This window comes from Streptomyces sp. NPDC051104 (assembly GCF_040682835.1).
In the GTDB taxonomy this organism is placed as follows: Bacteria; Actinomycetota; Actinomycetes; order Streptomycetales; family Streptomycetaceae; genus Streptomyces; species Streptomyces cynarae.
In genome coordinates, this window is record NZ_JBFBBS010000041.1 from 1 (window position 1) to 55,931 (window position 55,931).

Consider the following 55,931-nt stretch of genomic DNA (forward strand, 5'->3'; position numbering starts at 1 on the left):
CCGTCGGCGTTCTCGACGCGTACGGTGCGGCTCTCCCCGTACGGGGTGAAGTGCCCCTCGACGGACCAGCGCGGATCGTAGGGCGTGGCGTCGATGCCCCGGAAGTCCCGGCGTGCCGGGGCGGCCGGGTCGTACTCGCGCACGCCCCACACGCCCTCGCGGGCGAGGACGACCAGGCGGCGCTCGCCGGCCGCGACGCGGGCCGCGCCCACCGGCCCGGCATCGGCGTCCAGGCGGACCTCACCGGTGAAGGGCCGCCCGTCGACCGTCAGTCCGTCAGCCTTGCCGGCCGTCAGTGCCACCGCGTCACCGTCGTCCGTCCACCGCCCGGGAATGTCCGGAATTTGACCGTCCGGATAATCCTCCAGCCAGTAGGTACCGGTCAACGCGAGCGGCCCGTACGGCTCCGACACCTGCGCGGTGCGGTGCTCGTGCCATTGCTTCCACTCGTCGGATGCGTCCGTCGTCATGTGGTCAACCCTTCCATATGGGACATGTGCGCCCGGGGTGCGAGCGCAGCGTGGTGGGATGCGGTACGAGGAAGAACCCATCGGCGGCGCCCGATCGGACGAACTCGTCCCTCGGGTGAACGTCGCACAGAGCGCGCCGTCATGACGTTCCCCCTGTCACGACGTGCCGGTGGGCGGGCCGGGGCAGGCCCAGGTGCTCCCTGAGTGTGCTGCCCGGATAGAAGGTGCGGAACAAACCGCGGTGCTGGAGCAGCGCGACCGTGCCGTTGACGAGCCGCTCCAGGTCACGGCGCGGCTCGGCGGGTCTGAGGTGGAAGCCGTCGACGACACCGGCCGTGTGCCAGTGGGCGATCAGTTCGGCCAGGTCGATGGGGCCGCCGCGGTAGAAGGGGCCGTGCGCCGTCTGCCGGGGGCCGCTCCCGCCTCCCCCAAGTTCTCGGCTTCGCTCGAACAGGGCGGACCCCCATCCGGGTTCGGCCGCGTGTTCGCCGTCGCCGAGGTCGACGACGAGGCTCGCCAGGAGGCGCAGGGCGTCCGGTTCGCGGCCCGACTCGCGTGCCGCGTCCCGCAGTTCGTCGCGTACGGCAGCGGCCTGCGCGGGGCTCGTGACGCGGGCGAGTGCCACGTCGGCGTGGCGGGCGACGTTCGTACGGGTGCCCGTGTCGGTGGCGTCGACGACGCGGACCGGGTGGCCCTGCGGCGATCCGGAGTCCTCCCACCCTTCCCGGAGCCGGGTCTCTCCCTCGGTCGCCGGCAGGCCGAGGTACCAGCCCGCCCGGCCGCCGCTGACCCGGTCGAGGGTCTCGAGGGCCGCCCGGACACGGGACGGCTCCGCGGACGTGCCGGGCACCAGGCCGATACGGCGGGTGGCGGGCGCGGCGCGCTGCAGCACGGCGAGCGCATCGGGGCCCAGGGCCCCGGAACCGTGGGGGCCGGGCCAGGCGGAGTGGTCGCCGAGCGTGACGAAGTCGAGCGCACCGCGCTCCGCGAGCCGTACCGCCTCGACATGGCGGTCGACATCACGAGCCTCCCGCTGGTCGACGGCGGCGGCCAGGTGCAACAGCCCCCGGCCGGGTGATGAGGTCATCTCGAGTGAAACCTTTCTGTGGCTGATGGGGCGTCACAGCGCCGTGGACGGGCCGCGCAGGACGGTCAGTGCCGCCCGTGCCGCCGCGTCGTTCTGCCGGAACGCGGGCCCGCCCGTGCGGGGCCGGGTGAACGCGCCGGAACCCCGGGCGTCGGTGTGCGGGCCGAGCGCGAAGCGCCTCGGATGCGGGCGGCCGGAGCGGTCCAGGACGCGCCCGTCGGCGGGGTCCACGGCGAGCAGTCCCTCGGCGGTGGCGGCTGCGCCGTCCGCGTGCAGTTCCCGCAGCAGCCGGTCGCGGGTGCGTTCGACCGTGGGGTGCGGCAGCCGCGCCTCGACCAATGCGCGGGCCCCGACGAACGCGTCGGGCACGGTGCCGCTCGACGCCCGGAAGACGCCGTCCTCGGCGGTGACGGTCATGTCGGCGCCGAGGAACTTCAGCACGCCCGCGCGTGACAGCGCGAGCATCTGCCGCAGTCGTGGCCCGGGCGGACCGGAGGCCAGGTAGCTGAAGAAGCCGTGCCACCAGGGTCCGATGTCGCCGAGCCGCACCAGCTGCCCGTAGACGGAGAGCAGCCCGAGGAAGACCGCCAGGTCCGGACTGCGGGCGGGGTCGTGGCGCCGGTCCAGGTCGGCCTCGATGTAGCGGCGCAGACCGTCCTGGAGGCCGTCGTAGGAGGCGTGGCGCACGCCGTCCAGCGGACGGTCGAGGGTGCTGAGGTCGAAGCGGTCGGCGGGGTCGGGGACGGCGGCGGACACCAGCGCGGGCAGCGAGGCCGCGTCCGCCACGGCGTACTTCTCCTCGAAGTCCCTCCAGGCGACCGTGGTGCGCTCGGGGTGGGCGGTGAACAGCCGGTGGTAGTGGGCGAAGCCCAGCTCCTTCTCGACCGACGGCCACACGTCGCGCCGGAAGTCGAAGCCCTCGGGGCGCGCGAGCAGCGCGTCGACCTCGGCGGGCCCGAAGAACCGGGGCAGCGGCGGCCTCTCTCCCGTCCAGTCGTAGCCGATCTTCGAGTGGTAGGGCACGCCGCGCCGGGAGCCGACGTACAGGACCGGTTCGCGTCCCGAAGGCACGTACGTGTCCCCCTCGTACCGTCCGCCGCGTCCCTCGGTGAGCAGCACCATGAGGTCGACGAAGGCGAGCCCGAAGCCGCGGACGAGGACCGGCTCGCCCGCCTTCAGCGGTGACAGGTCGCTGTCGGCCGTGAAGTCGGGTGGCAGATGGACAAGGCCGTGCCTGCGGGCGTACGACGCCAACGCGCGCTGCTCGTCGTCGAGTTCGGCGTCGAGGTGGCCGAGCGTGAGGACCACGAGGTCGGCGGTCAGCGGCTCGGCCAGTCCCTCCAGCCAGACCCGCTGCCGGCCGTCGGGCGGGCCGTCGACCCGGACGGCGAGGCGGGGGTGGTGGTGGACGCGGATACCGGGCGGCAGGGCGGCGACCGTCTGCTCGTAGACCCAGCTCAGGTACGCACCCTGCCGCTGCCGGTCGGCGAACAGACGCCCGCCGACGCCCGCCCACTCGTGCAGGGTGGGGCCCTCGCGCACCGGGCCCTCCATGGTCACCGTCTCGTCGGTGAACATGGTGACGTCCTCGGCGTGCGAGTTCATCCACAGCAGCGGCGACTGCGCCTGGCGCCAGATGCGTCCGCCGCCGGGCGGATACGGGTCCACCAGGTGCACGTCCAGCTCGGAACCGGCGTAGAGAGCGGGGGCGTTGGCGGCGATCCGCTCCAGGAAACCGGTCCCCCGCGGTCCGGCACCCACGATCACCAGCGAAGGTCGGTCACCGCTCACCGTGTGCGCTCCGCACCGCGCGCGTAGCGCTTCTCCACGTAGTACTGGCCCACGCTGAGCACCGAGGTGACGATGACGTACCAGAGCGTGGCCACCATCAGCAGCGGGATGACCTGGTAGGTGCGGTGGTAGATGAGCTGCGCCGAGTAGAGCAGGTCCTGGACGGCGATGACGCTGACGATGGACGTGCCCTTGAGAGTGCCGATCAGCATGTTCGCGGCCGGCGGCACGATGGACCGCATCGCCTGCGGGAGCACGATCCGCCACCAGCGCTGCCACCGGCTCAGGCCGAGCGCCTGCGCGGCCTCGATCTGGCCCCGGTCGACGGAGAGGATGCCGCCGCGCACCACTTCGGCGGCGTACGCGGCCTCGTGCAGCGTCAGGCCGACGACGGCGACGGTGACCGGGCCGAACAGGTTCACGGTCTTCACGCCGAGGATGTGCGGGTACAGGGCGCCGATGTTGAACCAGAACAGCAGCTGCACCAGGATCGGCACCGAGCGGAACAGCCAGACGTACCCCCAACTGACGCTTTTCAGGACCGGGTTGGCGGACAGCCGGGCCGCAGCGAGCAGGGTGCCCAGGGCGAAGCCGAGCCCCATGACGACCGCGGTCAGCCAGAGGGTCAGCCAGAGGCCGCGCAGGACGGCGGTGGAGGTGAAGTAGGCGCCGACGACGTCCCACTGGAACGCCTCGTTGCGCACGATGGAGGTGAGGGCGAAACCGAGCAGGACCAGGACCACGAGGGCCGCGGCCCACTGACCGAGGTGGCGCCGCGGGACGAGACGCGGGGGCGCGGCTTCTTCGGCAGCCGCGGCCGGTTTGGCGAGGGTCTCGGAGGACATGCGAAGGCTCCGTGATACGTCGAGTCGAACACGGGTGGGTGCCTTCACACAGGCGCTGTACGGCCGAGCCCCTCAGCAGGGCCGTGCCCTGAGCGTACGTGGCCGTTTCCCCGGGCTGTCAAGGCCGTCCACAGTGTGAGCCGTGCGTCTCAAGTCGGTTGACGGGGAAACGGATGCCTGTTCCACTTGACACATGCGCCCACAGCAGCGGCTGGTCACCCGCTCCCACATCGACTTCGGTCGCGTGTGGTCCTGTTCCTGTTGAGCTGACGCCCTGCACGCCCTGACGCCCTGTACGCCCTGATCCGCAGGGCCTCTTTCGCGTTCGCCCACGCGCTTTCCACGCCTTCACACGCGCCTCCCTCCTTCGCGTTCCCTCGCGCGCTGCCACTTCCGCTCCCAGGAGACCGCTGACCCATGCGTACGTTGACACGTACAAACAAGAGGCTTTTCACCCCCTTTGCCCTTGCTGTTTCGGCAGCTCTGTCGCTCACCGCGTGCGGTTCCGGCGACGCGTCGGGCTCGGGTGGTACCGATGCCCGGGCCGCGGCCGAGACCGGGAAGATCCCGGCCACGGACGTCGTGTCGGCCATCAAGGCGTACGAGCCCGCCGCCGAGCTGCTGCCGGCGGGCGTGCACGACCTCACCGTCGGGGTCGCCGTCTCCGGCCAGTTGCCGGGCACCAGTTATCTGGACGACGGAAAGACACTCGTCGGGCAGGACATCGACTTCTCCAACGCCGTCGCCAAGACGCTCGGCATCAAGCTGAAGCTCGAACCGGCGAGCTTCGAGGCGATCCTGCCGGCGCTCGGCAGCGGCAAGTACGCCTTCGGTGCGAGCAACTTCGGTGTCACCGACGAGCGGCGCAGGACGATCGACTTCGTCACCTACATCAACGACGGCCAGGGCTTCGCCGCCCGCAAGGACAGCGACCTCACGAAGATCACCGACCTGAAGCAGCTGTGCGGGCTGAACGTGGCGACCGGCGCCGGCACGACCTTCGAGGCGACCCTGGAGGAGAACGAGCACGTCTGCACGGACGCGGGCAAAAAAGCGTACGGCGTGCAGACGTACAGCGAGTCGGGCGCGCTGTGGTCGTCCCTGCAGCAGGGCCGCAGCGATGTGGTGATGTCGACGATCAACGGCCTGCGGTACGCGGTCGCTCAGCAGCCGGGGCTGAAGTTCCTGAACGAGTACCACCGCCTCGACGTCGGCTTCGCCTTCAAGAAGGGCACGAAGCTGGCGGCGGCGTTCCAGGCCGCGGTGAACCATCTGATCGCCGACGGAACGTACGAGAAGATCCTGAAGAAGTGGGGGACGACGGACTCGGCGATCAGCACGTCGCAGATCTCACCTCCCGAACTGAAGAACTGAAGGGTTCCGCCCCGTCCTCAAGGGGCGCGGGGCGGAGCACCACCTGCTCGGTGGCGAGGTCGAAGGCGACGCGCTGCACACGGTCGAACGCCTCGGCGACGTGGAGCACCTCGGCCCCGGCCCGGCCGGGCACCGCGAGCGGTGCGGGCGGGCCGTGGTGCCCGCCCCAAGTGCCACGCCGCCCGGCGGCGACCGCGCGCGGCAGCCGAGTGGCGGCCACCTCCAGTGCCTGCTGGGCCAGGACGGCGAGCGGAGTCGAGACGGATCGGACGCAGTCGAGGGCGAGGTGGCCGAGCGCGGTGACGGTGCCGAACGCGAACAGCACGAACAGCAGCAGATCACGCTGGGCGGCGCTCCGGAGTGCGGCGGCGCGCTCCTCCACGTCCTTGCCGAGCGAGATCTGCACCGCGCGCAGTCCGTCGTCGGCGGAGGTCATGGACTCCCACCAGGCCATCGGGGGAATGGCGGCCGCGGCGAGGCGGCCGTCCGCGTGCACGGCGACACTCTCGTAGGCGAGGGCGCGTTCGGCCTCGGCCGTGCCGAGCGCGGCGTCGAGGCGCCGTCGCTGGGCCGCGGTGGCCGAGCGCGGAAAGCTCTCCAGGGCGGCGAGCCTGGCCGCGCGGAGCTGCAGGAAGCGGTTGTAGTCGTCGCCGCGGAACCGTCCGGCGCGTACCGAGCCCAGGACGATGGCGCGCTCCTCGTCGGCGGACTCCTTGGCGTCGCCGAGGATGTCGAGCGCCCGGCAGGCGGCGCGGAGCCGGACGTCGTGCACGTCGTCGAGCCCGAGATCGAGCCGGTCGAGGACGGTGATGCCGGTGCTGAAGGAGGCGAAGGTCTCCTGGAAGGCGCCGGTGCCGTCGTCGGCGTGCCGGCGGATCGCGGTGAGCCCGTCGAGCCGTCCCAGGGACGCGCGCACGGAGGCGGCGGCAGCATCGTCACGGCCCCGCAGCTCTCGTTCCAGCCGGGCGCGTGCGGTGTCGGTGGCTCTGCGCTGCGCGGGCAGCTTCGCTCCGAACTGCCGTACGCCGCCGACATATCCGGTGGTCAGCCCGCGTTCCTTCTGCAGCCCGTGGACGAGCCCCTGGAGGGCGATCTCGAGCCGGGCGTGGTCGGCGGTGGCGGCCGCGTCGCGGTGTTCGGAGATCTGCTGGGCGGCGGCCGCGCCGAGCAGGGCGAGCAGGACGGCGAGGGCGAGGACGAGGAACCTCAGCAGCCTGGCGCGGGTGGTGGGGGGTGTGACGTCCACTGATGAAGTGCCTTATATGGAGGACGAATGGTCGGAGGGGCAGAAAATCGTTCTGCCCCCGGCCAACGATCACCACGGCGCACCGGTCACCAGATCATGTGCTTGTTTTACGTGTGGGACATCTTTTGCACAGCGGACGTCAGCAGTCGCAGCCGCAGTCACAACCGTCGCCGCAGGAACAGCAGTTGCCGCAGCACTCACAGCAGTCGCCGCAATCGCCGAATCGCCGCAGTCACAGTCGCAGTCGCAGTTGTTGCACCATCCCTCGCGCCTCTTCCGTGATCACGGTCCTTCGAACTCGTCGGCGCAGCAAACATGGCAGGTGCAGCACAGCCCCACGGCCACCGCGCAGCCGGCCACGAAGCCCCGCTTGCCGGCTTCGAGAGATCCTCCGTGGTGTGCGGACCGTCCTGCCGGAGTGGGCCGAAGGCGCCCTGAGGGCCGTGCCCGCAGGACTCGGTGCCGAAGGCCCGGTCCACCGAGCACCGCAGCTCGTGGACGAGCAGGACGTGTGCGAGCCGTCCCTCGGTGCCGTGTCCTTCCGGGGAGACCCCGGACCCCCGGGCGACGTCCCGCAGCGCGAGTCGTCGGCGAGGCGACGGGCCTCCTCCAGTGAGGTGTCCGTGGCCGATGGGGGTCCCCCCTGCTCGAGCGAAGCGAGAGCTTGGGGGAGGGTTCCAGGCGCCCGACGCGGCGTCCGCCTCCCGGTCCTCCACGGCGTCCAGCAGGTGCGCGAGGCGGCCGAAGAGCCGGCCGGCCTCGGCGAGCGGTGCGGCGTTGCCGGGGCGCCCGGCGAGGACTCGTCAAGAGCTTGGGGAAGGGCAGGGAGGGGCGGTGCGCCGCCACCCGGCGTTTTTGCCGTTCGGCCTGAGCCTCCGTCAGAACGGAGATCAGCACGCCGTCATAGTTGGTGACGACGCGCGCGAGCTGCCCGTGGTCCCGGCGCAGTGCGAGACACAGCCCGCACAAGTGCGCCATCCACTGCGCCTCAGGCTCTCGCTCATCCGGTGACGACAGGGCCGGACCATTCCGAACACGACACCCCCCGTTCCCCCGCGGCTCGTACGATGTTGAGTTGCGGCAGATTATCCGCCGACTCGTTCACCCATACGCACTCACCGTCACCCGGACGCCGTGACAAATCGTATTTCACTCATAGTCAGCAGGCGTCTGAGCCCGAACTCTTGGGGCACACGGCCTCTCGACGGATCCGCTGTGCACCAGTACCGTCACGAAACCCCCGCGCGGCGTCTATCCCCTTGGCGCCACATCCGCATCATGGACGACCATGGGGTTGCGGAAGGCATGAAAAAGACCGCTGTGAGAGGAGGCGTCCATGGGATCGGTGCGCAAGGCGAGTGCCTGGCTCGGCCTCGTCGACGACAACGATGACGAGCGTTACTACGACGACGACTACGCCGAGGACCAGGAGCACGGCGACGCCTGGGTGACCGACCCGCGCGTCAAGGTCGCCTCCGACACGGCGGAGGAGAAGGGCCGCCGGATCGGCACGGTCACCCCGGACAGCTTCCGGGACGCCCGGGCCATCGGCGAGCTGTTCCGGGACGGGGTCCCGGTCATCATGAACCTCACCAACATGGAGCCCGGCGACGCCAAGCGCGTGGTCGACTTCGCGGCCGGGCTGATCTTCGGCCTGCGCGGCTCGATCGACCGTGTCTCCAGCCGGGTGTTCCTGCTGACCCCGGCGAACACGGAGATCGTCAGCGGCGACACCGCGAGCCGGCAGGGCGACGGCTTCTTCAACCAGAGCTGAGGCAGGGCCGCTCACCGGCCCTGCCCGCTCCCGGGTTCCGGGTCATCGGAAGGCGTCGAGTCCGGTGAGCGCCTTGCCCAGCACGAGCTGGTGCATCTCGACGGTGCCCTCGTACGTGAGCACCGACTCCAGGTTGGTGGCGTGCCGCATCACGGGGTACTCGAGGGAGATCCCGTTGGCGCCGAGGATCGTGCGCGCGGTGCGGCAGATCTCGATGGCCTCGCGGACGTTGTTGAGCTTGCCGAAGCTGACCTGTTCGGGACGCAGCCGTCCCGCGTCCATGCGCCGCCCCAGATGGTGGGCGAGCAGAATCCCCTTGTGCAGTTCGACCGCCATGTCGGCGAGCTTGGCCTGGGTGAGCTGGAACCCCCCGATGGGCCTGCCGAACTGTTCCCTGCTCTTCGCGTACTCCACGGCGGCCTCGAAGCACGACCGGGCGGCCCCCATGGCACCCCACACGATCCCGTAGCGGGCGTGGGAGAGACAGCTGAGCGGTCCCTTGAGTCCTGCGACGCCGGGGAGTACGGCGTCGGCGGGCAGCCGTACGTCGTCCAGGACCAGCTCGCTGGTGACGGAGGCGCGCAGGGACCACTTGTGCTTGATCTCCGGGGCGGAGAAGCCCGGGCTGTCGGTGGGGACGACGAACCCGCGGATGCCGTCGTCGGTGTGCGCCCAGACGACGGCGACACCGGCGACGGAGCCGTTGGTGATCCACATCTTGCGGCCGCTCAGGACCCAGTCGGAGCCGTCGCGCTTGGCGTACGTCCGCATCGAGGCCGGGTCGGAGCCGTGGTCGGGTTCGGTGAGCCCGAAGCAGCCGATGACCTCCCCGGCGGCCATGCGCGGCAGCCACTGCTGCTTCTGCTCCTCGCTGCCGTAGCGGTGGATGGCGTACATGGCGAGGGAGCCCTGCACGGACACCAGCGACCGGATGCCGGAGTCCGCGGCCTCGAGTTCCAGGCAGGCGAGCCCGTACTGCACGGCGCTGGCTCCCGCGCAGCCGTAGCCGCTGAGGGACATGCCGAGGGCGCCGATGCCGCCCAGCTCACGGGCGAGCTCGCGGATGGCGGGCAGCTCGCCCTTCTCGTACCACTCGGCGACGTACGGCAGCACGCGGTCCGCCGCCCAGGTCCGTACGGTGTCGCGGATGGCGCGGTCCTCGGCGTCCAGCAGGTCGTCGATCCCCAGCGGGTCGGCCGGGTCGAAGGGCGGCAACGTCGAGGACGCGGTCATGGGGGCAGCCTCCGTGACACTGAAAACTAACAGCGCTAGCCAGGGTTGGACGGGGCCGACGCTACGGCCCGGTGCGCTCCACGTCCAGTACCGGGCCGGCCTCGACCGGGCAGCTCGCTGCCCGAAGGGGGGCGGGGCCCCGGCTACGCCGAGACGCGCGTGTCGGCGGCCTCGCGCGATGTCGGCACCCCCGCCGGAGGTGCCTCACAGTGCATCACCCGCGGCAGCCTCGCCGCCATCAGCGCCCCCAGCAGCAACAGCCCCGCACTCACCAGCAGCGTCACATGCAGGCCGTGCACGAAGGAGTCCCGCGCGGCGTGGCGCAGTGCGGCGCCCCGCGCACCGCCCAGCCGGTCCGCCACCTCGTACGCCTCCCCCAGCGAGTGCCCCGCCGCCCGTGACGCCCCCGCCGGGACTCCGGGCACCGAGGACAGCCCGGGCGCGTACGCCGCGTTCATCACGCTGCCCAACAGTGCGATGCCGATGCCCGCGCCCAGCTGGTACGACGTCTCGCCGATCGCCGCCGCGCCACCGGACTGCTCCTGCGGCGCCTCGCTCAGCATCGACTCGTACGCCGCGAACAGCGTGGTCTCCAGCCCGAAGCCCAGCAGGACGAAACCGGACAGCAGCAGTGCCGGATCGTCCTCCCCGCCCATCGCCGTCAGCAGGAGCACCGCCGCGGCCGTGAGGCAGAAGCCGACGGCGACCATCCGGCGCGGACCGAACCGGTGCAGCAGGTGGGAGCCGACCAGGCCCGCCGCCATCGCCGCGAACGTCAGCGGCAGCAGCCTGAGGCCCGTCTGCAGCGGCGAGAGACGCAGCACCAGTTGCAGGTACTGCGCCGCGATCAGCTCCAGACCGACCAGCGCGAGCATCGCCAGCACGATGCACCCCACCGATGTGCTGAACGCCGGACGCGCGAACATCCTCAGGTCCACCAGGGGGTGTGCGCGGCGTCGCTGCCGTCGTACGAAACCCGCCAGCAGGGCCGCGCCCACCAGCAGCGGCAGCAGTGTGGCCGGGGTGATCGGCGGCTCACCGCCGCCGAGCCTCTTCACTCCGAGCACCAGCCCGAAGAGACCGCCCGCCGCCATGAGAGCACCGACCACGTCCCACGGGCCGTCCCTGTCACCCCTCGACTCGGGCAGCAGCAGCCGTCCGACCGGCAGACTGACCAGCATCAGCGGGATGTTGATCAGGAAGACCGAACCCCACCAGAAGTGCTCCAGCAGGAAGCCGCCGAGCAGGGGACCGACCGCCGCGCCCACGGCGGCCACCGCGCTCCAGATGCCGATCGCCAGCGCCCGCTCGCGCCGGTCGGGGAACACCTGGCGCAGGATGGACAGCGTCGCCGGCATGATCATCGCGCCGCCCACGCCGAGCAGCGCCCGCGCCGTGATCAGCACCTGGGCGTCCTGGGCCAGGGCGGCGACACCGGAGGCGACTCCGAAGAGTCCGTAGCCGAGCAGCAGGACGCGTCTACGGCCGATCCGGTCGCCCAGCGTGCCGAACAGGATCAGCAGCGAGGCACAGACGAGCGGATAGGTGTCGACGATCCAGAGCAGTTCCATGGCGCCGGGCTTGAGGTCCTCGGTGACGGCGGGCATCGCCACGTGCAGCACGGTCGCGTCGAGGGCGACGAGCAGCAGGCTCACACAGAGGACGACGAGCACGACCCAGCGGTTGGCACCCGCCCCGGCCGTCCTACGGCGCAGCCGAGCGGCGGCCGTGGTCGTCCCGGACATGTGCGTACCTCCCAGATGGTCCCTCGCTTCGGCGGATCCACGAGGTGGGGACGTCCCCGCGGTAGCGGCCGGGAGGAGCGGTACTCCGGGCCCACGCAACGAAGTGAGTGAGTCGTCAGCGTACGCGAGTTCCCCCGGCCGTCGCGTGGCAGACCTCTCACGTTCCCCTGGGAGAGGATGTGGCATGTGCCACGCCTCCCCCGGTCACCACGTGCGGATGACCGCTGCGGTTCCGTACGGCGCCGATAATCGAGCGCGTGACCGATCTTGCAACGCGCCCGGTGCCGCCCCCCAGCGGCACCGTGCGCCGGGCCGCCCCCGCCCTCGCGGGGTACGTCGCCGTGCGCGCCCTGGGGCTCGTCGTGCTCGCCGTGTGGAGCGCGGCGCGCGGCACGAGCCCGCACACGCTGCTGAGCGCCCGTTGGGACTCGCTGTGGTACACCCGGGTCGCCGCGCTCGGTTACGGCTACCAGGTCCGCCTGCCGAACGGCGACGTGCACTCCAACCTCGCGTTCTTCCCGCTGCTGCCCTGGCTGGAGCGGCTCGGCGCGGCACTCACCCCGTTGTCGTACGCCGACGCGGGCCTGGCCGTCTCGACGCTCGCCTCGCTCGCCGCGGCCTGGGGGATCTTCGCCGTCGCGGACCATGTGTACGGGCGCCGTGTCGGAGTGTGCGCGGTGCTGGTGTGGGCGGCGCTGCCGGTCGGGATCGTGCAGTCGATGGCGTACAGCGAGTCCTTGTTCACGGCGCTCGCCGCCTGGGCGCTGTACGCGGTACTGACGGACCGCTGGGTGAGTGCGGGCTTGCTCGCGTCGCTGGCGGGCCTGACCCGTCCGGTCGGTGCGGCCGTGGTCGCGGCCGTGTGGATGGCGGCGATCCGTGCGTACGCACGCGACCGGGGCGCGTCGGCTGTGGACGGGCGACCCGGCAGCCCGGTCCGCCGGGCGCTGGGGATGCTCCTCGCCCCGCTCGGCGCCGCCGGGTACGTCCTGTGGGTCGGTCACCGCACCGGCCGGGGCCCTCTCGGCTACCTCGACGTCCAGGCGGGCTGGCGCAACGGCTTCGACGGCGGCTACGCCTTCGCGCGCTTCGCCGCCGCCAAGTTCACGTCCCTGGCCTCGGTGCCGGCCGGCGTGGGTCTGGTTGCCGGGGTCGCGTTGATCGTCTGGTTGTACGTGGTGTGCGTACGGCAGGGCCAGCCGCTGCCGTTGCTCGTGTACACGGGCGTGGTCACGGCGCTCGCGCTCGGCGCGGCAAGCTTCTTCGGCTCGAAACCGCGCCTCCTGATGCCCGCCTTCCCCCTGCTGCTGCCCCTCGCCCGCGCTCTCGCCCGGGGACGAACATCGACATCGGCGTCGGTGCTCGGCGGTGTCGCCGTGGCATCGGCCGTCTACGGAGCGTTGTGGCTGAACGGCTCCGGTCCGCTGTGATCCACTCCGCGACGGGCGGTGATCGGCCGGGGAATTGAGCCCGAGCATTCGGTGAACGAATAGATAAGGGCCATAAAACGTGGACCCCGAAGATCAATGGAATTGAAGGTCACTCCTCGCAGCTCATTGTGGAATCCGTCGAAATAAACGACCTGTTGAGAGGAATCCCACATCACATCGTCATCACGACCCCAGTGATTCGGGCGGGTTCACAGCTCACCCGCTGTAACGTCGATTGAGTGCGTACCGAACGAAAGCTGAGCCGTTGGGAGCGGGTCTTCGCCCGGTTGGACCGTGAGCCGAGCCGACCGGCCCACATCGACGTGCCCAGGATGAGCCGGCACCGAGTTGTTCTCTTCTCGGCAACTCTGGCCTTCTACTTGGCGATCGTGTGGGCCGTCGTCGTCTCCTCCTGGCTGGTCCGGCTCGACTGGCAGGTCATGTTCTTCCGGCCGTACCAGCAGTGGCCGCAGATCCACGCGTTCCTCGACTACTACGTGGTGCTCGGCCAGCGCGGTCCCACCGCGGTGATGGTCGCGGCCTGGCTCGGCTGGCGCTCCTGGCGGCAGCACACCCTGCGCCCGCTGCTCACCCTGGCCGCGGCGCTGCTGCTGCTCAACATCACGGTCGGTGCCGCCAAGTACGGCATGGGGCGTCTCGGACCGCACTACGCGACCGTGATCGGGTCGAACGAGATGTGGCGCGGCGGCGATATATTCCCCTCCGGTCACACCGCGAACGCCGTGGTGACCTGGGGCATCCTCGCCTATCTGGCCTCCACGCCGCGAGCCAGACGCTGGCTGTCCGCGCTGTCCGCGGTGACCTCCCTGGGCGTCGGCATGACCACCGTCTACCTCGGTACGCACTGGCTGAGCGACGTGCTCCTCGGCTGGGCAGCGGGCCTGCTCATCCTGCTGGCGCTGCCCTGGTTCGAGTCGCCGATCGCCACCGCCGAGGTCCGCATCCTGGCGCTGAGGGACCGCCTGCGCAGCCGCCGTGCCGCCCCGGTGCGCGCTCCGGCCCCGGTCGGCGCCCCGTCGCTGGTCGTCACCCCGCGCGCCGCCGAGGAGCCGGCTCCCGCGTGGGAACCGGTGACCGCCTCCCGCGCCTCCCGCTCACCGGCGTACCTGGCCCCCGGACCGCACATGACCCGGGCGGAACGCACCCCGGTCACCCCGGTGGGCAGCCGCCGCCCGCCGCACTCGGACCGCGCCTCGCGCGGCACCGCCTCGGCCCGGCCCCTGGCGGGCGGCTGAGCGGCGCACATCGCGGGACCGGTACGCACACCCACCTGCACCCATGACGAAGGCCCCGGCTCGCAGGAGCCGGGGCCTTCGTCATGGGTGCGTTCGGTCAGCCCTTCCAGGAGCGCTTGACCCTGCCGTCCTCGACCTCGAAATTGATCCGTCCGAAGAGGTACTCCATGGTGATGATCGAGCCCGGCGGCAGCGAGCGGACCGTGCGCCAGCCGCGCTCGCGGGCGAGCCGCTCGGCCTGCCCGGCCTCCAGGCCGACGTAACGCTCCGGGGAGTCCTCGGGTTCGGCGGCAGGTGCGGGATGGGGTGCCATGCCGCCACCGTAGGCCGCCGGCTCCCGAGGCGGAAGCCCGGAGCGCCACAGGGGGCTCTGATACCCCTCCGATCACGCTTCTGTCACAGGATCACGACACCCGTTTCGCCCCAACGGCGTCACACGTACGGGCGGTTCCGGTCGCGCCGCGCACGCCGCCGAACGTAATTCGGGACTAGCTTGACCACGGTCGGAAGGGGTTCGGAATAACCCTGCGGAAAGCCAGGCACGCAGTTCACCACGGCTCTTTCCATTCCGATTCCGGGATGGTCCGCGCCGCCTGACTCCGCATGAGAAACACACGGCTTCAGCACAGAATCCCCGTATGTCTGCGGTCGGAGCCGTCGGCGGCGCGCGCAGCATGACGTGAGCCCGCGGGAGTGCCGAGCCGCGGGCGCCGGCAGGCCCAGGGCGCGACGAGCGAGAGGCAAGCATGGGCACGGACACGGCGCGGGCGATCGCGGGGCCCGTACCGAGGAGGCGGACCGGGCGGCTGGTCGTCGACTGGCTGACGACCACCGACCACAAGAAGATCGGCCACCTCTATCTGATCACGTCGTTCGGCTTCTTCCTGATCGGCGGCGTCATGGCGCTGCTGATGCGCGCGGAACTGGCCCGGCCCGGCCTGCAGATCATGAGCAGCACCCAGTACAACCAGTTGTTCACCCTGCACGGCACGATCATGCTGCTGCTGTTCGCGACCCCGAGCTTCGCGGGCTTCGCGAACGAGATCATGCCGCTGCAGATCGGCGCCCCCGATGTGGCGTTCCCGCGGCTGAACATGCTGTCGTACTGGCTGTTCCTGTTCGGCGGGCTGATCGTGCTGGGGTCGCTGCTGACGCCGGACGGCGCCGCCGACTTCGGCTGGTTCGCCTACGCCCCGCTCAACAGCCACGAGCACACGCCGGGCATCGGCGCCGACCTGTGGATCCTGGGGCTCGCGCTGGCCGGCTTCGGCACGATCCTCGGCGCGGTGAACTTCCTGACGACGATCGTCGGGATGCGCGCGCCGGGGATGACGATGTTCCGGATGCCGATCTTCACCTGGAACACGCTGTTCACGTCGATCCTCGTCCTGATGGCGTTCCCGGTACTGGCCGCGGCGCTGCTGGTCCTGGAGGCGGACCGGCGGTTCGGCTCGCAGGTGTTCGAGTCCGCCAACGGCGGCGCCATCCTGTGGCAGCACCTTTTCTGGTTCTTCGGCCATCCCGAGGTCTACATCATCGCGCTGCCGTTCTTCGGGATCATCACGGAGATCATCCCGGTATTCAGCCGCAAGCCGATCTTCGGCTATCTGACGCTGGTCGGCGCCACGATGGCGATCACCGGCCTGTCGATCGTCGTCTGGGCGCACCACATGTTCGCCACGCAGGCGGTGCTGCTGCCGTACTTCTCGTTCATGTCCTTCATGATCGCGGTGCCGACGGGGGTGAAGTTCTTCAACTGGAGCGGCACGATGCTCCGGGGCTCGCTGTCGTTCGAGACGCCGATGCTGTGGGCGACCGGCTTTCTGGTGTCGTTCCTGTTCGGCGGGCTGACCGGGGTGATCCTCGCGTCGCCGCCGCTGGACTTCCACGTCACCGACTCGTATTTCGTGGTCGCCCACTTCCACTACGTGGTCTTCGGCACGGTCGTCTTCGCGACCTTCGGCGGCTTCTACTTCTGGTGGCCCAAGTTCACCGGCAGGATGCTCGACGAGCGGCTCGGCAAGATGCACTTCTGGACGCTGTTCACCGGCTTCCACACCACGTTCCTGGTGCAGCACTGGCTGGGCGCGGAGGGCATGCCGCGCCGGTACGCCGACTACCTGGCCGCCGACGGGTTCACCGCGCTCAACACCGTCTCGACGATCGGCGCGCTCCTGCTCGGCCTGTCGACGCTGCCGTTTCTCTACAACGTGTGGCGCACCGCCCAGTACGCGCCGAAGGTGGAGTCCGACGACCCGTGGGGCTTCGGCCGCTCCCTGGAGTGGGCGACCTCGTGCCCGCCGCCGCGGCACAACTTCGTCACGCTGCCCCGGATCCGCTCGGAGTCCCCGGCGTTCGACCTGCACCATCCGCTGTACGCCGGTCAGGCCCCTCAGCCCGAGCCAGAGCGGCATCAAGCCGGTCACGAGCCGTCCTGACGGTCTCGGTGAGTTCGGCGGGCTCCAGGACCTCGAAGGGGAAGCCGGTCATCATCACATGAACCACCATCGCCTCGAGGCTCGGGGCCCCGGTGCGCAGCAGACAACTGCCGTCGCTCTCCGCCTCCAGGGTCCCGGCCGACGGGGAGATGCGCTCGGCCGCCTCGTGCAGCGGCACCACCAGCCGTAGGACGGCCTGCGCGGCGTACGCGCGCGTGGAGACGCCCCGCGACACATAGGCGGCCAGGTCGTCGGCCGGCGGTGTGCGCGGGGTGAAGCGAGGGCCGTGCGGCGGCTTGGGGGTGATGCGGTCGACGCGGAAGGTGCGCCAGCCGTCGCGGTCGAGGTCCCAGGCGACCAGGTACCAGCGGCGCTCGGTGCACACCAGGCGGTGCGGCTCGACCGTGCGGCGGGTGGCGGCGCCCTCGTGATCGCGGTACTCGAAGCGCAGCCGCTCCGCGTCCCGGCACAGGTGGGCCAGCTCCGTGAGGACGCCCGGGTCCACGGGGGAGGGCGCGGGCCCGCGCAGCATCGGCACGGTGAAGGCGTTCAGGGCTCCGACGCGGCGGCGCAGTCGGTCGGGCAGCACCTGCTCCAGCTTGGCGAGGGCGCGGACGGAGCTCTCGCCGATGCCCTCGATGCCCTGTCCGGCGGCCGTGCGCAGCCCCACGGCCACGGCGACCGCCTCGTCGTCGTCCAGCAACAGCGGCGGCAGTTCGGCTCCCCCCGCGCCGAGCTGGTAGCCGCCGCCGGTCCCGGGGCTGGCGTTGACGGGGTAGCCGAGGTCGCGCAGCCGTTCCACGTCGCGGCGGACGGTGCGGGGGCTGACGCCCAGCCGCTCCGCGAGGTCGGCTCCGGACCATTCGCGGTGGGCCTGGAGCAGGGACAGCAGGCGCAGCAGTCGGGCCGAGGTGTCCAGCATGGGCCGAGTCTGCCAGGCCCGGCCGCCGGGCCTGTCCGACGGCGGCCGGGCCTGTCCGCAAGGCGGTCAGCTCACGGCGCTGACGGTCACCGACAGGTCGTTGTCGACGGTGTAGTAGGGCCGGGCCCGGACCTCGCCGTGCGCCGCCCGCACCGCGGCCTTCGGGTAGCGGAAGACCGGCCTCTTGTCCACGACGTCGCCGAGCAGCCGTGCGATCCGCACCCGCGGCCCCTCCTCCCCCACCGGGCGCAGCCACAGGTCCCAGATGCCGGGGTCGAGCGGCGCGTAGGGAACGGTGAAGCCGAACTCCGTCTCCCGGGCGGTGACGTCCGCGCGCAGCACCTTCTCCGCACAGTTCCGCTCACGGACCTCGGCATAGGCGTCGGGTGCGAGCCCGGTGCCGTACACCCGGCCGCTCACCGTGAACCCGCCCTGTGTGATGTGCAGTTCACCGGCCTCGGCGTGCGCGGCGCGCAGCCAGCTGCGGACGGCCAGGGTGCCCCGCCTGGTGGTGTACGGGATGCGGACGGCGATCCGGGCGGCCGTCTCCCCGGGCACGCGGTCGACGAGGGACCGCAGGTCGTTGACGCCCGGGACGAGGGGGTGCGGCTCGTCCTCGGCGAACCGTGCGTAGGCGTCCCAGCGGCCCTCGGGCAGGTCGACGCTGCTGGGCAGGGCGGCGCGCAGCCGGCCGCCCTCGGCGGGAGCCAGTGGCAGCGCGCACTCCTCGCCGTCGCGGCGGCGCAGCACCAGGTGGGCTGGACCCGGCTCGGCGATGCCGATGTCGAAGGTCAGTCCGCCCGCGGTGTCGGCGACGCAGTCGGCGGACACGGGCGGGGCGGCGCGTGGGGCCTCGGTCATCATGCGGGGCGCCCCCTTCTCAGTGCGCTGCGCCCGGCCTCCCGAACTGTGTGGGCGCCACCGAGCGGCGCCGCCCGGGTGCGGTGGACCGAGCCGCGCAGCCGAACGGGGCGGGGCGAGGCCGGTGAATGCGGTACACCGCGACAGGTGGCGTACACACCCACCCCGGCCGAGCCGGCCCTCCGCGTCCTCCCAGCCTCCCACGGACGCGCAGCTCGTGCGCGACGTCGCAGGCGGGGCCGGCTGCTCACGGCCACGGGGACCGGCAGCCCGTCGGCCGTGCACGAACGCGTTCGGGCCCCGACGTCCCGCTGTGACGTCGGGGCCCGAGGGGCGGGCGCGGTCAGAGTTCGAGCCGCTGCCCGGGAACGATCAGGTCGGGGTCGCCGCCGATGACCGCCTTGTTGCGCTCGTACAGCCGCTGCCAGCTGATGCCGTGCCGCTCGGCGATGCCGCTGAGCGTGTCGCCCTGGCGCACGGTGTAGTCACCGCGGGACGCGCTGCGGTTGACGTGGCCCGTCGCGCGCTGCGGCGCCTTCCACGCCTGCTTCGCCGGGGCGGACTCGGTGGTGGCCGCCTTCGAGGAGGAGCGGGTGCTCACCTCGGCGCTCGACGCGGCGGGCGCGCTGCCGTAGGCTCCGGCTCGCTGCGAGCAGACCGGCCAGGCGCCCCAGCCCTGGGCCTGCTGGACCTTGGTGGCGACGGCGATCTGCGCCTGGCGGGAAGCCTGGTCGGCGGTCGGGGCGTAGGCCGTGCCGCCGTACGCGCGCCAGGTGCCGGCGGAGAACTGCAGTCCTCCGTAGTAGCCGTTGCCGGTGTTGATGTGCCAGTTCCCGCCGCTTTCGCACTGGGCGATGCGGTCCCACACTCCGCCGTCGGCCGCGGCGGCGTTGCCGGTCGCGGCGAGCAGTCCGAGCGGGGCGAGCAGGGCCGCGCCGGCGAGGACCGCCGAGTTACGGGTCGTACGAGTCTTACGGGCGTTATCGGCACATTCGGACATGTAATTCCCTCTCCACAGACCCGGATCCCCCAAGGCGAGGCGCGCCGTCCCGCGCATGGAACGCGGTCGTCGCACTCCGCCCCGTCCGCCGGAGGTGGTGCTGCGCGCCGGTTGTGCGGCGCGGTCGGTGGACGTACCCGGGCGGTGCTCGTTGCACACGGCGGAGGAATGTAGGGAGGTCGGCAGCCCGGAATCAACCAACTCGATGTCATTCCAGGCCAGTTGGCTGTTACCGCGGGTATCGTCGATTTCAGGCCACCCACTTCATTCGCTGATTTCCGGATTTGTCGACCAGCGAACGCGACGGTCTGTGAGTCAGGTCACGGAACCAACTCACGGTGGCACCACAGAAGTTGACATGGAGTAACCGATTCCGCGGAAAGCTTCACCCTGCGCGCTGGTCGGTTCGATTCCGTTCGCCTTCGGGCGTGACCCCGGCCACAGATCGCCCGTTGTCATCTTCATGAGCCGGGGACCCCCGGGCTCATGGGCCGGGAGCCACCCGGCACCGTCACGTACCGCATCCCGAGGGAGCCACCCGTGCCGCGCATGCTCGACGTCAGCGACGCCGTACGCGCCGAGATCGGCGACGAAGAAGCCGACCGGCTGCTCGCCGGAGACAACACCCCGGGCAGTTACGACTGCACCTCCTGCCGCACCCCGGGCGACTCCGCACAGGAGCGCACCAGCACCGTCCTGTTCGTCGGCGAGGAGACGGCCGTCCTCGCCTTCGCCCACGCCACCTGCCTGCCCTCCCAGGTCGTCCACGTCACCGAGGAACAGCTGCAGGGCGCCGTCCGCTCCATCACCGCCGACCAGGGGCCCGGCACGGCCGTACCCGAGCAGGCGGTGCTCGGTGTCACCAGCGGACTCCTCCTGATCGCCGGGGAGCTGCACCCGGCGCTCGTCGTGGAGCCGACCGCGCCGATCGCGCGCCCGGGCACGACCGGGATCGGCGACGACTTCCTGCCGCTGCTCATCGAACAGGGCTTCATGCCGCTGACGGCGATCGAGTCGGTGCCGCCGGTGCTGCACGGCTGGTCGGTGCTGCTCGCCGTGGGCCAGCTGCACGCGGTGCTGCAGCCCGGGGCGAACGGCGGGCAGCCGGTGGCGTGGTGGCAGGCCCACCAGCCGCTGCAGGTGACGGACGGGTGGCGGGCGGCCGCCAACAAGCACCAGCAGGTGCTGATGTTCGCCGCGCCGGTGGGATCGATCGGGCGTCAGCCGCGCGAGGACCTGCTGCGTGAGGCGCTGGACAGGGCGGCAGCGTACGGCAAGCTCGTGGCGGCGGCGTTGCCTCTGGCGGGCATCTGAGGCCTGGGCTCTCTCCAGGGCGCCGCCACTGCCGACGAAGCGGACTAATCGTGCGCATCCCTTGAGCGGCAGGGTCGTTGGCACCTATGTGCACGCATATGACGTCCCCCGCCGCCAGTCCTACCAGCCGATCCACTCCGGGGCAGCGACCCAGGCTCCGTCCGCAACGCCGATCTACGACGCGCTCTACGCCGAGTACGTCAGGGCCTTCCGGGCGTGCCCGGGCGACCGCAGCGGCGAGGAGGAGCTGGGCTTCACCGCCTTCTCCGCCTCCCCCCAGCACGGGACCGGGCACCTGGCCGCCCAGCACGGCCATACGGCCTCGGCGGCCAGCGTCTGGCAGCAGGTGGCGCGGCACGCCCGCCGCACGCACCACGTCCTGGCGCTGCCGCCCGCACCACGCAGGGGACTGTGAGCGGGGCGGCAGAGGACGCAGAACACGCAAAGGGCCGGCCCCCGCACGGAGGCCGGCCCTTGTGTCACTTCACGTCACTTCTTCTTGCCGCGCTTCTCGCGCACGCGGACCGAGATGTGGACCGGCGCACCCTCGAAGCCGAACTCCTCCCGCAGCCGCCGCTCGATGAACCGGCGGTAGCCCGCCTCGATGAAGCCGGAGGCGAAGAGCACGAACCGCGGGGGCTTGGTGCCCGCCTGCGTGCCGAAGAGGATGCGCGGCTGCTTGCCGCCCCGGACCGGGTGCGGGTGCGCGGACACGAGTTCGCCGAGGAACGCGTTGAGGCGGCCCGTCGGCACCCGGGTCTCCCAGCCCGCGAGGGCGGTCTCGATCGCCGGGACCAGCTTCTCCATGTGGCGGCCGGTACGCGCCGAGACGTTCACGCGCGGCGCCCACGCCACCTGGCCCAGCTCGGTCTCGATCTCCCGCTCCAGGTAGTAGCGGCGCTCCTCGTCGAGGGTGTCCCACTTGTTGAAGGCGAGGACGAGCGCACGGCCCGCCTCCACCGCCATGGTGACGATGCGCTGGTCCTGTACGGAGATGGACTCGGATGCGTCGATGAGGACGACCGCGACCTCCGCCTTCTCGACGGCGGCGGCAGTGCGCAGCGAGGCGTAGTAGTCGGCGCCCTGCTGGAGGTGGACCCGCTTGCGGATGCCGGCCGTGTCGACGAACTTCCAGGTCCTCCCGCCGAGTTCGATCAGCTCGTCGACCGGGTCACGGGTGGTGCCCGCGAGTTCGTTGACGACGACGCGCTCCTCGCCCGCGACCTTGTTCAGCAGCGAGGACTTGCCGACGTTCGGGCGCCCGATGAGGGCGATCCGGCGCGGGCCGCCGACCCCGGCGCCGCCGAAGGTCTGGGCGGGTGCCTCGGGCAGGGCCTCGAGGACGGCGTCCAGCATGTCGCCGGTGCCGCGGCCGTGCAGCGCCGAGACCGGGTGGGGCTCACCGAGGCCCAGGTTCCACAGGTAGGCCGCGTCGGCCTCGCCGCTCGGGCCGTCGACCTTGTTGGCGGCGAGGACCACGGGCTTGCCCGCCTTGCGCAGCAGGCGGACGACCGCCTCGTCGGTGTCGGTGGCGCCGACCTTGGCGTCGACGACGAACACGACCGCGTCGGCGGCCTCGATCGCGTACTCGGCCTGCGCGGCCACGGAGGCGTCGATACCGAGGACGTCCTGCTCCCAGCCGCCGGTGTCGACGACCTTGAAGCGGCGGCCCGCCCACTCGGCCTCGTAGGTGACGCGGTCGCGGGTGACGCCGGGCTTGTCCTCGACGACGGCCTCGCGGCGGCCGATGATGCGGTTCACCAGGGTCGACTTGCCGACATTGGGGCGGCCGACGACGGCGAGCACCGGGAGCGGGCCGTGTCCGGCCTCCTCGATGGCGCCCTCGACGTCCTGGAGATCGAAGCCCTCTTCCGCGGCGAGCTCCATGAACTCCGCGTACTCGGCGTCGCCGAGCGCCCCGTGCTCGTACTCGTGCTCAGCCGAGCCGTCGGGCTGGATCTGGTCGTTCATGAAGTCCGTACCTCGTTCATCGTGGTGATCGGTGGAGCACCGCACCTACGGTGATCCACTACTCAAGTGTCGCCTAGCGCCCGGTCGAACGCCTGGCGTTTTCCAGGTGCCCGGTGAGCTGCTTCTGGATGCGCACGGTCGCCTCGTCCAGCGCCTTGCGCGTACCCCGCCCGCTGCCGTCGCCCGCCTGGAACGGGTCGCCGAAGACGACGTCGATACGGCTGCGCAGTGGGGGCAGCCCCTTTATCAACCGTCCCCGCCGCTCGGAACTTCCCAGCACCGCGACCGGGACGATCGGCGCCCCGCTGCGGACCGCGAAGTAGGCGAGCCCGGCGCGCAGCGAGGTGAAGTCGCCCTCGCCGCGGGTGCCCTCGGGGAAGATGCCGAGGACTCCCCCGTTCCGGAGCACGCCGAGCGCCTGGGTGATGGCCGTGCGGTCGGTGGACGTGCGGTCCACCTTCACCTGGCCGATGCCGCGCAGGAAAGGGTCCAGGAGGCCGACGAACGCCTCCTTCTTGATCAGGAAGTGTGTCGGCCTGGGCGCCACGCCCATGACCATGGGCCCGTCGATGTTGTGGGAGTGGTTCACGGCGAGGATCACCGGGCCGCTCGCGGGCATCCTCCACGCGCCGAGCACGCGCGGCTTCCACAGCCCGTACATCAGCGGGACGCCGATGCGCCGCCCGACTTCGGCACTCCGCGCGGAAGGAGCCTCGGTCACTCCCCGGCCCGCTTCTCCTCGACGAGGGTGACGACGCACTCGATGACCTGCTGGAGGGTGAGGTCGGTGGTGTCCACCTCGACCGCGTCGTCCGCCTTCGCGAGCGGGGAGGTCTTGCGGCTGGAGTCGGCCGCGTCCCGCTTGATCAGCGCCTCACGGGTGGCGTGCAGGTCCGCGCCCTTCAGTTCGCCGTTGCGGCGGGCGGCGCGCACCTCCGGGGAGGCGGTGAGGAAGATCTTCAGGTCGGCGTCGGGCAGCACGGTCGTGCCGATGTCGCGGCCCTCGACGACGATGCCGTTCTCGGCGGCGGCCGCGATGGAGCGCTGCAGTTCGGTGATCCGGGCTCGCACCTCGGGCACCGCGCTGACCGCGCTGACCTTGGAGGAGACCTCCGGGGAGCGGATCGGCCCGGAGACGTCCGTGCCGTCCACGGTGATGGTGGGGGCCTTGGGGTCGGTGCCGGAGACGATCTCCGGCTTGCCCGCCACCGCCGCGATGGCAGTGGGGTCCGCTATGTCGATGCCGTTGTTCACCATCCACCAGGTGATCGCCCGGTACTGGGCGCCGGTGTCCAGGTAGCTGAGCCCGAGCTGTGCGGCCACAGCCTTCGACGTGCTCGACTTGCCCGTGCCGGCGGGGCCGTCGATGGCGACAATCACTGCCGGGGCGGTCCGGGCGGCGCCGTTTTCCACGGTGGGAACACCTTCCTGGTGGGGTGTGGCGGGTGGGTGGACGGGCGGGACGCGAGGGCGCCCCGCACAAGGTTACTGGCTCGCCGGGCCCGGCATGCCGGGCCTGCCCGTCACCCGGTTGCCGCAGCGCCGCCGCGGACCCCTGACCGGTCGTACGCCCGCCCTACCGCCGGATCACCCAGCCCCGCTCCCGCAGCGCGGCGCTCAGCACCGGGGCGGCCGCCTGCTCCACCATCAGCTGGACCAGGCCCGCCTGCTGCCCCGTCGCGTGCTCGATGCGGACGTCCTCGATGTTGATCCCGGCCCTGCCCGCGTCCGCGAAGATACGGGCCAGCTGGCCGGGCTGGTCGTCGATGAGGACGGCCACGGTCTCGTACGCCCGCGGGGCGCTGCCGTGCTTGCCGGGCACCCGCACCTGTCCGGCGTTGCCGCGGCGCAGCACGTCCTCGATGCCCTCGGTGCCCTCCTGCCGCTTGGCCTCGTCGGAGGACTGCAGGGCCCGCAGGGCCTGGACGGTCTCGTCGAGGTCGGCGGCGACCTCGGAGAGCAGGTCGGCGACCGGGCCCGGGTTGGCGGACAGGATGTCGATCCACATCCGGGGGTCGGAGGCCGCGATCCGGGTCACGTCCCGGATGCCCTGCCCGCACAGCCGTACGGCCGCCTCCTCGGCGTGCTCCAGGCGCGCGGCGACCATGCTGGAGACCAGGTGGGGCATGTGCGAGACGAGCGCGACGGCCCGGTCGTGGGCGTCGGCGTCCATGACGACCGGCACGGCACGGCAGTGGGAGACCAGCTCCAGGGCGAGGTTGAGCACCTCGGTGTCGGTGTCCCGGGTCGGGGTCAGCACCCAGGGCCGCCCCTCGAAGAGGTCGCCGCTGGCCGCCAGCGGGCCCGACTTCTCGCGGCCCGACATGGGGTGTGTGCCGATGTACGAGGTCAGGTCGAGGCCGAGCGCCTCCAGTTCGCGACGCGGTCCGCCCTTGACGCTGGCCACGTCGAGGTAACCGCGCCCGAGGCCGCGCCGCATGGCGTCGGCGAGCACGGCGGCCACGTGGGCGGGCGGGGCGGCGGCGATCACCAGGTCGACCGGGCCCTCGGGCGCCTCGTCGGTCCCGGCTCCGAGCGCGGCGGCCGTACGGGCCTGCTCCGGGTCGTGGTCGGCGAGGTGCACGGTGACCCCGCGGGCGGCGAGCGCCAGGGCCGCGGACGTGCCGATCAGCCCCGTACCGATGACGAGTGCGGTCCTCACTGGGCGATGTCCTTGCGCAGAGCGGCGGCGGCACCGAGGTAGACATGCGCGATCTCCGCGCGCGGCTTGTCGGACTCGATGTGGGCGAGGATGCGGACGACCCGGGGCATCGCGCCCTCGATGTCCAGCTCCTGGGCGCAGATCAGCGGCACGTCGACGATGCCGAGCTTGCGGGCGGCGGCCGCCGGGAAGTCGCTGTGCAGATCGGGCGTGGCCGTGAACCAGATGCTGATCAGGTCGTCGGTGGTCAGCCCGTTGCGCTCCAGGATGGCGGTGAGCAGGGCACCGACCTGCTCGTCCATGTGCCCGGCCTCGTCCCGCTCGAGCTGAACGGCGCCACGGACCGCTCGTACCGCCACGGTGGTGCTCCTTGCTGATCCACGGAAAACGTCAGGTCACCAGCGTAGGGCAAGCCCCGCGCCCCAAGGGACGCGGGGAACTGCGCGATCAACCACGACGAAGCCGCAGTCGCCGACCGGCAGCAGGACCCGAGCTCTCAGGCTTACAGATCGACTTCCTTCATCAGCATGCCGACCTCGGTGTTGGACAACCGCCGCAGCCAACCGGACTTCTGGTCCCCCAGTGTGATCGGCCCGAACGCGGTGCGGACCAACTTGTCCACAGGGAAGCCGGCCTCGGCCAGCATGCGCCGCACGATGTGCTTGCGCCCCTCGTGCAGGGTCACCTCGACGAGGTAGTTCTTGCCGGTCTGCTCGACCACCCGGAAGTGGTCCGCGCGCGCGTACCCGTCCTCGAGCTGGATGCCGTCCTTCAGGCGCTTGCCGAGATCGCGCGGAATCGGGCCCACGATGTGCGCGAGGTAGGTCTTCTTCACGCCGTACTTGGGGTGGGTCAGCCGGTGCGCGAGTTCGCCGTGGTTGGTGAGCAGGATGACGCCCTCGGTCTCGGTGTCGAGCCGGCCGACGTGGAAGAGCCGGGTCTCCCGGTTGGTGACGTAGTCGCCGAGGCACTGGCGCCCCTCCGGGTCCTCCATGGTGGAGACGACACCGGCGGGCTTGTTGAGCGAGAAGAACTGGTACGACTGCGTGGCCACGGTCAGCCCGTCGACCTTGATCTCGTCCTTCTCGGGGTCGACCCGCAGGCCCTGCTCGGTGACGATCTCGCCGTTGACCTCGACCCTGGCCTGCTCGATCAGCTCCTCGCAGGCGCGCCGCGAACCGTAGCCCGCGCGCGCGAGCACCTTCTGCAGCCGCTCGCCCTCCTGCTCGGCGCCCGGGAAGGTCTTGGGCAGCTTGAGGTCCTTCTTGCCCGCGTACCGCTCGCGGTTGCGCTCCTCGATCTGCGCCTCGTACTCGCGCGGGCGCGCCGGGGCCGTACGACCGCGCCCGCCGCGCTGCTGGGACTGCTTCGGGCCGCCCTTGGCGCCGCCGCGGGCCGCGCCGCCACGCCCGGACTTCGGGCCGTCCTGCGTGGCGCCCGGGCCGACGTCGTAGCGGCGCTCCTCGGGGCGGGGCTTGCGGGGGCGGCCCTGCCCCTGCTTCTGGTCCCTGTCGTTGCCGGCACCGCGGTAGTTACCGCGCCCACCGCTCTTGCCGCTGCCGCTGCTTCGCATCAAAGTTCCGTCGTCGTCTTCGTCGTGTGATCGTCGTCTGCGTCCGGAGCATCGGGAGCGTCCGGGTCGAACGACGGTACGCCCTCCTGGGTCTCGGCCTCGATCGCCTCCGCCTCCGGGAGGAAGGGCGCGAGCTCCGGAAGCTCGTCCAGGCCGCGCAGGCCCATCCGCTCCAGGAAGTAGTTCGTCGTCCTGTACAGGATCGCACCTGTTTCGGGTTCCGTGCCCGCCTCTTCAACCAGACCGCGCTGGAGAAGGGTGCGCATGACCCCGTCGCAGTTCACTCCGCGCACCGCCGAGACGCGGCTGCGGCTGACCGGCTGACGGTACGCGACCACGGCGAGGGTCTCCAGGGCGGCCTGGGTGAGGCGGGCCTGCTGCCCGTCGAGCACGAACCGCTCCACGGCGGGGGCGTACTCGGCGCGGGTGTAGAAGCGCCAGCCGCCCGCGACGAACCGCAGCTCGAAGCCGCGGCCCTGCACGGTGTACTCGTCCGCCAGCTCGCGCAGCGCGTCCGCGATCCGCCGGCGGGGCCGCTCCAGGATCTTCGCCAGGTGCTCCTCGGTGGCGGGCTCGTCCACGACCATGAGGACGGCTTCGAGGGCGGGCTTGAGGTCGAGGTCGGCGACGGTGTTCAGCCCTGCCGGTGCGTCGATGGTGTTCTCGATCACGCCTTCTCCTCCTCCTTGGCCGGCTCGGGCTCCTCGGGCGGCCGGTCGAACTCGTCGGTGACCCTGACGTCGGCGTCCCCGTCCCCACCGGTCCAGCGCACGACCAGCTCGCCGAGGGCGGCCTCCTGCTCCAGCGCCACGGCCTTCTCGCGGTACAGCTCCAGCAGTGCGAGGAAGCGGGCCACGACGGTGAGGGTGTCGTCGGTGTCCTCGATCAGCGCCCGGAAGCTGGCCTCCCCGAGTTCCCTCAGCCGGGCCACGACGATCCCGGCCTGCTCCTGCACGCTCACGAGCGGGGCGTGGATGTGGTCGACATACACCTGCGGCTTGGGCTTGGGCTGCATCGCCTTGACGGCGAGCTTGGCGAACCCTTCGAGGCCGATGCTGATGACGACCTCGGGCAGCAGCTCGGCGTGGTGCGGCTCGAGGCCGACGGTACGGGGATACCGCCGGGCCTCGTCGTCGGTGCGCCGGTTGAAGATCTCGGCGATCTGTTTGTACGCGCGGTACTGCAGCAGCCGCGCGAACAGCAGGTCCCTGGCTTCGAGCAGAGCGAGGTCGGCCTCGTCCTCCACCTCGGCGGCGGGCAGCAGCCTCGCGGCCTTGAGGTCGAGCAGCGTGGCGGCGACGACGAGGAACTCGGTCGTCTGGTCCAGGTCCCAGTCCGGCCCCATGGCCCGGATGTGCGCCATGAACTCGTCGGTCACCTTGGACAGGGCGACCTCGGTCACGTCGAGCTTGTGCTTGGAGATCAACTGCAGGAGCAGATCGAAGGGCCCCTCGAAATTGTCGAGCCGGACCTTGAAGACACCGTCACCGGGCTCGGTCTCGTCGACGGGAGGTGCGGGGGCCCGGGACTCCTCGTCCGCGGCTCCCGGTTCGAGCCGAGGCCGGGAAGCGGGCTCGGGCCGAGATTCGGGTTCGGGCCGAGATTCGGGTTGAGGCTCAGGCCGAGGTTCGGGCTCAGGCTCAGGCCGCGGTTCGGGCTCAGGCTGCGGCTCGGGCTCCGGCCGAGGTTCGGGCTCAGGCCGAGATTCGGGCTCGGACCGAGGTTCAGGCTCGGCGGCCGGCGGTACCTCTTCGAACGGCTCCGGCTGCTGGACAGGCACCGCCGGTGCGGCTCCGGGGCCCCGCCCCAGCGCACGCCGACGCCCGCCGGAGCCGGAGGCACCGGTTGCGGAAGCGGAGCCGTCGTTCGAGGTCATAGCCGTCGCAGGCTACCTCTTACCGCCCCCGGAGCCGACGTACGAGAATGCTCGCGTCCCCCCGGGACTCCAGATCCGCCAGCACCACGGCGACGGCCTCCCGCACGATCCGCCCGCGGTCCACCGCGAGCCCGTGCTCGCCCCGGAGCACCAGCCGTGCGTGCTCGAGGTCCATCAGCTCCTCCGCGGACACGTACACGGTGATCTTCTCGTCGTGCCGCTCGCGCCCGCTGGGCCGCCGCCCGGCCGCACGCCCCCGCTTGCGCTGCTGGGCCGCGGACGAGGCCGCTGAGGAACCGGCAGAACCTTCCTGCGCCGCCGCCGCGCCACGCCGCGCGGTCCGCTCGGCGGCGGCGGACCGTGCACGGGACTCCCCGGCCTCCGCCTCCGCGGCGTCCGCCGCGACGTGCTCGTCACCCTCCCCGTCGCCGCCCTGCACGGGCACCGACGGCGGTGCGTCCTCCGCCGGGCCCGCCGGGTCGCTCTCGCCCGCGGGAGCCGGCACCCGGGCCTCGCCGTTGGCCTGGCGCCTGGGAGTGGACGCCTGGAGCGCCGTTCCCCCGGTGGTACGGAACAGTTCGTCGGCCCCCGGCAGACTCACTCGGCGTGACACCGGGCGAGCACCTCCCTGGCGAGCTGGCGGTAGGCGGCGGCACCGACGGAGTTGGAGGCGTACGTGGTGATCGGTTCACCGGCGACCGTGGTCTCCGGGAAGCGCACGGTCCGGCCGATCACCGTGTGGTAGACGTGGTCGTCGAACGCCTCGACGACCCGCGCGAGGACCTCACGGCTGTGCACGGTCCGGGAGTCGTACATCGTGGCGAGGATGCCGTCGAGCTCGAGGTCGGGGTTGAGCCGCTCCTGGACCTTCTCGATGGTCTCGGTGAGCAGCGCGACACCGCGCAGCGCGAAGAACTCGCACTCCAGCGGAACGATCACCTTGTGCGCCGCGGTGAGCGCGTTCACGGTGAGCAGGCCGAGCGAGGGCTGGCAGTCGATCACGATGTAGTCGTAGTCCGGCAGCAGCGGCTTGAGCGCCCGCTGGAGCGTGGACTCGCGCGCGACCTCCGACACCAGCTGGACCTCGGCTGCCGAGAGGTCGATGTTGCTCGGCAGCAGGTCCATGTTGGGGACCGCGGTCTTCAGCAGGACCTCGTCCGCCGACATGCCCCGCTCCATGAGCAGGTTGTAGACGGTGAGGTCCAGCTCCATGGGGTTCACGCCGAGTCCCACGGACAGCGCGCCCTGCGGGTCGAAGTCGACGAGCAGCACCCGGCGCCCGTACTCCGCGAGCGCGGCACCCAGGTTGATGGTCGACGTGGTCTTGCCGACGCCGCCCTTCTGGTTGCACATCGCGATGATCGTGGCCGGGCCGTGGTCGGTCAGCGGTCCGGGGATCGGGAAGTACGGCAGCGGGCGGCCGGTGGGGCCGATGCGCTCACGGCGCTGCCGGGCCGCGTCGGGCGCGAGCGTGGCCGCGTACTCGGGATCGGGCTCGTATTCGGCGTCGGGGTCGTAGAAGTGCCCCTCGGGCAGCTCTTCGTAGTCGGCGAAGTGGTTGTGGACTCCGCCACTTCCGTCGCCGGACATGGCGTTCACGTGTTGGCCATCCATGCTCTGGTGTGCTGTCTGAGCCATGTGGGGGCTCTGGCTCTGGTGGGCTGCGAAGGTACGGACAGCGACGGAGCCGACAGCCTCGAGCCCCGTGGGGCCCGTGCCCCGCGCAGGCATTCCTGGTTGACCACCCCCGGGAGTAAATGTCGACTCATTCACAAGTCGTCTTACCTCCTTGGTGACCAGGAAACTTCTAGATAGGTCAGCGTGGCACCATGCCGACGGTTGGCGACTCTATGGCGTGTCGGCGGTCCGCAGCAACACAATCCGCCGGACCCGGATCGATGTGTCGGCAATGAAACATCCCGCTGTCAAGGGCGTCCGGGCGTCGTTCGCCCGGTTTCACCGGTGTGCGAAACGGTGGAAGGGTTGCGTTCGAGGCGACTTGAGCGAGTGTCGCCAAAGTGACCATACACACATCCGGCCGGACCTTGTCGGGCAAGGTCCGGCCGGATGAGCGGTGTTGACGAGGCGTGTTGACCTATCGCCTTGTGGGCACGGGAAATCGAACCCGCACCGGTGGCCGGCTTGGTGAGGAACTAGCCGAGCAGGGACTCGAGCTCGACGTGCTCCAGGCCGTGTGCCTCGGCGACCTCCTTGTAAACCACCTTGCCGTCATGGGTGTTGAGGCCCTTGGCCAGCGCGGCGTCGCGGCGCAGGGCCTCGACCCAGCCGCGGTCGGCGAGTTCCACGATGTAGGGCAGCGTGGCGTTGGTCAGCGCGTAGGTGGAGGTGTTGGGGACGGCGCCGGGCATGTTGGCGACGCAGTAGAAGACCGACTCGTGGACCCTGAAGGTCGGCTCCGCGTGCGTGGTCGGGCGCGAGTCCTCGAAGCAGCCGCCCTGGTCGATCGCGATGTCGACAAGGACACTTCCGGGCTTCATCCGGGAGACCAGCTCGTTGGTGACCAGCTTCGGGGCCTTGGCGCCCGGGATGAGGACGGCGCCGATGACGAGGTCGGCGTCCAGGCAGGCCTTCTCCAGCTCGAAGGCGTTGGAGACGACGGTCTGGATCTTCGTGCCGAAGATCTTGTCGGCTTCCTTGAGCTTGTTGATGTCCTTGTCGAGCAGGGTGACGTGGAAGCCCATGCCGATGGCGATCTGCGCGGCGTTCCAGCCCGACACGCCGCCGCCGATGACGACGGCCTTGGCGGCGGGCACACCCGGGACGCCGCCGGGCAGCACACCGCGGCCGCCGTTGGCGGCCATGAGGTGGTAGGCGCCGACCTGCGGGGCGAGCCGGCCCGCGACCTCGGACATGGGGGCGAGCAGCGGGAGCGCCCGGTTCGACAGCTCGACCGTCTCGTAGGCGATCGCCGTGGTGCCGGACTCGAGCAGCGCGTCGGTGCACTCCTTGGAGGCGGCCAGGTGCAGGTAGGTGAAGAGCGTCTGGTCCTTGCGGAGGCGGTGGTACTCCTCGGCGATGGGCTCCTTGACCTTCAGCAGCAGGTCGGCGGTGGCCCACACCTCGTCGGCGGTGTCCAGGATCTGTGCGCCTGCGGCGATGTACTCCTCGTCCGGGATCGAGGAGCCGACACCGGCGTTCCGCTCGACGACGACCTGGTGGCCGTGGCGCACCAGCTCGTGCACGCCGGCGGGGGTGATGGCCACCCGGAACTCGTTGTTCTTGACCTCGCGGGGGATGCCGACCTTCACGTCGATCACGGTCCTTGGCTCAGGGAATGTGGGGGCATTGCAAGACATACCCGGACGCACAGGCGCACACCGGGAGACACCGCAGGAGAACGTGCGGCGAAGCCAGTTTAATGAAGGTGTTCCCGCTGTCTAGCCTTTCATTGCATCAATCTTCAGCGGGTGTACTACGGATTTCGCAGGCGTTAGCGGTGTGTTCCAGGTCCGGTGGGCCCTCGTGCGCACCGTCTCCCAGCATGCGCTCGGCCTCCGCCCGGTGCAGGGCGGCGGCCGCCGGGTCGCCGAGTCGTTCCAGGGTGTCGGCGACCCGGAGCCGGAGCGCCGCCCGCAGCCGGGTGTCGTCGGCCTGCCGCGCCCACTCGACGGCCTCCTCACAGGTGCGCAGCGACTCCTCGGGGCGTCCGGCGTACTCCTGGACACGGGCCAGTTCGCTCAACGCCCGGGCGTGCGCGGCCACATCGCCGCTCCTTCGGTGCAGAGCGATCGCCGCACGCCAGTTGCGCTGCGCCTCGCCGTAGCGGCCGGCGTACGTCTGGACGGTGGCGAGGCGGCCGTACAGGCGGGCGGCCTCCGCGCGCTCGTCGCGGGCGAGGCGATGGGACAGGGCCCTGCCGTACCAGTCGGCCGCCCGGTCGAAGTCACCGAGCTCCTGGTGGGCCCCGCCTACGGATTCCATCGCGCGGCCGGTCGCATACGGGTCGTTGCCGGCCCGTCCGGCGTCCAGCGCGGCCCGGTAGCGGGCCAGCGCCTCCCTCGTACGGCCGGTCCGCGCGTCCACGTCGGCGAGGTTCAGCAGGGCCGCCGCCTTCTCGCGGTGCAGGCCGCGGCGCTCGGCCACATCGAGGACGAGCCGGTGGATGCCGTACAGCTCGGGCGCGGCCGCCCGGGTGCCGAAGTGGGCGACCAAGGCCCGCACCAGCGCGGCCATCAGGCGCCGGGCGAGGGTGTCCAGCTCGCCGTCGGCGACCGCGAGCCGGGCCGACGCCAGCAGCGCGGGCTGCCGCAGGCGCAGCCAGTCCTCGGCCGCTCGGGGGCTCGCGAAGCGCAGTTCGCGGGGCAGCCCGGCGAGCTTCTCGCGGGCCTGGGGGCTGTCGGTCTCGGTGATCGCCCGGCAGGACTGCAGCAGCCGTACCGTCCGCTCCAGCATCCGGGCGCGGGCAAGCTGCAGCTCGGCCGGACGGTCGTGACGCTCGGCGAGCGCGCGCAGCAGGGGCAGCAGGCAGCCCGGGACCTCGTACTGCGGCAGGGGTGTCTCAAGGCGCCGCAGGAAGCCGCGGTCCGCGAAATCGTCGAGGGCGGTGCGGGCGGTGTCCACGGGGCAGCCGGCCAGCGCGGAGGCGGTGTGCGGGTCGGGCAGGCCGGCGGGGGCCAGGCACAGCAGCCGCAGCATCCGCTGGGCGGGGCCCGGCAGCGCCTGGTAGGAGAGCCGGAAGGCGCGGGCGAGGGGCGGCCCGTCCTCGCCGCCGGTGCGCAGGTGCCGGGCGAGGTCGGCGACGGTGGCCTTGGGCTGGGCCGCCAGCCAGCCCCCGGCGAGGACGAGCGCGGCGGGCTGGCCCGCGCACTCCTCGACGAGCCCCTCGGCGGCACGCGGGTCGACGGTGACGCGCACGGAGCCGGCGTACCGGGTGAGCAGCTCCAGGGCGGCCTTGGTGTCGAGGCCGCCGAGGGTGCAGGGGCGCACGTCCGCGATGCCGGTCAGCGGGCCCTGGGCGACGGCGACGACGAGGCAGTCGGGCGCGTCCGGCAGCACCGCGTCCACCTGCTCGGCGGACACGGCGTCGTCGAGCAGCAGCAGCGCACGGCGCCCCGTGAGGGCATCCCGCACCGCCTGGCCCAGCTCGTCCTCGTCGGCCCCGGGTGGGGTGGGCACACCGAGGGCGGTCAGCAGCTCGCGTGCGGTGCGCTCGGTGGGGACGGGGGTGCCGTCGGGCTCGCTGAGGCGAGCGCGCAGCACGCCGCCCGGGTAACCGTCCGCGACCTGGCGCACCATCTCCTCGGCGAGCGCGGTGCGGCCGTAACCGGGGCGGCCTGCGACGAGCAGCACGCGGGCGCGGGGTGCCTTGCGTCCGGAGAGGGTGTCCAGGCCCGCGCGCTCGATGTCGGCACGGAGTTCCTTCAACTCCCGTGTGCGGCCGAGGAACCGACCGTGGCCGACGACGGGACGCGGATCGCTGTCCGCCCGCACGCCACCGTCTGTGTCCACCGCCTGATCCGTCACGGGCCACGCTCCCGTCCACTGCGCACACGGGCCCGCCGAAGCCTCGGGCGGGTCGCTGTCAGAGCCTAGTTGACGCTCTGCGACCATCCCGGCGGAGCACGGCGGACACGTCCCTCGATCGGATCAGGCGATCGTACGACCGGTGGTGATTTTTCAGCCCGCCCGAGCGTCCACGGTTCGAACCGGCTCCCCGGCTCGAACCGGCTCGAAGAGCTCGGGGAGTTCGAGGACTAGGCCGTCAGTGCCTGAGCGGGGGTCCGGAGGCAGAGCCCTCAAGGGCGGGAACCTCAGGGACGGGAAGAGGAGGGACAACGCGGGCCAACCCAACCCGACCCGCAGCCCCTCGGCACCCCGTCCGGGGACGAAGGGGCGGAGCCCCTGAGGACGGCGTCCGAACCGGAGGCGTCACGCCTGGAACGGCCGGGCCGGCCACGGGGCCTCGGCCGGGCGCAGGGCGTCCAGGCCCTCGCCGGTCCGCGCGGCGACCAGCGACAGCACGCCTACGACGAGGCAGTTGTTGTGGAGGTCGCCCGCCAGGACGCCCCGCACGAGGTCCGCCACCGGCACCCGGGCCAGCTCCATGTCGGCCTCCTCGTCCTCCACCTCGAAGCGCTTCCCGTCGGCCTCGGACAGGTCGCGGGCGAGGAAGATGCGCACGGCCTCGTCGCAGCCGCCGGGCGTGGTGTAGACGTCGGCCAGCACGCGCCAGTCCTCGGCCTTGACGTGCGCCTCCTCGTACAGCTCACGCTGGGCGGCGTGCAGCGGGTTCTCGCCGGGGACGTCGAGCAGGCCGGCCGGGATCTCCCACAGCTTCTGGCGCACCGGGTGGCGGTACTGCCGGATGACCAGCACCCGGTCCTGGTCGTCCAGGGCGAGGACGGCCACCGAGCCGGGGTGGACCTGGTAGTCGCGGCGCGCCACCGAGCCGTCCGGCATGACCACGTCGTCGGTGCGGACGGAGGTCTTGTTGCCGACGAACGGGGTCTCGCTCGCCCGGATCTCCCACGTCTCGGCGGTGTCCTTGATCGTCGCCATGTCGCCCTGTTCCTCCCACGCCTTGCACGAAACCGGGGTACGCCTCCGTAAAGGGACGCGTACCCCGGCCACCGTACAGGCCCTGTGTTACTTGCCGTTCTTCCCGTTCTTGCGTTCCACGGCCGCCTTCACCAGGCCCGCGAACAGCGGGTGCGGGCGGGTCGGGCGGGAGCGCAGCTCGGGGTGCGCCTGCGTGGCCACCAGGTAAGGGTGCACTTCGCGCGGGTACTCCACGTACTCCACGAGCTTGCCGTCGGGCGACGTCCCGGAGAACACGATGCCCGCCTTCTTCTCCAGCTCGGCGCGGTAGGCGTTGTTCACCTCGTAGCGGTGGCGGTGGCGCTCCTCGACGTACTCCTTGCCGTCGTGGACCTCGCGCACGATCGAGCCCTCGGCGAGCTTGGCCGGGTACATGCCGAGCCGCATCGTTCCGCCCATGTCGCCCTCGCCCGCGACGATGTCGAGCTGTTCGGCCATGGTGGAGATGACCGGGTGGGCGGTGGCGGCGTCGAACTCGGTGGAGTTCGCGTCGGCGATGCCGGCCAGGTTGCGCGCGGCCTCGATCACGATGCACTGCAGGCCGAGGCAGAGGCCCAGCAGCGGGATCCTGTTCTCACGGGCGTACTGGATGGCGCCGACCTTGCCGGACACGCCCCGGTCGCCGAAGCCGCCCGGGATGCAGATCGCGTCCACATCGGACAGCTGCTTCTTGGCGCCCGCCGGGGTCTTGCAGTCGTCGGACGTGACCCACTTGATCTTCACCCGGGCCTTGTTGGCGAAGCCGCCCGCGCGCAGCGCCTCGGTCACCGACAGGTAGGCGTCGGGCAGGTCGATGTACTTGCCGACCAGGGCGAGGGTGACCTCGTTCTCCGGGTTGTGGACCCGGTCGAGCAGGTCGTCCCAGGTCGTCCAGTCCACGTCGCGGAACGGCAGGTCGAGCTTGCGGACCACGTAGGCGTCGAGGCCCTCGGAGTGCACGACCTTCGGGATGTCGTAGATCGAGCGGGCGTCCGGACAGGCGACGACGGCGGCCTCGTCGACGTCGCACATCAGCGAGATCTTGCGCTTGATCGCGGTGGGGACCTCGCGGTCGCAGCGCAGGACGATCGCGTCCGGCTGGATACCGATGTTGCGCAGCGCGGCCACGGAGTGCTGGGTGGGCTTGGTCTTCAGCTCGCCGGAGGGGCCGATGTAGGGCAGCAGCGAGATGTGCACCACGAAGACGTTGTCGCGGCCGACCTCGTGGCGGACCTGGCGGACGGTCTCCAGGAACGGCAGCGACTCGATGTCGCCGACCGTGCCGCCCACCTCGGTGATCACGACGTCCACCTCGTCGGTGGCCATACGCCGGATGCGGTGCTTGATCTCGTTGGTGATGTGCGGGATGACCTGCACGGTGTCGCCCAGGTACTCGCCGCGCCGCTCCTTGGCGATCACCGTCGAGTAGACCTGTCCGGTGGTGACGTTCGCCGAGCCGTCCAGGTCGCGGTCGAGGAAGCGCTCGTAGTGCCCGATGTCCAGGTCGGTCTCGGCGCCGTCGTTGGTGACGAACACCTCACCGTGCTGGAACGGGTTCATCGTGCCCGGGTCGACGTTCAGGTACGGGTCGAGCTTCTGCATCACGACGCGCAGGCCCCGGGCCTTGAGCAGCATGCCGAGGCTGGAGGCGGTCAGACCCTTGCCGAGCGAGGAGGCGACACCCCCGGTGACGAAGATGTGCTTGGTCGTCGTGGCTGTGCTGTTTCGAAAAGCAGCGGGCGGCATGGCCAAGAGGGGGCTCCCGTGGTCGCGGTCTGGGGTGCGGTACGGCTGGTCCTCGAAGTATTTTTTTCGGGGGTGCCGTCGCTGCGGTTCGGGGGTTTCGAGCCCACCGGTCCACGGGCTACCAGCGTATCAGCGCCGCGAGGGGACTGCTTCCGGCCACGCTCCGCGCATGTGTCACCACGGACGCGCGAACCTTAAGAGGTTTTCACCGGTGTTTCACCCGCGGCTCACTCGTTCGGGGCAGCCCGGTTGCCCGGCGGGGCACGCGGATCATGCACGTGCGTCGTATCCTGCTCGGACACTCTCTGCCGAGCACTCCCGGAAAACGGCACCACCCCCGCCGGTCACCGGAACAACAAGAGCTCGTCAGTTCGTTGAACATCGACTGCATCATTTTCGAATGGGTCGGTGAACAACGCGTTCCTCATGACCCCCATGACCGCACAGAGCGACCGCCCCTCGGGGCGACGTGGCCGTTCGACTGGAGTTGCATTGGCCGGGCGCATCGAAGACTACGCACTCATCGGAGACATGCAGACCGCGGCGCTGGTCTGCCGGGACGGCACCGTGGACTGGCTGTGCCTGCCCCGCTTCGATTCCCATGCCGTCTTCGCGGGACTGCTCGGCACGGAGGAGCACGGCTTCTGGCGGCTGGGTCCGGCGCACGCGTCGGACGCAGAGCCGCCGAGGGCGACCCGGCGCACGTACCGCGGCGAGTCGCTGGTCCTGGAGTCCGAGTGGGACACCCCGCGCGGCACGGTCCGGGTCATCGACCTCATGCCGCCGCGTGACGGCGCCCCCCAGCTGATCCGGATCGTCGAGGGCGTCACGGGCCGGGTGCCGATGCGGTCGGCGCTGCGCATGCGCTTCTCCTACGGGCGCATCGTGCCCTGGGTGCACAAGCACGAGGGCCGCACGGTGGCCGTCGCCGGACCGGACTCCGTGTGGTTCGACACAGAGGCCGAGACCTACGGCAAGGGTCTGACCACGTACGCGGACTTCACGGTCGCGCCGGGTGACCGGATCGGGTTCACGATCTCCTGGCAGCCCTCGCACAAGGAGCCGCCGCCGATGCCGGAGCCCGAGCAGTCGCTGGAGGCGACCGAGGACTTCTGGCGCGACTGGGTGGAGCACTGTACGTACCACGGCCCCTACCGCGAGGCCGTCATCCGCTCGCTGATCACCCTGAAGGCCCTGACGTACGCGCCGACCGGCGGCATCGTGGCCGCGCCCACGACGTCCCTGCCGGAGGAGATCGGCGGCGTGCGCAACTGGGACTACCGCTACACCTGGCTGCGCGACGCGGCGATCACCCTGTCGTCGCTGCTGCGCACCGGCTACCGCGAGGAGGCGCGCGCCTGGCGCGAGTGGCTGCTGCGGGCCGTGGCCGGCGACCCCGAGAACCTGCAGATCATGTACGGCATCGCGGGCGAGCGGGAGCTGGGCGAGGCGGAGCTGGACTGGCTGCCCGGCTACGAGAACTCGGCCCCGGTGCGCGTCGGCAACGGCGCCGCGCACCAGCTGCAGCTGGATGTGTACGGGGAGGTCACCGAGGCGCTGCACCTGGCCCACATGACCGGGCTCGCCCGCAACGACTACGCCTCCCTGCTCCAGCTGAAGCTGATCCGCTACCTCGAGCAGCACTGGGACGAGCCGGACGAGGGCATCTGGGAGGTGCGCGGCCCCCGCCGGCACTTCGTGCACTCGAAGGTGATGGCCTGGGTGGCCGTGGACCGCACGATCAAGCTGATCGAGTCCGGTGACGCGGACGGCCCGCTGGAGAAGTGGCGCGAGCTGCGCGACGACATCCACCGGGACGTGTGCGAGAAGGGCTACGACAAGGAACGCAACACCTTCACGCAGTCCTACGGCTCCAAGGAACTGGACGCCTCGCTGCTGCTGATCCCGCAGATGGGTTTCCTGCCGCCGGACGACAAGCGGGTGATCGGCACGATCGAGGCGATCCAGCGGGAGCTGTCCACGTCGGACGGCTTCATCCTGCGCTACCCGACCTCGGGCGAGGAGGAGGGCGTGGACGGCCTGCCGGGCGACGAGGGCGCGTTCCTCGCCTGCTCGTTCTGGATGGCCGACGACCTGGCGATGATCGGCCGCGTGGACGAGGCCCGCAAACTGTTCGAGAAGCTGCTGGCACTGCGCAACGACGTGGGGCTGCTCGCGGAGGAGTGGGACCCGCGCCTGAAGCGTCAGGTCGGCAACTTCCCGCAGGCGTTCAGCCACGTGCCGCTGATCGACACGGCACTGCGGCTGACGGCTTCCGGGGCGTACGGGGGCTGAGCTCTCCGCCGAGCAGGACCGATGCGCCGTGCCCGCCTACGCTGAAGGCAGATGTCCCCTGGCTGGGAGGGGGCGGCTGCGTTGGCTCCCCTTTCGAAGGCGCGCACGGCGCTTTCCGCGCTCCGCGCGGACCTGGCCGGCGAGGTCTTCGCCCCCGGTGATCCGGGCTACGACGAGGCCCGGACGGTCTTCAACGCGATGATCGACCGCCACCCGGCCGTGATCGCGCAGTGCGAGGGGAAGTCCGACGTCGTGCGGGCGGTGTGCTTCGCCCGGGAGCTGGATCTGAAGATCGCCGTTCGGGGCGGCGGGCACAGCGTCGCGGGCATGGCGCTCAACGACAACGGTCTGGTGGTCGACCTGCGCCGGATGCACGACGTGACGGTCCGTCCCGGATCGGCGTCGGTGCGCGTGGAGGGCGGGGCCGTGATGAGCCACCTGGACCGTGCCACCCAGCCCCACGGGCTCGCGACCACAGGCGGCCGGGTCTCCACCACCGGTGTCGGCGGCTTCGTGCTCGGCGGCGGCAACGGCTGGCTGGACCGGGCCTTCGGCCTCGCCCTCGACAACCTGCTCGGCGTCGAACTGGTGACCGCGGACGGCTCCACGGTGCTCGCGACGGCCCGGGAGAACCCGGAGCTGTTCTGGGCGTTGCACGGCGGCGGCGGCAACTTCGGTGTCGCCACCGCGCTCACGCTGAAACTGCACGAGTTGCCCGAGTTCTCCCTCGCCCTGCTCATGTTCGTGCCCGAGACCGGCCCGGAGGCGGTCCGCACCTACCGCGACGTCATCGCCACCGGTCCGCCGGAGGTGGGCGGCGCCGTGCTGTACATCACCGGTCCGCCCGAGCCGTTCGTCCCCGAGCACCTGGTCGGGACGCTGCTGTGCGCCGTGCTGGTCACGTACGTCGGCGGCGAGGACGACCTGCGCAAGCTCGCCCAGCCGCTGCTGACACTGCCGCACGCGGCCGAGGTCGTGTCCGCGATGCCCTACGCCGACTTCCAGTGCATGCTCGACGCCCCGCCCGGACTGCGGAACTACTGGTCGGCCGAGTATCTGACCGGCCTGCCCGACGAACTGGTCGACATCTTCTGCGCCCGCGCCCCCTCGATGCCCGTCCCCAGCTCCTGTCAGCACGTGCTGTTCCCCCAGGGCGGCGCGATCGCCGCCGGGCCTGCCGAGTACCCGGTTCCCTACCGGGACGCCGCCTGGACCGTGCACCCCTTCGGCGTCTGGGAGGACCCGGCCGACGACGAGAAGGCCCTGCGGTGGGTCCGGGACGTGCGCGCCGACGTCCGGCCCTGGCGCACGGGCGCGGTCTATCTGAACTTCATCGGGGACGAGGGCAGGGACCGGGTGGTGGCCGGTCTCGGCACCGAGAACCTCAACCGGCTGGCGCGGGTCAAGCGGCAGTACGACCCGGACAACGTGTTCCGCTACAACCACAACATCCCGCCCGCCTGACCGGCCCGGCCCTGTGCCCGGGGCGTCGGCGCAGGTAGCGTCGCCGCATGGACAGCCGTTTCGACCTCCCGGGCACCGAGGGCGCCGGGATCACGGTGCGGCGGGCGCTGGAGCTGCCCGGGCTGCGCAGCGGGCTGCCGGAGGTGCTGGCGGGCGCCGACCGGCTGGGCCGCACGGTGCGCTGGGTGCACGCGGGCGAGGTCCCGAACATCGCCTCGCTGCTCAAGGGCGGTGAGCTGCTGCTGACCACCGGGTACGGGCTCGGCACCCGCCCCGCCGACCAGCGGGCGTTCGTGCGGACGCTGGCCGAGCGCGGTATCGCGGCCCTGGTGGTGGAGCTGGGCACCCGTTTCACCCGGCTGCCCGCCGCCCTCGTCGAGTCGGCGAAGGCCGCCGGGCTGCCGCTGGTGCAGCTGCACCGCGAGGTGCCGTTCGTGACGGTCACCGAGGAGATCCACACGGAGATCGTCAACGGCCACTACGCGCTGCTCCAGCGGGCCGAGGAGGTGCACCGCCGTTGCACCGAGGCGCTGCTCGGCGGGGGCGGGGTGCCGCAGGTCCTGGGCATCCTGGCCGACTTCGGCGGCAATCCGGTGTTCCTGGAGACCGCCGACGGTCAGCTGCTCTACGCCGCCGGGACCGGCCCTGCGGACACGGACCCCTTGCAGGTGTGGGAGGGGCTGCGCGGCCACCACAAGGACGAGCCGCCGGCCGGGACGGCGATCGTGGACGTGCCCGGCGGCGGGCCCGGCGCGGGGTCCGTACGGGCCCGGCTGGTGCTGCTCCCGGTGAGCGGGCCGGTCGCGCCGGTGCACCGGATCGCCGCCGAGCGGGCGGCAAGCAGCCTCGCCGTGGTGCTGATGCAGGCCCGGCAGGAGGAGGAACTGGCGGCGCGCGGGCGCGGCGACTTCCTCACCGACCTCGCCGAGAGCCGGATCGCCGCCGAGGACGCGCCCGCCCAGGCCCGGGTGCTGGGCTTCAAGCCCGGCCGCGGCCCGCTGCTGCCGGTGGTGACGCGCCTCGCGGACGGGCCGACGCCGGGCGGTGGGGGCTGGGCGGTGCTGGCGCGGGCGGTCGCGGAGGAGCTGACGTCACTGGGCGTGCCGGTGCTGCTGGGTGTGCGGCCGGTGGAGGGGCGGGTGCCGCTGCTGCTGGCGCTTCGCTCGGAGTCGGAGCGGGCGGCGGTCGCCGACCGGGTGGCCGCGGCGCTGCGGGCGGGCGTGGAGCGGGCGGGCCTGCAGCGACGGGGCGCCAGGCCGCCGGTGGTGGTGGTCGGGGCGGCGGGTGGCTGGGCCTCGGCGTCGGCGGGGCTGCGGCACGCGGCGGAGACCGCGACGGCGGCGCAGGGGCTGCCGGAGCTGCCCTGGTACGACGCCCGCCGCCTGGACATCGACCTGCTGCTGTGGCGGCTGCGGGACCATCCGGACCTGGCGGCGTTCGTGGACCGCGCGATCGGCCCGCTGCGGGAGCACGACGACCGTTCGAAGCCGCCGCTGCTGCCGACGCTGGAGACGTATCTCGCGCATGCGGGCCGCAAGGCGGAGACGGCCCGCGAGCTGCACCTGAACCGGCAGACGCTCTACAACCGGCTGGCCCGGATCGGGGAGTTGCTGGGCGCGGACCTCGACGATCCGCAGACGGTGCTGACCCTGAGCCTGGCGCTGCGGGCACGTCGGCACGTGCCCTGACGGCTTCTAGGGGTAGGGCCGCACCTGGGTCAACTCGTCGTAGACGCTGAGGACCTGGGCGACCGTCTCGTCCTCGGTGGGCCAGGTCGCGGCCTGCCCCGTGCCCTTCTCCTTCAGCGCCTCGCGGCGTGCCGGGTCGTCGAGGAGGCGTACGACGGCGGTGGCGAGCGCCTCCGCGTCCCCGTACGGGACGAGTTCGGCGGCGTCGCCGACGAGTTCGCGGATGCCGCCGACGTCGGTGGCGACGAGCGGCACGCGCGCGTGCAGGGCCTCCTGGGCGAGGACGGACCGCGACTCCCAACTGCTGGGCAGCAGCGCGACGTCGGCGGCGGCGAGCAGCTCCGCCGCGTCCTCGCGCCGCCCCAGCAGCCGTACCGGGAGCCCCTCGTCCTCGATGCGCCGCTGCAGCACCGTGCGCAGCGGCCCCTCCCCCGCGATCACGACCAGCGGCGCCGGGTCGATGCCGCGCCAGGCACGGGAGGCGTCCAGCAGCACGTCGTGGCCGCGGTGCCGGTCGAGGGCGCCGACGGCCATGAGCAACGGGCGGCCGGTGGCGCCGAGTTCCGCGCGGAGCTTGGGGCGCAGCCGGTCGGGGTCCTCGTACTCGGTGGGCTTGCGGGGGGCGGGGAGCGCGACGGCGGCGAGCCGGGCGTCGCGGGCGCCCCGTCGGCGGGCCCGTTCGACCAGGTCGGACGATGTGCCGAGCACGACGGACGCGGCCCGGGCCACGCGCCGCTCCAGCAGGCGCAGCAGATGGGCGCGGGCGCCCTCGGCGTGCGCCCGGGTGTGCCAGGTGACGACGAGCGGGGTGCGGCGTCCGCCGAGGGCGAGCGCGGCGCGCAGGCCCGCGTGCAGCCCGTGCGCGTGCACCAGGTCGGCGTCGCCGCAGGCGATGCGGAGCGCGGCCAGGGAGGCGGGGTCCGTGCTGCGGGGCACGGGGACGTGCTGCGCGCCGGCGCCGGTGAAATCGTAGGTGCGCTCGGCCTCGGAGGGGGCGCAGACGGTCACGCGCACGCCCCTGGCGACCAGGCCCGCCGCCAGTGTGCGCACGTGCGCGCTGCTGCCCGCGCTGCCCCCGCCGAGCACCTGCACGGTGCGCAGCGGCGACCGGCCGTGCGGTGAGGGGCTGCTCGCGAGGCTCACGTGGCCGGGGCTCCTGGTTCGGCGTCGGACGGTCACGAAGAAACGTACAGAAGGATCGCGCGGTGGGCGTGGACCGCGCGAGGTGGACCGCGGTTGACCCAAGGATGCCAGGGCGCACGGGTGTTGCGGCACCGGCGGGCGCGGCTCAGGGGTGTCCGAGCATCGCGCGCCCGGCGGGAATTGTCAGACATACCCTGGGACCGCGGAGCGGGCGCCCCGGCGCGCACCGTGTCACTCACACGGGTGAGGCGGCGGCCGGCGGGAGGGCCACCGGGAACGGCCCGATCCGCCACGACCTCGCCGCTTCGCTCACCTTGTCCCCGTACACCGCGGCGGCGACGAACGCGACCGCGTGGGCCAGGAGTCCGGCCCGCCCTCCCCCACTCTCGGCTCCGCTCGAGCGGGGGGACCCCCATCCCGCGACGGCGGCGGCGCCGAGCGCGGCACCGAGCGCGTGCGCCCCGGCGTCGCCGAGCATCGCGCGCTCGCCGAGGTCGTCCGGGAGGGCGGCGGCCGCGGCCCCCATCACGGTGGCGCTCAACTCACCGCCGGCGCCCTTCCGCAGCAGCCCGGGAGCGCCCAGCGCGAGGACGGCCCCGGCGGCGCGCCCGGGCCGTACGTCCACGAGGTTCACGAAGTGCGCGGCACCGGCGATCACGACACCCGCGAGGACTTTGTCCAGGGGCCGCTCCTTGAGCACGGCCCCGGCGGCGAGGGCGGCGGCCGAGATCCCGAACAGCTTGACGGCACCACTGGTCACGTCGCCGTCCCGCAGGGCCGACAGATGCGCCCGGAACCCCCGTCGCGGATCGCCCGCGCCGGCGATGTCGTCGTAGACCCCGCAGGCACCGGCGGCCAGCACGGCGAACCCGGCCGCCGGATGGACCCGCCCGGCCCCGACCGTGGCCGCCAGGGCCACCGCGGGCCCCGGGTACAGCACGACGGTCCGCCCGGCGTGGTTCGTCCGCTGCCAACGCCCCCGCCCGCCCGGTGCCGCCGCGCGCAGGGCGGCGGTGGCGGCGCCGGTGACGGCGGCGGCGAGCGCGAACGAAACGGTCCTGCGGGTACGCGTGATCATCCCGTCACCCTAAGCCGCCCGCCGGAACCGTGCCCCACAGGTCCCGAACCGTGTCCCACAGGTCCGGAACCGTGGCCTACCCGTCCGCGCGTGCCGTGGCCAGCAGTTCCTCCGCGTGGGCGCGGGCGGTCTCCGAGTCCTCCTGGCCCGCCAGCATCCTGGACAGCTCACGGATCCGGTCCTCGCCCTCCAGGACCTTCACCCCGGAGCGCGTGACCGAGCCGTCGTTGGTCTTCTCCACCAGCAGCTGCCGGTCGGCGAACGCCGCCACCTGCGGCAGATGGGTGACGACCACGACCTGGGCGGTTTTCGCGAGCTTCGCGAGCCGGCGCCCGATCTCGACCGCCGCCTTGCCGCCGACACCCGCGTCGACCTCGTCGAAGAGGTACGTCGGCACGGGGTCGGTGCCCGCGAAGACGACCTCCACGGCGAGCATCACGCGCGACAGCTCACCGCCCGAGGCGCCCTTGGCGATGGGCCGCGGCGGCGCGCCGGGGTGTGGGGCGAGCAGCAGTTCGACCTCGTCGACGCCCGACGGTCCGTAGGCGACCGTGCGCCCGCCGACCTCGACCCCGTTCGGGTCCTCGGTCTGCCGGATCTCGAACGACACGCGCGCGTGGGGCATGGCGAGCGAGGCCAGCTCGGCGGTGACGGCGGCGGCGAACCGCTCGGCGGCCTCCGCCCGCGCATCGGTCAACTCCTGGGCCAAGCCGCCCAGTTCGGACCGCAGCGCGTCCCGCTCGGCGGTCAGCTCCTCGCTCCGCTCGTCGTCGCCGTCGAGTTCGGTCAGCCGGGTGGCGCTCTGCTCGGCCCAGGCGAGAACGGCATTGATGTCCTCGCCGTACTTCCGGGTCAGTGCGGTGAGTGCGGCCCGCCGCTCCTCCACGGCCGCGAGCCGCAGCGGGTCGGCGTCCAGGTCGTCGGCGTACCCGGCCAGCTCACCGGCCACATCGCCCAGCAGGATGCCGATCTCCCCGATCCGCTCGGCGAGCCCCGCAAGCGCCGGGTCGTGCGACCGCACCGCCTCCAGCGCCCGGTGGGCGCCCGCGACCAGGGTGGACGCGTCGACGCCCTCGGGATCCTCGGGGTTGCCCGCGAGCGCCGTGTGCGCGGCCGTCGCCGCCGATGCCAGCGCCTCGGCGTGCCCGAGCCGCTCGGCCTCCTCGGCCAGCTCCGCGTCCTCGCCCGGGCGCGGCTCCACGGCCGCGATCTCCTCGAGCCCGAAGCGCAGCATGTCGGCTTCCTGGGCCCGCTCACGGGCGCGCGTGGTGATCTCGTCCAGCTCGGCGGAGACCGCGCGCAGCCGCCGGTAGGCCTCCTGGTACTTGGCGAGCGGTACGGCGACGGCGTCCCCGGCGTACCGGTCCAGCGCCTGCCGCTGCCGGGACTGCTTGAGCAGGCCCTGCTGGTCCGTCTGCCCGTGCACGGCGACCAGTTCGTCGGCGAGCTCCGCGAGCACGCCGACGGGCACGGAACGCCCGCCCAGGTGCGCCCGCGAGCGTCCCTCGGCGGAAACGGTACGACTGACGATCAGCGCCCCGTCGTCGAGCTCGGCCCCGGCCTCCTCGGCGCGTACGGCGACGGACGCGTCCTCGGGCAGGGCGATCCGGCCCTCGACGACCGCGTTCTTCGCCCCGATCCGCACGAGGGCGGGGTCGGCGCGCCCGCCGAGCAGCAGCCCCAGACTGGTGACGACCATGGTCTTGCCCGCACCCGTCTCACCGGTCACGGCGGTGAAGCCGGGCGACAGCTCGACGACCGCGTCGTCGATGACCCCGAGGGACCGTATCCGCATCTCCTCCAACACGGAGAAGACCTTACGAGGTCCGGCTGGGGAAGTGCGAGCGGCCCGTGTCACTCCCGGGAGGTACACGCGCCCCGAAAGGGGCTCGGGGCTGTGTCGATATGCGGCTCCGCCGCGATGGGGGTCCCCCTGTTCGAGCGAAGCCGAGGACTTGGGGGAGCGAGCAGCCACGAGGGACCGGCACCCGACAGCCAACCCGTACCGGTCAGTGAGGTCGACCTCTCCACCCCGAGACCGGAAGCGCGAACTTGGCCACAAGCCGGTCGGTGAACGACGCGTGGTGCAGCCGGGCCAGCCGCACCGGCACAGCCCCCCGCCGCACCTCCACCCGAGCCCCCTGTGGCAGCTCCACCATCCGCCGCCCGTCGCACCACAGCACCCCGTGCGACGTGTCCGGCTGCACCTCCACGGCGAGCACGGAGTCCGGTGAGGTCACCAGCGGCTTGGCGAACAGGGCGTGCGCGCTGATGGGCACCATCAACAGCGCCTCCACCTCCGGCCACACCACGGGCCCACCCGCGGAGAAGGCGTACGCGGTGGACCCGGTGGGGGTGGCGCACACGATGCCGTCGCAGCCGAACCCCGTCACCGGCCGCCCGTCGATCTCCAGGACGACCTCGAGCAGCTTCTCGGCGGAGACCTTCTGCACGGCCGCCTCGTTGAGCGCCCAGTCGGTGTGCACGATGTCGCCGTTCTTGTGCACGACGACGTCGACCGTCATGCGCTCCTCGACCTCGTACGCCTTCATCACCACCCGGTCGACGACCCGGTCGAGGTCGTCGCGCTCGGCCTCGGCGAGGAAGCCGACCCGGCCGAGGTTGACGCCCAGCATCGGCACCCCGGAGGCGCGGGCGAACTCGGCGCCGCGCAGCAGGGTGCCGTCACCGCCGAGCACGATGAGCAGCTCGCACCCGTCGAGGCACTGCGGGGTGGCCTCCTTGACCAGCTGCACATCGTCCGGCAGCGGAAGGTCGGCCGCCTCGTCCTCCAGAGCACGCACGCCGATCCCGGAGCGCAGCAGACCCTTGACCACCAGCTCGGCACTGCGGATGGCGGCGGACCGACCGGTGTGGGCCAGCAGGAAAACAGTACGAGCTCGGTTCGTTGTCAACGCGGCCCCTCCGCCACAGCACGGTCAACGTCGGCCGGGTCCAGCGCGGGTGCTCCGGCTCGCAGCCACAGAAAGTACTCGACATTGCCCGACGGCCCGGGCAGCGGGCTGGCTGTCACGCCCTTCACCCCGAGGCCCAGTTCCGCGGCCCGCTCGGCCACCCCGCGCACGGCCTCGGCGCGCAGCTGCGGGCTGCGCACCACGCCGCCGCTGCCGAGCCGTTCCTTCCCCACCTCGAACTGCGGCTTGACCATCATCACCAGGTCGGCGTCGTCCGGCTTCACGCACCGCACCAGGGCGGGCAGCACCAGTCCGAGCGGGATGAAGGACAGATCGCCCACGACAAGATCCACTGGCTCCCCATCGATCGCTTCGAGCGTCAACTCGCGCACGTTCGTACGGTCCTTGACGGTGACGCGTTCATCACTCTGGAGAGACCAGGCCAGTTGTCCGTATCCGACGTCGACGGCGACGACATGGGCGGCGCCCGCGCGCAGCAGGACGTCGGTGAAGCCGCCGGTGGACGCGCCGGCGTCCAGCGCCCGCCGTCCCTCGACGACCAGGCCCTGGGGGACGAAGACCTTCAGGGCGCCGGCGAGCTTGTGGCCGCCGCGCGAGACGTAGTCGGGGTCGCCGTCGTCCTGCGCCACCACGATGGCGGCGGCGGTCTCGACCTGCGTGGCGGGCTTCGTCGCGACGGCCTTGCCGACGGTGACCCGACCGGCGGCGATCAGCTGGCTGGCGTGCTCGCGCGAGCGCGCGAGCTTCCGGCGGACCAGCTCCGCGTCGAGACGGCGGCGTGCGACTCCTGCCACGTTCGGTTCAGCTCCTGTTCCCGTACGTCATTCAAAAGGTACGACCCGAAGGGTCTCATTGAGGGGTGGTGGTCGGGTGCCGGGTGGGAGCCGGAGGCCCCGGGCGGGCGTCGAGCGCGGTGAGCGCGTCGCGCAGCCCCCGATGCACATCCTCGTACACCTCGATGTGCCCGTCCGTGGCGAGGTGGTCGGCGTCGGCGAGACGCTCCAGGGCCGCGTCCACATCGGCGTTGCCGGTGGGCGTCCGGGGCACGTTCAGCGGGGCGGGCGCGGAGGGGTCGTCCTCCGGCTCGGACGTGGAGTCCGCCGGAGCGTCCGGCCCCGGTACCGCTGTTTCCGCCGGGGCCCCGGCCTCGGTCACAGAGTCACTCATGCCACGACGCTACCGCGAAGCGCTGACAGGCTCTGAGGTACCGTCGCTCACGATGGCGACGATTGAGGAGTGCCGCAGCGCACTCGAGAAGTTCTCGGACAACCTGGCGGGCGCCGAAGGGGACGCGCGGGAAGCCGCGGCCCTGGACCGCTCGCTGAGCTGTCATATCACCGACCTGGACGTCACCTTCGTCGGCCGCATCGAGGACGGCCGGATCGAGGTGCTGGACACGCTCCAGGGGCCACCGCGCGAGAAGGCCCAGATCAGACTCGCCATGAACGGGGACGACCTGGTGGCGATGGTCGACGGGGAACTGCACTTCGCCAAGGCGTGGGGCTCGGGTCGGGTCAAGCTGGAGGCGGGACTGAGGGACCTGTTCCGCCTCAGGAAGCTTCTTTAGCGACCGCGTCGGCCGCCTGTGCCCGTGCCCTGCGGGCCGCCGGGACCACCAGCGGCGTTCCCGTCTCCGGGTCGGGGATGACCAGGCAGCGCAGGCCGAAGACCTCCTCCACCAGCTCGGCCGTGACGATGTCGTTCGGGGCGCCCTCGGCGACGACCCTGCCGCCGCGCAGGGCGATGAGGTGGGTGGCGTACCGGGCGGCGTGGTTGAGGTCGTGCAGGACCGCGACCAGGGTGCGCCCCTGCTCCTCGTGCAGTTCGGCGCACAGGTCGAGCACGTCGATCTGGTGCTGGATGTCGAGGTAGGTGGTCGGCTCGTCGAGCAGCAGCAGCGGGGTCTGCTGGGCGAGCGCCATGGCGATCCACACGCGCTGCCGCTGGCCGCCGGAGAGCTCGTCGACGTAGCGGTCGGCCAGTTCCGCGACGCCGGTCCGTGCCATGGACTCCTTCACGACCCGCTCGTCCTCGCCGGACCACTGGCGCAGGAGTCCCTGGTGCGGGTACCGGCCGCGCCCGACCAGATCCGCGACGGTGATCCCGTCGGGTGCGATGGAGGACTGCGGGAGCAGGCCCAGGGTGCGCGCGACCTTCTTGGCGGGCATCGACTGGATGACCTGCCCGTCCAGCAGTACCCGCCCCTGTGCGGGCTTGAGCATCCGGGACAGGGCGCGCAGCAGCGTGGACTTGCCGCAGGCGTTCGGGCCGACGATGACGGTGAAGGAGTTGTCGGGGATCTCCACGGACAACCGCTCGGCGATCACGCGCTGGTCGTAGGCGAGGGTGACGTCGTCGGCGCAGAGGCGGTTCACAGTGCTCCTCGTGGTCCTGGTGTCGTTCGTGTCCGGTCCGCCCGCGGCCTTCATGTCCGGCCCTTCCGCCATGTCCGGCCCTTCCCCGGAGTCATATCCGGCCCGCCCTGCGCTCGGTGACCAGCAGCCACAGCAGATAGGCGCCGCCGAGGACTCCGGTCACCACGCCCACGGGTAGCTGGTCCGCCCCGAAGAGACGCTGCGAGGCCCAGTCGGCGACGATCAGCAGGGTGGCGCCCATGACCATGGAGGGCACCAGGTTCGGGCCGGGGAAGCGGCTGAGCCGGCGGGCGAGCTGCGGCGCGGTGAGCGCCACGAACCCGACCGGGCCCGCGGCGGCCGTGGCACCGGCGGTGAGCAGCACCGCGGACACCATCAGCACCAGCCGTACGCGCTCCACCCGTACCCCGAGGGCGCACGAGACGTCGTCGCCCATCTCCATCATCCGCAGCCCACGGGCGTTGCCGAGGACGAGCGGTACGAGGACGACGCAGAGGGCGAACAGCGGCCGGACCTGGTCCCGGTCGCGGCCGTTGAGCGAGCCCGTCATCCATACGACCGCGCGGGCCGCGTCGACCATGTCGGCCTTGGTGAGCAGAAACCCGTTGACCGCCGTCATGATCGCGGACACGCCGATGCCGACCAGGACGAGCCGGTAACCGTGCACGCCCTGCCTCCAGGCGAGCAGATGGATGGCGGCTCCGGTCACCAGGCCGCCGGCGAGCGCGCCCAGGGCGACCTGGGTGGCGCTGCCGGAGAACACCACGATCATCACCAGCGCCCCTGCCGTCGCACCCTGATTGAGGCCGAGCACGTCCGGGCTGCCCAGCGGATTGCGCGAGAGGGACTGGAACAGCGCGCCGCCGAGTCCGAGCGAGGCGCCGACCAGCAGGCCGACGAGCACACGCGGCAGCCGCAGCTCGGTGACGATGAACTCCTGACCCGGTTTGCCGTCGCCGGCCAGTGTTCTGAGGACGTCCCCGGCCGGGATCGGGAAGTCGCCGGTGCCGATCAGCAGCACGCTCCCGGTGAGCGCGACGAGCAGGAGCAGGACGACGACGGCGAGCGCCCGGACGTCCAGTCGGAAGGACAGCCCGCCGGGTGCCGTGAGGACACGCTGGGACTTCACAGTCGGGCCGTCCTCCGCCGCCGTACGAGAAGGATGAAGACCGGGCCGCCGAGCAGCGCGGTCACGATGCCGACCTGGAGTTCGGCGGGCCGGGCGACGACTCGGCCGACGACGTCGGCGCCGAGCAGCAGCACCGGCGACAGGACGGTCGCGTACGGCAGGATCCAGCGCAGGTCGGGGCCGGTGAAGGACCGTACGGCGTGCGGGACCATCAGCCCGACGAACACGATCGGCCCGCAGGCGGCGGTCGCGGCCCCGCACAGCACGGTGGCGGCGGCCATGGACAGGGCGCGGGTGCGGCCCAGGTGCGCGCCGAGTGCACGGGCGGTGTCGTCGCCCATCGCCACGGCGTTCAGCGGGCGGGCGAGAGCGAGCGCGAGCACCGTACCGGCCAGCAGGAACGGCAGGACCTGCCGGATGGTCGCGTCCGTCGCCGAGGCCAGGGAACCGACGGTCCAGAAGCGCATCTTGCCGAGCGCCGCGTCGTCCATGATCATCACGGCCTGGAGGTAGCCGTAGAGCGCGGCGCTGATCGCGGTGCCGGCGAGCGCCAGCCGCACCGGTGTGGCGCCCCGGCTGCCGCCGAGGAACCACACCAGGGCCCCGACAGCGGCCGCGCCGAGGAAGGCGAACCACACATAGCCGCTCAAGCTGGTGACACCGAAGTACGTGATGGCGGTGACGACCGCCGCGGACGCGCCCGCGTTGATGCCGAGCAGGCCGGGGTCGGCCAGCGGGTTGCGGGTGAGCGCCTGCAGGACGGCCCCGGCGAGACCGAGCGCGGCCCCGGCGAGCAGGCCGAGCACCGTGCGCGACAGCCGGTCGCCGACCACGACGTCGGCGTACGTCCCCGAGTCGTGGAACAGACCGTGCCAGACCTGCGCCGGCGAGAGGCCTTTCGCCCCGATCGCGATGCTCGCCAGCGCGACGAACGCCAGGATCACGACGGAGACGAGGAGCCCGAGGGACCGTATCGCCCGGCGGGTCGGGGGCGCGGGGGCGGTGTCCGCGCGCGGTTCGGGAGGGCTGTCGACCAACACCCGGTTAGGTTAGCCTACCCTCGCTTCGCGTCTCGACCGGTCGTCCCTTCCGCTCACAGCCCCAGCCGCGCCAGCGCCTTCCCCCCGTCCAGCCCGCACGAGCCCTCCCCGGCTGCCGCCCAGGCCGCCGCACACAGCGCCCGCAGCCCGTCCAGAGCCTCCCCGTCACCCTCCAGCTCCAACCTCCCCCAATCTCTCGACTTCGCTCGAGCAGGGGGGACCCCCCTCCCCGCCGTCGCCGTCCAGCCGCCGCAGCGGAACCCGTCGCCCGCCGCGACCACCTCCGGCTGTCCCGTCAGCAGCCCGCGCAGATCCGCGTCCACGTACGTCGGCCGGTGCTGCGGGGGCGCCGCCAGCAGCTGCGCCCCGTCCGTCACGCCCGTCAGGACCAGCAGCGAGTCGACCCCGCCGTTGAACGCGCCCTCGATGTCCGTGTCCAGCCGGTCCCCCACCACCAGCGGCCGCTCCGCGCCCGTGCGCAGGATCGTCTCGCGATGCATCGGCGGCAGCGGCTTGCCCGCCACCTGCGGCTCCGCACCGGTCGCGATCCGTATGACCTCGACGGCCGCCCCGTTCCCCGGCGCGATGCCGCGGGCGCTCGGGATCGTCAGATCCGTGTTCGACGCGAACCAGGGAACCCCGCGCGCGATGGCGTAACACGCCTCCGCGAACCGCCCCCACGGCAGCTCGGGCCCGCCATAGCCCTGCACCACGGCCACCGGGTCGTCGTCGGCCGACTCGACCGGCACGAGCCCCCGCTCCCGCAGCGCGACCCGCAGCCCCTCGCCACCGATCACCAGCACCCGCGCCCCGGCGGGCACCTGCTCACTGATCAGCCGGGCCACCGCCTGCGCCGACGTGATGACGTCCGAGGCACCCGTCGGTATCCCCAGCTCCGTCAGATGCTCGGCCACCACGTCCGGCGTACGCAGCGCGTTGTTCGTCACGTAGGCCAGATGCATCCCGCCCCGGCTCGCCGCGCCCAGCGACTCCACGGCGTGCGCGATCGCGCTCCCGCCCGCGTACACCACGCCGTCCAGGTCGAGCAGCGCCGTGTCGTACGCCTCGCTCAGGGGCGCATCACTGCCCTCGGGCCGCGTCCTGACGGTCTGGCTCATTACGCATCGCTCCTCATTCGTTCGCCTTCCCCGATCATCCCCCACGGCACTGACACACTTACGATGCATCAATGAACACTGCAGGTCGCGGGGACGTACCGGCGCACACGGGCCTTGACCTGGCCCCCTTCCGGGGCCTGCGCTACGACCCTGACCGCGTCGGCAGCCTCGCCGCGGTCACCTCACCGCCGTACGACGTCGTCGTGCGCCCGGACGGACTCCTCCATCTGGAGTCGGCGGACCCGCACAACATCGTGCGCCTCATACTGCCCCAGGCGGCCACTCCGGCGGCACGCACCAAGCAAGCGGCGGAGACCCTGCGCCGCTGGCTCGCCGAGGGCGTCCTGAGGACCGACACCGAGCCCGGCCTGTACGTCTACGAGCAGCGGGGCGGCGGGGTGCTCCAGCGCGGCCTCATAGGGGCGCTGCGCGTCTCGGAGCCCTCGGAGGGCGTGGTGCTGCCCCACGAGGACGTCATGCCGCACGTCATCGCGGACCGGATGGCCCTGATGCGCGCCACCTGCGCCAACCTCGAACCCCTGCTGCTCACCTACCGCGGCAACGGCTCCGAGACCGGCGCGACGGCCGTCGTCGAACGCACCGTCGAACGCCTGCCGCTGCTCGCCACCACCACGGAGGACGGTTTCAGCCACCGCCTGTGGTCGGTGACGGATCCTGACGCTCTGGCGGAGATCCGGGCGGACCTGGCCCAGCACCAGGCCCTGATCGCCGACGGCCACCACCGCTGGGCGACCTATGTGCGTCTACGCGCGGAGCACGCCTCCCCGAGCCCGTGGGACTACGGCCTGGTCCTGCTGGTGGACACCGCCCGCTACCCGCTGAAAGTCCGGGCGATCCACCGCCTCCTGCACCGGCTCCCGGTCGCCGAGGCGCTGTCCGCCCTGGAGGGCCTGTTCCGCGTACGCGACCTGCACCTGCCGTTGCCCGAGGCCCTGGAGGTACTGGCCGACGCCGTCTGCGCCGGCAACGCCTACCTCCTCGCCGGCGACGGCGCCTTCCACCTGGTCGACCAGCCGTCCCCGGACCTCCTGGCCCGTACTGTCCCGGCGGACCGCCCCCAGGCCTGGCGCACGCTGGACGCGACGGTCCTGCACGCCGCACTCCTGGAACACGTCTGGCGCATCCCCGAGGACTCGCCGCAACACATCGCCTACATCCACGACACGGCCGCCACGGTCGAGAAGGCCGAGCGCGACGGCGGCACGGCGGTCCTGATGCACCCGGTCCGCGAGGAGGTCGTCCGCGAACTGGCCCGCCAGGGCGTGACGATGCCGCGCAAGTCGACGTCGTTCGGCCCGAAGCCGGCGTCGGGGCTGGTGCTGCGGGCGTTGGAGCTCTGACATGGAGCAGGGCGGGACCCGCTGGGGTCCCGCCCTGTCTCGTCCCGGTACCGCCGACCGGCGTCAGTCGTTGTCGCCGTCGTCCTCGGCTGCGTCGGGCTCGCTCTCGCCCTCGTCCAGGGCGTCGACGAACTCCACCCCGTCCAGCTCGGCGAGCCGGTCGGAGGCGTCCGTGCTCCCGTCCCTGTCTGCCTCGACGGCCTTGGCGAACCACTCGCGTGCCTCGCCCTCCCGACCGGCGGCCAGCAGCGCGTCGGCGTACGCGTACCGCAGCCGCGCGGTCCACGGCTGGACGGAGTTGGACGCCAGCTCGGGGCTCTGCAGCGTCACGATCGCCGCGTCGAGCTGCCCCATGTCGCGGCGCGCACCGGCCGCCACCAGCCGCATCTCGACCTGACCGGCCTTGTCGAGCTTGTGCACCTCGGGCGCACCGGCCATGTCCAGCGCCTTCTCGGGCCGGCCGAGACCACGCTCGCAGTCCGCCATGACGGGCCACAGGTCGACGGTGCCCGTCATACGCCGGGCGGCCCGGAACTCGGCGAGCGCCTCACTGTACTTCTGGTTGGCGTAAGCGGCGAAGCCGGCCGCTTCACGCACGGCGGCGACGCGAGAGGCGAGGCGCAGCGCCACCTTCGAGTACGCGTACGCGCCCTCCGGGTCCTCGTCGATGAGCCGGGCGACCATTACCAGGTTCTTGGCGACGTCCTCGGCGAGCGTCTTGGGCAGGCTCTGCAGCTCCTGCCGTACGTCCTTGTCGATCTCCTCACCGGTGACGTCCTCGGGGATCGGCAGCCGCTTGATCGGCTCGCGGTCCCGGTCCCGCTCCTCGCGGAAACGGCCACCACCGCGTCGGTCGTCGCCACGCCGGTCGTCACGGCCACGGAACCCTCCGGGGCGACCGCCGCGGTCGTCGCGCCCGCGGAAGCCACCGGGACGCCCACCGCGATCGTCCCGCCCACGGAAACCACCGCGGTCGGAGCGGCTGTCATCACGGCGGTAGCCACGATCGTCGCGGCTGTCGTCACGGCGCGGACCGGACGGCCGGTCGTCACGGCGGTCGTCACGGCGCGGACCGGACGGCCGGTCGTCACGGCGGTCGTCACGGCGCGGACCGGACGGCCGGTCGTCACGGCGGTCGTCACGGCGCGGACCG

The 55,931-nt window shown here is 72.0% G+C and carries 47 protein-coding genes and 2 pseudogenes; 12 read left to right on the forward strand and 37 right to left on the reverse strand.

What is annotated here, in order from left to right; genetic code table 11:
* From AB0N14_RS33190 to AB0N14_RS33205, 4 genes and pseudogenes are all read right to left on the reverse strand, one after another.
* A pseudogene (locus tag AB0N14_RS33190) lies at positions 1-470 on the reverse strand (hypothetical protein); the annotation flags it as partial.
* Positions 471-609: 139 nt separating this feature from the next.
* Complete coding sequence (locus AB0N14_RS33195; protein ID WP_366029413.1) at positions 610-1,557, reverse strand: LLM class flavin-dependent oxidoreductase; 948 nt, start codon at positions 1,555-1,557, stop codon at positions 610-612.
* Positions 1,558-1,590: 33 nt separating this feature from the next.
* Positions 1,591-3,348, reverse strand: coding sequence for an FAD/NAD(P)-binding protein (locus tag AB0N14_RS33200; RefSeq protein WP_366029414.1), 1,758 nt, complete (start codon positions 3,346-3,348; stop codon positions 1,591-1,593).
* The gene (locus AB0N14_RS33205) at positions 3,345-4,193 is read right to left on the reverse strand and encodes an amino acid ABC transporter permease (protein WP_366029415.1); all 849 of its coding nucleotides are present in this window, start codon (positions 4,191-4,193) and stop codon (positions 3,345-3,347) included. Before AB0N14_RS33205 ends, AB0N14_RS33200 begins: the two co-directional genes overlap by 4 nt.
* Before the next feature lie 417 nt (positions 4,194-4,610).
* Between AB0N14_RS33205 and AB0N14_RS33210 the strand changes: the two genes are divergently transcribed.
* Positions 4,611-5,567, forward strand: a complete 957-nt coding sequence (locus tag AB0N14_RS33210) for an ABC transporter substrate-binding protein (RefSeq protein ID WP_366029416.1) — start codon at positions 4,611-4,613, stop codon at positions 5,565-5,567.
* Here the strand turns inward: AB0N14_RS33210 and AB0N14_RS33215 are convergent.
* Positions 5,527-6,813, reverse strand: coding sequence for a nitrate- and nitrite sensing domain-containing protein (locus AB0N14_RS33215; protein ID WP_366029417.1), 1,287 nt, complete (start codon positions 6,811-6,813; stop codon positions 5,527-5,529). The genes AB0N14_RS33210 and AB0N14_RS33215 overlap by 41 nt on opposite strands.
* A gap of 139 nt (positions 6,814-6,952) precedes the next feature.
* Positions 6,953-7,850 (reverse strand): annotated as a pseudogene (locus tag AB0N14_RS33220) (DUF5685 family protein).
* A 299-nt stretch (positions 7,851-8,149) separates the two neighbouring features.
* Here AB0N14_RS33220 and AB0N14_RS33225 point away from each other — a divergent pair.
* Positions 8,150-8,587: a cell division protein SepF gene (locus tag AB0N14_RS33225; RefSeq protein ID WP_103840725.1), complete on the forward strand. Its 438-nt coding sequence runs from the start codon at positions 8,150-8,152 to the stop codon at positions 8,585-8,587.
* A gap of 42 nt (positions 8,588-8,629) precedes the next feature.
* Here the strand turns inward: AB0N14_RS33225 and AB0N14_RS33230 are convergent, their stop codons facing one another.
* Both AB0N14_RS33230 and AB0N14_RS33235 read right to left on the reverse strand, forming a co-directional pair.
* On the reverse strand, positions 8,630-9,820 hold the full coding sequence (locus AB0N14_RS33230; protein ID WP_366029418.1) for an acyl-CoA dehydrogenase family protein: 1,191 nt from the start codon (positions 9,818-9,820) through the stop codon (positions 8,630-8,632).
* Positions 9,821-9,963: 143 nt separating this feature from the next.
* Positions 9,964-11,565: an MFS transporter gene (locus AB0N14_RS33235; RefSeq protein ID WP_366029419.1), complete on the reverse strand. Its 1,602-nt coding sequence runs from the start codon at positions 11,563-11,565 to the stop codon at positions 9,964-9,966.
* A gap of 257 nt (positions 11,566-11,822) precedes the next feature.
* Between AB0N14_RS33235 and AB0N14_RS33240 the strand changes: the two genes are divergently transcribed.
* Positions 11,823-12,995, forward strand: coding sequence for a hypothetical protein (locus AB0N14_RS33240; protein WP_366029420.1), 1,173 nt, complete (start codon positions 11,823-11,825; stop codon positions 12,993-12,995).
* Between the two features lie 239 nt (positions 12,996-13,234).
* Complete coding sequence (locus AB0N14_RS33245; RefSeq protein WP_366029421.1) at positions 13,235-14,251, forward strand: phosphatase PAP2 family protein; 1,017 nt, start codon at positions 13,235-13,237, stop codon at positions 14,249-14,251.
* 97 nt (positions 14,252-14,348) lie between these two features.
* Here AB0N14_RS33245 and AB0N14_RS33250 read toward each other — a convergent pair whose 3' ends face one another.
* On the reverse strand, positions 14,349-14,564 hold the full coding sequence (locus AB0N14_RS33250) for an I78 family peptidase inhibitor (RefSeq protein ID WP_366029422.1): 216 nt from the start codon (positions 14,562-14,564) through the stop codon (positions 14,349-14,351).
* Between the two features lie 433 nt (positions 14,565-14,997).
* Between AB0N14_RS33250 and ctaD the strand changes: the two genes are divergently transcribed.
* Positions 14,998-16,689, forward strand: a complete 1,692-nt coding sequence (gene ctaD, locus AB0N14_RS33255; RefSeq protein WP_366029423.1) for a cytochrome c oxidase subunit I — start codon at positions 14,998-15,000, stop codon at positions 16,687-16,689.
* On the opposite strand, the gene AB0N14_RS33260 is transcribed toward ctaD, so the two are convergent.
* The 3 genes from AB0N14_RS33260 to AB0N14_RS33270 form a co-directional block, all read right to left on the reverse strand.
* Positions 16,571-17,611, reverse strand: a complete 1,041-nt coding sequence (locus AB0N14_RS33260) for a YafY family protein (protein WP_366029424.1) — start codon at positions 17,609-17,611, stop codon at positions 16,571-16,573. The two genes, ctaD and AB0N14_RS33260, sit on opposite strands and share 119 nt — an antisense overlap.
* Positions 17,612-17,677: 66 nt before the next feature.
* A complete protein-coding gene (locus AB0N14_RS33265) occupies positions 17,678-18,475 on the reverse strand; it encodes a hypothetical protein (protein ID WP_366029425.1) in 798 nt (265 codons plus the stop codon).
* Between the two features lie 340 nt (positions 18,476-18,815).
* Entirely contained in the window at positions 18,816-19,472 is a 657-nt protein-coding gene (locus AB0N14_RS33270; RefSeq protein WP_366029426.1) for a transglycosylase family protein, read from the reverse strand.
* A gap of 540 nt (positions 19,473-20,012) precedes the next feature.
* Between AB0N14_RS33270 and AB0N14_RS33275 the strand changes: the two genes are divergently transcribed.
* Both AB0N14_RS33275 and AB0N14_RS33280 read left to right on the forward strand, forming a co-directional pair.
* The gene (locus AB0N14_RS33275) at positions 20,013-20,786 is read left to right on the forward strand and encodes a hypothetical protein (RefSeq protein ID WP_366029427.1); all 774 of its coding nucleotides are present in this window, start codon (positions 20,013-20,015) and stop codon (positions 20,784-20,786) included.
* 61 nt (positions 20,787-20,847) lie between these two features.
* Positions 20,848-21,201 (forward strand): hypothetical protein, encoded by a 354-nt coding sequence (locus AB0N14_RS33280; RefSeq protein WP_366029428.1) that lies wholly within the window; start codon positions 20,848-20,850, stop codon positions 21,199-21,201.
* A gap of 74 nt (positions 21,202-21,275) precedes the next feature.
* Here AB0N14_RS33280 and der read toward each other — a convergent pair whose 3' ends face one another.
* The 14 genes from der to AB0N14_RS33350 all read right to left on the reverse strand — a co-directional run bounded on the left by der (position 21,276) and on the right by AB0N14_RS33350 (position 37,151).
* Positions 21,276-22,757, reverse strand: coding sequence for a ribosome biogenesis GTPase Der (gene der / locus AB0N14_RS33285; protein WP_366029429.1), 1,482 nt, complete (start codon positions 22,755-22,757; stop codon positions 21,276-21,278).
* A gap of 73 nt (positions 22,758-22,830) precedes the next feature.
* On the reverse strand, positions 22,831-23,478 hold the full coding sequence (locus tag AB0N14_RS33290) for a lysophospholipid acyltransferase family protein (protein ID WP_366029430.1): 648 nt from the start codon (positions 23,476-23,478) through the stop codon (positions 22,831-22,833).
* Positions 23,475-24,170: a (d)CMP kinase gene (cmk, locus tag AB0N14_RS33295; RefSeq protein WP_366029431.1), complete on the reverse strand. Its 696-nt coding sequence runs from the start codon at positions 24,168-24,170 to the stop codon at positions 23,475-23,477. The genes AB0N14_RS33290 and cmk overlap by 4 nt, the downstream gene beginning before the upstream one ends.
* Before the next feature lie 163 nt (positions 24,171-24,333).
* Positions 24,334-25,419 carry a prephenate dehydrogenase gene (locus AB0N14_RS33300; protein WP_366029432.1) on the reverse strand — a complete coding sequence of 362 codons (1,086 nt, stop codon included), beginning with the start codon at positions 25,417-25,419 and terminating at the stop codon, positions 24,334-24,336.
* On the reverse strand, positions 25,416-25,778 hold the full coding sequence (aroH, locus tag AB0N14_RS33305) for a chorismate mutase (RefSeq protein ID WP_263229154.1): 363 nt from the start codon (positions 25,776-25,778) through the stop codon (positions 25,416-25,418). The genes AB0N14_RS33300 and aroH overlap by 4 nt, the downstream gene beginning before the upstream one ends.
* A gap of 143 nt (positions 25,779-25,921) precedes the next feature.
* The gene (locus AB0N14_RS33310) at positions 25,922-26,992 is read right to left on the reverse strand and encodes a pseudouridine synthase (protein WP_366029433.1); all 1,071 of its coding nucleotides are present in this window, start codon (positions 26,990-26,992) and stop codon (positions 25,922-25,924) included.
* The gene (gene scpB, locus AB0N14_RS33315; protein WP_366029434.1) at positions 26,992-27,663 is read right to left on the reverse strand and encodes an SMC-Scp complex subunit ScpB; all 672 of its coding nucleotides are present in this window, start codon (positions 27,661-27,663) and stop codon (positions 26,992-26,994) included. Before scpB ends, AB0N14_RS33310 begins: the two co-directional genes overlap by 1 nt.
* On the reverse strand, positions 27,660-28,868 hold the full coding sequence (locus AB0N14_RS33320) for a segregation/condensation protein A (RefSeq protein WP_366029435.1): 1,209 nt from the start codon (positions 28,866-28,868) through the stop codon (positions 27,660-27,662). Before AB0N14_RS33320 ends, scpB begins: the two co-directional genes overlap by 4 nt.
* Positions 28,869-28,887: 19 nt before the next feature.
* Positions 28,888-29,481: a hypothetical protein gene (locus AB0N14_RS33325; protein ID WP_366029436.1), complete on the reverse strand. Its 594-nt coding sequence runs from the start codon at positions 29,479-29,481 to the stop codon at positions 28,888-28,890.
* Entirely contained in the window at positions 29,466-30,599 is a 1,134-nt protein-coding gene (locus AB0N14_RS33330; RefSeq protein ID WP_103840758.1) for a ParA family protein, read from the reverse strand. Before AB0N14_RS33330 ends, AB0N14_RS33325 begins: the two co-directional genes overlap by 16 nt.
* A 422-nt stretch (positions 30,600-31,021) precedes the next feature.
* The gene (gene ald, locus AB0N14_RS33335; protein ID WP_366029438.1) at positions 31,022-32,146 is read right to left on the reverse strand and encodes an alanine dehydrogenase; all 1,125 of its coding nucleotides are present in this window, start codon (positions 32,144-32,146) and stop codon (positions 31,022-31,024) included.
* A 136-nt stretch (positions 32,147-32,282) separates the two neighbouring features.
* Positions 32,283-34,352, reverse strand: a complete 2,070-nt coding sequence (locus AB0N14_RS33340) for a tetratricopeptide repeat protein (protein ID WP_366029440.1) — start codon at positions 34,350-34,352, stop codon at positions 32,283-32,285.
* Between the two features lie 405 nt (positions 34,353-34,757).
* Positions 34,758-35,387, reverse strand: a complete 630-nt coding sequence (locus tag AB0N14_RS33345; RefSeq protein ID WP_366029441.1) for an NUDIX hydrolase — start codon at positions 35,385-35,387, stop codon at positions 34,758-34,760.
* Between the two features lie 87 nt (positions 35,388-35,474).
* Positions 35,475-37,151, reverse strand: coding sequence for a CTP synthase (locus AB0N14_RS33350; RefSeq protein ID WP_366029456.1), 1,677 nt, complete (start codon positions 37,149-37,151; stop codon positions 35,475-35,477).
* A gap of 492 nt (positions 37,152-37,643) precedes the next feature.
* Here AB0N14_RS33350 and AB0N14_RS33355 point away from each other — a divergent pair, with 492 nt between their 5' ends.
* From AB0N14_RS33355 to AB0N14_RS33365, 3 genes are all read left to right on the forward strand, one after another.
* Entirely contained in the window at positions 37,644-39,446 is a 1,803-nt protein-coding gene (locus AB0N14_RS33355) for a glycoside hydrolase family 15 protein (RefSeq protein WP_366029442.1), read from the forward strand.
* 81 nt (positions 39,447-39,527) lie between these two features.
* Positions 39,528-40,910, forward strand: coding sequence for an FAD-binding oxidoreductase (locus AB0N14_RS33360; protein WP_366029443.1), 1,383 nt, complete (start codon positions 39,528-39,530; stop codon positions 40,908-40,910).
* Positions 40,911-40,957: 47 nt separating this feature from the next.
* Entirely contained in the window at positions 40,958-42,598 is a 1,641-nt protein-coding gene (locus AB0N14_RS33365) for a PucR family transcriptional regulator (protein WP_366029444.1), read from the forward strand.
* Positions 42,599-42,604: 6 nt separating this feature from the next.
* Here AB0N14_RS33365 and AB0N14_RS33370 read toward each other — a convergent pair whose 3' ends face one another.
* The 6 genes from AB0N14_RS33370 to AB0N14_RS33395 all read right to left on the reverse strand — a co-directional run bounded on the left by AB0N14_RS33370 (position 42,605) and on the right by AB0N14_RS33395 (position 48,922).
* Positions 42,605-43,741, reverse strand: coding sequence for a glycosyltransferase family 4 protein (locus tag AB0N14_RS33370; RefSeq protein WP_366029445.1), 1,137 nt, complete (start codon positions 43,739-43,741; stop codon positions 42,605-42,607).
* 235 nt (positions 43,742-43,976) lie between these two features.
* Entirely contained in the window at positions 43,977-44,819 is an 843-nt protein-coding gene (locus tag AB0N14_RS33375; protein ID WP_366029446.1) for a hypothetical protein, read from the reverse strand.
* Between the two features lie 76 nt (positions 44,820-44,895).
* On the reverse strand, positions 44,896-46,614 hold the full coding sequence (recN, locus tag AB0N14_RS33380) for a DNA repair protein RecN (RefSeq protein ID WP_366029457.1): 1,719 nt from the start codon (positions 46,612-46,614) through the stop codon (positions 44,896-44,898).
* A 214-nt stretch (positions 46,615-46,828) separates the two neighbouring features.
* Positions 46,829-47,734 (reverse strand): NAD kinase, encoded by a 906-nt coding sequence (locus AB0N14_RS33385; RefSeq protein WP_103844455.1) that lies wholly within the window; start codon positions 47,732-47,734, stop codon positions 46,829-46,831.
* Entirely contained in the window at positions 47,731-48,549 is an 819-nt protein-coding gene (locus AB0N14_RS33390) for a TlyA family RNA methyltransferase (protein WP_366029447.1), read from the reverse strand. Before AB0N14_RS33390 ends, AB0N14_RS33385 begins: the two co-directional genes overlap by 4 nt.
* 55 nt (positions 48,550-48,604) lie before the next feature.
* Positions 48,605-48,922 (reverse strand): hypothetical protein, encoded by a 318-nt coding sequence (locus AB0N14_RS33395; protein ID WP_366029448.1) that lies wholly within the window; start codon positions 48,920-48,922, stop codon positions 48,605-48,607.
* 52 nt (positions 48,923-48,974) lie between these two features.
* On the opposite strand from AB0N14_RS33395, the gene AB0N14_RS33400 reads away from it, so the two are divergent.
* Complete coding sequence (locus tag AB0N14_RS33400) at positions 48,975-49,322, forward strand: SCP2 sterol-binding domain-containing protein (protein WP_366029449.1); 348 nt, start codon at positions 48,975-48,977, stop codon at positions 49,320-49,322.
* On the opposite strand, the gene AB0N14_RS33405 is transcribed toward AB0N14_RS33400, so the two are convergent.
* The 4 genes from AB0N14_RS33405 to AB0N14_RS33420 are packed head-to-tail and all read right to left on the reverse strand — an operon-like array spanning position 49,306 to position 53,417.
* Positions 49,306-50,184 carry an ABC transporter ATP-binding protein gene (locus AB0N14_RS33405; RefSeq protein ID WP_366029458.1) on the reverse strand — a complete coding sequence of 293 codons (879 nt, stop codon included), beginning with the start codon at positions 50,182-50,184 and terminating at the stop codon, positions 49,306-49,308. The genes AB0N14_RS33400 and AB0N14_RS33405 overlap by 17 nt on opposite strands.
* A 37-nt stretch (positions 50,185-50,221) precedes the next feature.
* Positions 50,222-51,259: an iron chelate uptake ABC transporter family permease subunit gene (locus AB0N14_RS33410; RefSeq protein WP_366029450.1), complete on the reverse strand. Its 1,038-nt coding sequence runs from the start codon at positions 51,257-51,259 to the stop codon at positions 50,222-50,224.
* Positions 51,256-52,299: an iron chelate uptake ABC transporter family permease subunit gene (locus tag AB0N14_RS33415; RefSeq protein WP_366029451.1), complete on the reverse strand. Its 1,044-nt coding sequence runs from the start codon at positions 52,297-52,299 to the stop codon at positions 51,256-51,258. The genes AB0N14_RS33410 and AB0N14_RS33415 overlap by 4 nt, the downstream gene beginning before the upstream one ends.
* 53 nt (positions 52,300-52,352) lie before the next feature.
* On the reverse strand, positions 52,353-53,417 hold the full coding sequence (locus AB0N14_RS33420) for an HAD hydrolase-like protein (RefSeq protein ID WP_366029452.1): 1,065 nt from the start codon (positions 53,415-53,417) through the stop codon (positions 52,353-52,355).
* A gap of 71 nt (positions 53,418-53,488) precedes the next feature.
* Between AB0N14_RS33420 and AB0N14_RS33425 the strand changes: the two genes are divergently transcribed.
* Entirely contained in the window at positions 53,489-54,778 is a 1,290-nt protein-coding gene (locus tag AB0N14_RS33425) for a DUF1015 domain-containing protein (protein ID WP_366029454.1), read from the forward strand.
* A gap of 63 nt (positions 54,779-54,841) precedes the next feature.
* On the opposite strand, the gene AB0N14_RS33430 is transcribed toward AB0N14_RS33425, so the two are convergent.
* The gene (locus tag AB0N14_RS33430) at positions 54,842-55,570 is read right to left on the reverse strand and encodes a hypothetical protein (RefSeq protein WP_366029459.1); all 729 of its coding nucleotides are present in this window, start codon (positions 55,568-55,570) and stop codon (positions 54,842-54,844) included.
* Positions 55,571-55,931 lie beyond the last annotated feature (361 nt).

What these genes read in the sequence shown, in the direction of transcription:
- AB0N14_RS33350 (WP_366029456.1), bottom strand. Translation starts at nt 37,151, where the DNA reads ATGCCGCCCGCTGCTTTTCGAAACAGCACAGCCACGACGACCAAGCAC.
- der (WP_366029429.1), bottom strand. Translation starts at nt 22,757, where the DNA reads ATGAACGACCAGATCCAGCCCGACGGCTCGGCTGAGCACGAGTACGAG.
- AB0N14_RS33420 (WP_366029452.1), bottom strand. Translation starts at nt 53,417, where the DNA reads ATGAGCCAGACCGTCAGGACGCGGCCCGAGGGCAGTGATGCGCCCCTG.
- AB0N14_RS33265 (WP_366029425.1), bottom strand. Translation starts at nt 18,475, where the DNA reads ATGATGACCGAGGCCCCACGCGCCGCCCCGCCCGTGTCCGCCGACTGC.
- AB0N14_RS33375 (WP_366029446.1), bottom strand. Translation starts at nt 44,819, where the DNA reads ATGATCACGCGTACCCGCAGGACCGTTTCGTTCGCGCTCGCCGCCGCC.
- AB0N14_RS33270 (WP_366029426.1), bottom strand. Translation starts at nt 19,472, where the DNA reads ATGTCCGAATGTGCCGATAACGCCCGTAAGACTCGTACGACCCGTAAC.
- AB0N14_RS33320 (WP_366029435.1), bottom strand. Translation starts at nt 28,868, where the DNA reads ATGACCTCGAACGACGGCTCCGCTTCCGCAACCGGTGCCTCCGGCTCC.
- AB0N14_RS33310 (WP_366029433.1), bottom strand. Translation starts at nt 26,992, where the DNA reads ATGCGAAGCAGCGGCAGCGGCAAGAGCGGTGGGCGCGGTAACTACCGC.
- AB0N14_RS33195 (WP_366029413.1), bottom strand. Translation starts at nt 1,557, where the DNA reads ATGACCTCATCACCCGGCCGGGGGCTGTTGCACCTGGCCGCCGCCGTC.
- AB0N14_RS33260 (WP_366029424.1), bottom strand. Translation starts at nt 17,611, where the DNA reads ATGCTGGACACCTCGGCCCGACTGCTGCGCCTGCTGTCCCTGCTCCAG.
- AB0N14_RS33425 (WP_366029454.1), top strand. Translation starts at nt 53,489, where the DNA reads ATGAACACTGCAGGTCGCGGGGACGTACCGGCGCACACGGGCCTTGAC.
- AB0N14_RS33330 (WP_103840758.1), bottom strand. Translation starts at nt 30,599, where the DNA reads ATGCCTGCGCGGGGCACGGGCCCCACGGGGCTCGAGGCTGTCGGCTCC.
- AB0N14_RS33400 (WP_366029449.1), top strand. Translation starts at nt 48,975, where the DNA reads ATGGCGACGATTGAGGAGTGCCGCAGCGCACTCGAGAAGTTCTCGGAC.
- AB0N14_RS33250 (WP_366029422.1), bottom strand. Translation starts at nt 14,564, where the DNA reads ATGGCACCCCATCCCGCACCTGCCGCCGAACCCGAGGACTCCCCGGAG.
- AB0N14_RS33210 (WP_366029416.1), top strand. Translation starts at nt 4,611, where the DNA reads ATGCGTACGTTGACACGTACAAACAAGAGGCTTTTCACCCCCTTTGCC.
- AB0N14_RS33345 (WP_366029441.1), bottom strand. Translation starts at nt 35,387, where the DNA reads ATGGCGACGATCAAGGACACCGCCGAGACGTGGGAGATCCGGGCGAGC.
- AB0N14_RS33395 (WP_366029448.1), bottom strand. Translation starts at nt 48,922, where the DNA reads ATGAGTGACTCTGTGACCGAGGCCGGGGCCCCGGCGGAAACAGCGGTA.
- AB0N14_RS33230 (WP_366029418.1), bottom strand. Translation starts at nt 9,820, where the DNA reads ATGACCGCGTCCTCGACGTTGCCGCCCTTCGACCCGGCCGACCCGCTG.
- AB0N14_RS33405 (WP_366029458.1), bottom strand. Translation starts at nt 50,184, where the DNA reads ATGAAGGCCGCGGGCGGACCGGACACGAACGACACCAGGACCACGAGG.
- AB0N14_RS33225 (WP_103840725.1), top strand. Translation starts at nt 8,150, where the DNA reads ATGGGATCGGTGCGCAAGGCGAGTGCCTGGCTCGGCCTCGTCGACGAC.
- ctaD (WP_366029423.1), top strand. Translation starts at nt 14,998, where the DNA reads ATGGGCACGGACACGGCGCGGGCGATCGCGGGGCCCGTACCGAGGAGG.
- AB0N14_RS33235 (WP_366029419.1), bottom strand. Translation starts at nt 11,565, where the DNA reads ATGTCCGGGACGACCACGGCCGCCGCTCGGCTGCGCCGTAGGACGGCC.
- recN (WP_366029457.1), bottom strand. Translation starts at nt 46,614, where the DNA reads ATGCGGATACGGTCCCTCGGGGTCATCGACGACGCGGTCGTCGAGCTG.
- AB0N14_RS33365 (WP_366029444.1), top strand. Translation starts at nt 40,958, where the DNA reads ATGGACAGCCGTTTCGACCTCCCGGGCACCGAGGGCGCCGGGATCACG.
- AB0N14_RS33205 (WP_366029415.1), bottom strand. Translation starts at nt 4,193, where the DNA reads ATGTCCTCCGAGACCCTCGCCAAACCGGCCGCGGCTGCCGAAGAAGCC.